The organism is Lyngbya sp. CCY1209 (assembly GCF_035615495.1).
In the GTDB taxonomy this organism is placed as follows: domain Bacteria; phylum Cyanobacteriota; class Cyanobacteriia; order Cyanobacteriales; family Microcoleaceae; genus Limnospira.
In genome coordinates this window covers 1-47,311 of sequence record NZ_JAJENU010000642.1, presented here as the reverse complement: position 1 = coordinate 47,311, position 47,311 = coordinate 1, and the positions used below count along the sequence as shown (strand labels likewise).

Sequence of the window (47,311 nt, the reverse complement as noted above, 5' to 3'; positions counted from 1 at the left end):
GCAACCCTGTAAGGTGGCCCCACCTGGGCAACCCTGTAAGGTGGCCCCACCTGGGCAACCCTGTAAGGTGGCCCCACAGACCCTGGGAATTTAAGGTTTGAACTTTGGAGAGGTATCATAAGAAAAAATAGACCGCCGACCATGACGAAGATCGCTTATCTCCAATGTCCGACCGGAATCGCCGGAGATATGTGTCTCGGCGCCCTCGTCCATGCGGGGGTTCCGCTGGAGTATTTGGCCGAAAATTTGGAGAAACTGGGAGTGGCCGAGGAATACAACCTGCGGTCTGAGAAGGTATTGCGAAACGGCCAACAGGCGACAAAAGTTCACGTCGATTTGACCGAGCACCACCACCACACCCGCCACCTGTCGGACATCGAAAATCGGATCGGGGCGGCGGAACTGCCCCCACGGGCGAAAAACTGGAGTTTGGCGGTATTTCGCAAACTGGCGGAAGCGGAGGGGGCCGTACACGGGATCGACCCCCAGCAAGTCCACTTCCACGAAGTCGGGGCCACGGATGCGATCGTCGATATCGTCGGCACCTGTCTGGGACTCGACTGGCTGAACGTCGATCGCCTCTCCTGTTCTCCGTTTCCGGTAGGTGGGGGGACCGTCCGGACGGCCCACGGAAAACTCCCGGTGCCCGCCCCCGCCACCCTGAAACTCTGGGAAATGCGAAGCGTCCCCCTCTACAGCAACGGCATCGAACGGGAACTGGTGACGCCCACCGGCGCCGCGATCGCCGTCACCCTGGCCACAGATTTCGGCCCCCCGCCGCCGATGGTACTCGGACGGGTGGGGTTGGGGGCGGGTTCGGCCGATTTGCCCCTGCCCAACATTCTGCGGCTGTGGTTGGGGGAGGGGACGGAAGCGGAGGGTCATTCCCACGGGACTCATGCCGCCCATTCCCACGGCGAAACCGTGGCGGTATTGGAAACCCAAATAGACGACCTCAGCCCCCAGGCGATCGCGTACACTTCGGAGGCGTTATTTGAGGTGGGGGCGGTGGACGTGTTCGCCCAACCCGTGACCATGAAAAAATCCCGCCTGGGGACGTTGCTGACGGCGATCTGCCACCCGGAAAAAATTCGCGACTGCGAAACTATTCTATTCCGAGAAACCACAACTTTGGGGATTCGCCACAGTTATCAATCCCGGACAATTTTGCAGCGGGAATTGCAGGCGGTGGAGACGGAATACGGACCGGTGCGGATGAAGGTGGCATTTTCCGGCGATCGCATCATCAACGTCCATCCCGAATACGAAGATTGTGCCGCGATCGCCAAACGGCATCAAATCCCCTGGTTGGACGTTCACCGCAATGCTTTGCACCGTTGGTATTTGTCGGGGAACCCCACCCAACATAGCCCTCAGTCAGGGCGGGGCTAAAAACTGATGCGATCGCATGGAATCGGGGCGATGGTCGCTGGAAAGTGAGATTCCGAGCCGGATTCTCAACTTTACAAAATTTCATATTAAGTCGGACATTTTTTACAATAGCTTCTTGTTTGAACTATACAATCGGTGTTATATTGATAGCATTCGAGATTTGCATCTTCCTTTGTCGTTCCACTTTCGTCCCCTTCGGGAACTCAAGTTTCCGGAGCCGGCGATCGGGCTGGAACTGCTATATCAATCTTCGCCCAGCCTCCAGGGATTCAGCGCGTGTCTATCCAAGTGATCAGTGGAACGTCAGAACCATCACCGGGAAGATTCTGTCGGTTCCTTCTCCGGACAACTGCCAGCCACTTAAACGGTCAACCGAATCTTTTTTTTACCTCGTGAGAATCAATGGTTAACCCTGATTTTACCGTAGCAGTTAGAGCGTATAATGCCGAACAAAGACTGCCGAATATTTTAGATAAGCTGCGATCGCAAATCGACACAGAAAAGATTTGTTGGGACATCGTAATCGTCGATAATAACAGCACGGATAACACGGCTAAAATCATTCAAGAATATCAGTCAAGCCAGCCCGAATCATGTCCCATAAAATATTATTTTGAACCCCGACAAGGAGCCAGCTATGCCCGACAAAGAGCCATGCAAGAAGCCCGAGGTTCCCTGGTCGGATTTTTGGATGATGATAATTTACCCTCTCCTGACTGGGTCGCCAATGCCCATGCTTTCGGGGTTTCCCATCCAAAAGCAGGAGCTTATAGTGGTGTAGTTCACGGCATTTATGAAGTCGAGCCTCCCCAAAACTTTCGGAGAATAGCTTCCTGTTTGGCGATTATTGAATGGTCGTCAAAAGATGCTTTTTGCTTCAATTCCCAAGATCCCTTAAAAACAGGACTTTTACCGCCAGGAGCAGGTCTGGTTATCAGAAAAAAGGCTTGGGAAGAAAACGCGATCAAAAATTTAAAATTAAGGGGGCCAGTCCAGGATTCTTTAAATGTAAAAGGTGAAGATTTAGAAGCGCTGTGGTATATTAGAAAAGCAGGGTGGGAAATCTGGTTTAATCCAGAAATGCGTATCTACCATCAAATTCCTAAGCATCGTTTGGAAAAGGAATACTTGACGAGATTGTTGCGGGGTGTCGGTTTGAGCCGTCATTTCACCAGGATGTTGAGACATCAACCTTGGCAAAGACCTTTGGTTATTCCCTTATATATGGCCAACGATTTGCGGAAAGCGATCAACCACAAGCTCAAATATGGAAAAGAGTTAGACACCGATATTGTGGCGGCCAGCGAAATGGAAATGTATTGGGGGAGTGTGGAAAGTCACTTGAGGGCATTGGGGAAATTTTTGAAAGTCGAAAAAACGGAGTAAGAAACCTAAAAATATAGGCGGTTACGCTGGAAAGCATTCAGTCAAACATAACTTTAACAATGGACAATTCAAATCATAAATTTGAAAATAAAAGAATTAAATTAGGGATTATCGCCAACGAATTCTTTGAACTTTCCCAAGGGAGGATGGGTGGTTTCGGTTGGGCAACTCGTCAGGTGACAACCTTATTTAACTCCGATCCCAATCTGGGAGTAGAGCCGGTATTACTGGCGGGGGAAACTTATGGAAAACCAGGAGAGCCAGACCCGGTCGTTCATAATACTAAGCTGATTCTGCGCCAGCGCAATAAACTAGAATATATTCGTCGCCTCTGGGCTGAAAAAATCGATCTAATTCTGTCGATTGACTATCGCCCCAATTATCGTCCTGTATTCTGGAGCTTACCCAGAACTCCGATTATTTTATGGGTGCGCGACCCCAGACCGCCAGAAGATGTGGCTAAAATAGATACGGTTCGCGTTCCGGGGTCGGAAGATGTTTATCCCCAAGGGTTAAAGTGCTTTGATTGTACTTCTTTTGCTGGAGTCGTTCGGGTTTCTCAATGGGTGAATCGTCAGGTTTTATTTGCTACCCCAGCACGTTTTTTAAAAGCCAAAGTGCCGGGAACTTATGGGGTAGAACCGCCAGAGGTGGAATTTTTACCGAATATTATTGACATGGAACCAGCAGAGGTCGTAAAAAGTGATAAACCCACGGTAGTTTTCTTGGCCCGTCTTGACCCCTACAAGCGCCCCTGGTTGTTTGCTGAAATAGCCCGCCATTTTCCCGATGTGGATTTTATTTTTATGGGTAAACCTCATTTTGAGGGAAAGGGTGCTTGGGAACCGACGGGATTACCCGATAATGTTAAATTAATGGGTCATGTGGGGGAAGTGGATAAAATTCGGATGCTTTCGGAAGCCTGGGTTTTGATTAATACTTCCATTCACGAGGGGTTGGCGGTTAGTTTTCAGGAAGCCTTGAAGTGCGAAACGCCGATTTTGAGTTGTTTAGACCCGGAAAGTGTAGTGTCTCGGTTTGGGATTTATGTGGGGCGTTATGATGGTACGGGGATGGAGGGAATACCGAAGTTTGTTGAGGGATTGAAAACTCTTTTAGAAAACCATGAACTACGAACTAAGTTGGGGAAAGAAGGACGAAAATGGGTGAGCGAAGATCATAATAAAGAACGTTTTTTAGAGGCGTTTGTCGAGTTTTGCGATCGGGTTGGTGTTAAGCGTTCTAATTAAATGATTCTTGAGAAACGGATCTAGTAATTACAAAAAGAGAAGTAAAAATATGACAATGCCTAATTTTCTGATTATTGGTGCACCTAAGGCAGGAACTACAGCACTGTATCGTTATCTCAAACAGCATCCACAAATCTATATGAGTCCGTTAAAAGAAACTCAGTTTTTTGTATTTGTGGATGAGGAAAATCTGGCTTTTAATAGCAACGAACCATTTTTGAGAAAATACCAGCAAATTAAAGATATAGAGTCTTACCGCGAGCTATTTAAAAAAGTTTCAGGAGAAATAGCAATTGGTGAAGTATCTCCTTGGTACATTTATTTGCCAAATGTGGCTAGTAAAATTAAGCAATACATTCCTGATGTAAAAATAATTGCGATGCTGCGAGATCCAGTTGAAAGAGCTTATTCAAACTTTTTGCATTCAGTTCGTGACGATCTAGAGCCAATTAATGTTGATTTTGTGCAAGCAATGGAGTTAGAATCAGAACGAATCCTCAAAAATTGGTCTCCTCGTTTTCATTATAAACAAAAGGGATTTTATTATGGACAAATGAAACGTTATTTTGATTTGTTTGAAGCCGAAAAAATTAAAGTCTGTATATATGAAAATTTTCAGGAACAACAGATTGGCGTTTTGCAAGATATTTTTAGATTTTTGGGTGTAGATGATAGCTTCGTTCCAGATAACTCAAAAAAACATAATGATTCTCGTATCCCAAGGAGTAGAGTTTATAACAAAATAATGCTGAGAAACAATCCGGCAGAATATATGGGTTCAATGCTACCATTGAAGTTAAAAAATAAGATTAAGAATAAACTGATTAATATCAATCTTTCTAACAAAAAACCATCGTTACCAGGAGCGGTGAGGAAAAAATTTGTAGAGGAATATAGGGAAGATATTTTAAAGCTTCAAGATTTAATTCAGAAAGATTTATCTCACTGGTTAGAAGTTTAAGGAAAAAAATTATGCAAAAACTATTAATATCCGTGGTAATTACAACCTACAACCGGCTGGATTACCTTAAAGAAGCGGTTAGGAGTGTTGAAGCTCAAACATTTAAAAATTGGGAATTGCTCGTTATTGACGATGCTTCTTCCGATGGGACATGGGATTGGCTTACAGAAATCAAAAACGAACAAATACGGGTGTTTAGACAGGAGAAAAATAGCGAGCGATCGGCTGCTCGAAATCGAGGTTTGAGGGAAGCCAAGGGAGAATTTATTATGTTTCTCGATGACGACGATCGCCTCCGACCTAACGCTCTGACAGATTTAGTCAAACCATTAAGCAGCGACTCGAAGATAGTAGCGGCGGTGGGTGCGAGATGGAAGTTTAAAGAGGGAGCGTATGCTACAAAAATTGAGCATCCCAGGATTGGATTTAAACGAGTAATATGGCCCGAACTGTTAGCGGGTTGGTCTTCTGTTTCCGGTCAAAACTTGTATCGTAAGGCAATAATAACGGAGCTTGGCGGGTATAGACTCGATTTGAACATTGGAGAAGACCGAGAATTATGGTTTCGAGTTGCCAGGTTGGGTAAGGTAGCGATTATTCCCTCAATAGTTTTAGAGTATAGGACTCACCAAGGGCAGTGGAGGCCGACAAATCTTGTGGCAGTACGAGAAAATATTTTCCACGAATGTATTAATCATCTTCCTGCTGAAGAACGAAATAGAGGAAAGCAGATTCGAGAAAGTGCTAATTGTTCACAAAAAGCTGAAGATGAGTATAGAAAAGGTAATTATAGAGTTGCTTTAAATAGCTATCTTAAAGCTTGTCAAGCCGCACCAGAACTTGTTATTTCACCTCTGACAGGTCTACCTCTTGTTCGTGGGGTTGCTAAGTCGTTAGTGCGTTCTCTGTTACCACAAAAACGATGAAACCAGCAGTAATAATCTATCGAGACCAACTCATTCCCTACTCGGAAACCTTCATCCCGGCGCAAGTGGAGAACTTTTCATCCTATCGAGGTTTCTACGTTGGCACTTCGCGCTTCCCCACTGCTACATCGATGCTTCCCCAAGAGAGAACAATTGTTCTCGGCGACTTGGCATCTCCTCCCGGTTTCTGGAAAACGGCCTATAAATTAACTGGTTTCGTTCACCCGCGCTGGCTGAAACCTTTACAAGATTTATCCCCTCGTTTAATTCACGCTCATTTCGGTCTGGATGGTGTTTTAGCTCTGCCCCTGGCACGAAAATTAAATCTCCCTCTCATCGTGACTTTTCACGGTTATTTTGCCACCGCAGAAATAGAACTGAATCAGTCTAAAAGTTTCTACGCAAATACTAGAGATTTTGTTAAAAATCGCGGTCAATTTTATCGAGAACTGTATTTTAGGAATCGCGATCGCCTCTTTCAACAAGCGGACGGTTTCATCGCGGTTTCCGAGTTTATCCGCTCTCAAATTATCGAAAAAGGATGCCCCCCAGAAAAAATTCGAGTGAACTATATTGGCATAGATATTGATAAATTTACCCCCAATCCTGAATTGAAACGAGAACCGATTGTTTTATTTGTGGGGCGGTTGGTGGAAAAAAAAGGATGCGAATATTTAATTCGGGCAATGGCAGATGTTCAAAAGGTCAGGCCCGACATCGAATTGGTGATTATTGGTGATGGTGTCCTCAGATCTTCTTTAGAAGACCTGGCAAGCCGTTTACTCAATCGTTATCGTTTTCTGGGAGTACAACCCTCTAAAATAGTGAAGGAGTGGATGCAAAAAGCTTCGGTATTAGCGGCTCCGAGCCTGACCACCTCCCAGGGAGAATCGGAAGGATTGCCGATTACGATTCTAGAGGCAATGGCGATGAAATTACCGGTTGTGAGTTCCTATCATGCCGGAATTCCCGAAGCTATCAGTCACGAAAAAAATGGATTTTTAATCGGAGAAAAAAATCGACATGAACTGACCCAATTGATTTTAAAATTACTGCAAAACGATGCCCTGAGACAAGAATTTTCGGAGTCCAGTCGCGCAATCGTCGAACGTAAATTTGACTTAAAAAAGAATGCTTTTCAATTGGAAAAAATTTACGATCGCTCGGGAGACTATTCTCAGGAGTTATTGTGAGCTTTATTCCTGAAAGATAGACGAATAAAATTACCATGTCCTACGATTTAATCTTACGAAATTGTCGCCTGTTGCGATCGCCCGACGTCACAGAAACGGCGGATGTCGCCCTATCGGGGAAAAAAATAGCCGCCATCGCACCCCGCATCGAAGCACCGGGAGAAACGGAATATGATGTGGGGGGAAATTTGGTCAGTCCTCCCTTTGTGGAATCCCACATCCACCTCGACTCGGCGTTGACAGCGGGGGAGCCCCGCCCCAACGAAAGCGGGACGCTATTCGAGGGAATTTCCATTTGGGAAGAACGGAAAAAAAGTCTCACGGTTGAAGATGTCAAAAAACGGGCGATCGCCACTTTAAAATTACAGGCACAACAGGGGATTTTATTCGTCCGCACCCACGCCGATGTCAGCGAATCCAATTTAATCGCACTGCGGGGATTGTTGGAAGTGCGGGAGGCGGTGAAAGATTGGATGACTTTGCAAGTCGTCGCCTTTCCCCAGGATGGGATCTACAGTCGCCCCGAGAATGAATTGCTATTGGAAAAAGCGATAGAAATGGGGGCGGATGTTGTGGGCGGCATCCCCCACTACGAATTCACCCGGGAAGATGGGGTAAAGTCCGTTCACCGCACCTTTGAACTGGCGGAAAAATACGATCGCCTCATCGATATCCACTGCGACGAAATCGACGACGAACAATCCCGATTTTTGGAAGTGGTCGTCGCCTGTGCGGTGCGTTCCGGACTCGGCGCCCGCGTCACCGCCAGCCATACAACAGCTTTCGCTTCCTATCCGAATGCCTACGCACTCAAACTGATGGGATTGTTGGGGCGATCGCGCATTAATTTTATCGCCAATCCTTTGATTAATATTACCCTGCAAGGTCGCACGGATACCTATCCGAAACGGCGGGGAATTACCCGGGTAAAAGAGTTGTGGAAAAACGGATCGAACGTCAGTTTCGGACACGACTGCATCCGCGATCCTTGGTACGGTTTAGGAACCGGAAATATGCTGGATGTCGCCCACATGGCGGTCCACGTCTGCCAGATGACGGGGTTATCGGAAATTGATGCCTGTTACGATATGGTGACTGGGAACGGTGCGAAAACCTTATCTGTAGAAAACGATTACGGAATCGAAGTCGGAAAAACCGCCAATTTAATTGTTTTAAATGTCGGGAATCGCTACGAAGCAATCCGGATGCGATCGCCCGTCCGCCAGGTATTCAGTCGCGGCAAGTTGCTGGCGGAAACGAAACCGGTTCAGTCCATTTTTTACGATGGTTAAAGTCAAATATTTACAATTTCCTTGGGTAGACAAACTGTGAAACCCTGATATCGAGGTAATTTAATGACCCTATTTTCGATTCCCTATTCCCTGCACACAGCGCTATAGCAGGGCAGTTGGGTTTGAGATTTATTCGCTAACGAGTACGATTTCACCCGTCTCGAAATCGGAGTATCCGCCGACAATTTTGAGTTTGTTATCGGCCTTGAGTTTCGAGATAACGGGCGATTGATTGAGCAAATTGATTTGATATAAAATATTAGCCTCGGTCGCATTTCGGATCGCTGTTCGATCGTCTCCTTGTCCCAAGTAGTTTGCGATCGCCGGTTTAATTCGATCCAAAATCACTCCAATTTGACCCGGAACTTCCGCACCATTCATGGTTGAAATGACGGCTCCACAATCTTGATGCCCGATCACCATCAAGACCCTCGCTCCCAAGACCAATGTCCCAAATTCAAGACTTCCAATCGCCGATTCTGAGGCAATATTACCGGCATCTCGAACAACAAAAATATCGCCGAAACCGCGATCGAACAGAATTTCAATGGGAACTCTAGAATCCGCACAACTGAGAACAGCCGCAAAAGGAGTTTGCCCGGAGGCCACTTGTTGAAGATTGACGGTCGTTTGGTTGAGGTTTTCTTGCTTGCGTTTGACAAACCGCCGATTTCCTTGCATTAATTTCTCCAACGCTTCATCCGGGGTTAGATCCGTTTGGCTCATTCCGAGTTCGGGTCGAATGACCCCCGAACCGAGAACCGTTGCCATTAAACTCGTACCAATCATTCCGCCACCATATTTAATGAGGCTGCGTCGAGAAAACTCGGGAGTGACTGATTTTTTTTTCATGATGAATAATTGGGGCGCTCAAATGGTTTTCGATGCCAGATCTGTAACAAATAACAGATCGCTTTTGTGAGACGAGCTAACTTTACCATAGTTTCATCAACTGAATGCTGAATTTTTGGCAACAATTTTGCCGTTCGGTAAATATTCCCGACCCCCGTCCCGATGCCATACCGATTCTGGAATCAACACCGCGAGTTATGAACCGCCGTTGGAAGGGAAACCGCGACGAAGCCATCCGGATGCGATCGCCCGTCCGCCCGGTATTCAGTCGCGGCAAATTGCTGGCGGAAACGAAATCGGCACGCCCCGTCTTTTACGAACTCGCTATCAATAGCGAGTTCGGATGATTCGTTATCATAGAGTCATTTGAGCGGAATTGACAAAGATCCCCAACCCGTTGTGCACCCTCGCCGCGGTATCCGGCGTGCGGTTGAGTAAATGTCCGCCGAGCACCAAACTGGTGGAACTGCCGCCGTCCAAATTCAAGGCATCGATCGCCCCCAATTGTTGCATCAACTGTGCCATTTCCGTCAGATCGGGACCCGCCCCCCCAACGCGGTTGTGAACCGTGACGATCGCCAATTCTCCGGAACTCAGAAAAGCGATCGCACTGCGAATCGCCAACTGTTTTCCAAACCAATAATTGAACCCCTCCGCCTCCGCATCCAAGACGATGCGATGATTTTGAACCAGTAGAGGACCCGCCCCCAAAATATTGGGAAAATCGTTAAAATCTGAGGGAGTCGTCGCCGGCGTCACCGTCACCTGAGAACCCACGGCAAACGCCCCCGCCGCACTGCGGAACGATCGCAGCGTCAACAAATAACCATTTTGAGGAATTGAAATCGGCGTTTTATCGTCCGTCGCTTCGATCTGTCGGGCGACGCGATCGGCTTCCACCACTATCAGAATTTCATTCAACGTCAGGGGCGTATAATCCTCCCCCCACTCCGGCGTATAGCGGGCAATTCCCGCCTTCACATAGCCCGTATTTAACAGATCCACATCGAACTGTCGTCCCTGAGAAGTGGCGACGGTTTCCAGCAATTTTAATCTCGCCATCTTCACCCGTCCGGCATCGTCCCAGGCGATCGCGCCCCGGTTCAAAATCGGCCCGGAATACCAGTTTCCATCCCGGCGGATCGCCCCCAAGGGCAACAAATTGTTGCGGTTAAAATAGCCCCCGTTGATCGCCGCCATACTTTCCCAATTTTTGGCGATATCCGACAGCGAAGCCGTCCCCTTCATGCGGGTTTTATCCGTCCAAATCGGGCGCAGAATCAAACCGGAATTCGGGCGCACCGTCAGCCAAACCACCGGAAAGCGATCGCCCTCCAACGTCAAATATTGCTGCCGCCAGTGCAGCCCCGGAGTCCAGCGGATGTCCCGTTCCACCAACCCATCGCGGCGCAATTCCACGATGATGCGATCGGGGGTATTCCGCGTTTTTGTCGCCACCCGATAGCCGTCCGGCAGGGTTCCCCGAATCACGGTTTGGGTGTCGGAAATGCGGACGACGGGGCGCGAGGGTTTGTCCGAACTTGCCGTTGTTTCTCCCTCGTTTTGTTGTTCTTCGTCGTCGGGAGTCGTGGGCTCTGGCGGAGTCTCCGGAAAGCGATCGGCGAGGGATTGGGGCGCGATCGCATCCGCCACGATTTCCCACTCGCCACTCCGTTCGTACAGTTCCCACGGAGTCGCCCGACTCAGTTCGATTTCAACCCGGGAAATATTGCCATCTTCTTCAAAGGTGATATTATCGACATCGGCGGGGGTGGAAAAAATCCGCAGTGTTTTGTCATCGACGACCATTTCCCAATTCGCCCCCGTCGCGATATCGTCCAAATTCAAATAGCGATATTCGCCGTCAAATTCGGTCTTGACGCGGTAAGGTTTCAGGGGTGTCGAAAACCATTTTACAGACTCTAAATTGCTGTCATCGGAACTGATTAAATCCATCCCCAAAACCAACATCGCCCCTTTATCACCCACACCCGTATAGGTGGAAATTCCCGAACTCCACTGCCCCCAAGCCGCCCGCCAAGTTCGCCCGTTAACCGAGAGGTGAGTGCCCCGTCGAATCATTCCGGGGGCGGCGAGTTCGACGATATAAGGGGAGGCGATGCGATCGCTTTTTTCCAGATACGCCGACGCCTGATAGACGAAGGCGGCGACTTCTCCCCGGGTGGCGGGGCGGTTCGGGTTGAAAACGTCGATGCTGGGGGCGTTCGCCACCAGGCGGCTGCGGGTTGCCGCCGCGATCGCCGATCGCGCATAATCGGGAATGTCCGCCCCGTCATTGTAAATCGCCGTCAGGGACAAAGACTCCCCCGCCGGAATTTGCAAGCCAGACACCAACGACAGCAAAACGTGCAGCCGGGAAATGTTCTCGCCGGGGCGAAAATCCCCTTCCGGGAAGCCGGAAATAAATTGGGCTTCAAAGGCGTTGCGGATGGCTTCCGCCGCCCAAAAATCCGGGGAAACGTCCGAAAACGGGACGTAATCCCGCCGGGGAACCAGGGGAAAGGCGGCGTTGAGAATGGCGGCGAATTCGGCCCGAGTCATGGTTTGTTCGGGGCGAAATGTCCCGTCCGGAAATCCGCCGATAACCCCCCCAAGCCGGAGGCGTCGGATGAAGGGATAAGCCCAATGTTCGGCGATGTCGGCAAATGCGGGTTGAGTGTCTGTCATGGTCGCAATTGGATCGGGGTGGGGTAGAAGATTCGCTGGTCAATTCAGACTGCTATATCATTATTTTGAGTGATTTTGCGGATCGATCCGGATCTTTTGAGAAATGGGGGTGACGGGGGTGGGTTGAGGGGGAATTGTCGGGCGGATTATTGCGAAATCGGGGCGATCGCACCCCGTTCAAAAGTCAAAAATTCCCGATTCTCCACCCCCCGCGATCGATACCAGATCAGATCATGTCCGCTCAAACAGTTATGATTCCTGGGTTTCGCCCTCTTCTGAAGCGGCTTCAAACTTTTGCCGATTGCCTCCTGCCTATTGCCTTTTCTCGAACGATTGTGTAAGCATCCAAACGGACTTGATATCGCTCCCAAATATTACGGAGGTAGTTTGTATAAAAAAGACTCGACTTGATAGATTTTTACGAGAAAACCACATTGACCGACGGCGTTTTGTCGTGACAAGATAGTAAGGAGTGAACCGCAGCAATATCTTGAGGGTCGTTCGATCTATTTTTGGAGTCAGTTGAGCGCCGTCAAGTCCGGCTCAATTTTTTCAATACACTTTACCATCAATAAAGCCATGCTGAAATCCAATTGGGACGATTCTTTTTGGTACAATGATGCCGAATCTATGGCGATCATCATTCACAATAAAAGGGGAGGATTAGAAGGATACAGGACAAAAATAGAAGAAAAACCGGTTGACGATGAATTTTCAAAACCGCAAAATTGCCGCCCGAGTCCGAGTCTGATTCGCGCCGGTCTGTCCTTCCTGCATTGGTTCAAGTAAACCCTGCCAACGGGGTGCAGCTACCCAAACGCCCGAAACGGCCCGATATCGGGGGGAATTTTGCGGCCCTCCGCCTTCTGCCATCTTCTCACCGGATGGGCATTGACCCTCTCCTCCTCGTGATGCCATCCGCGCCATCGTACCCACTTCACCTCAATCTGTAGGGCCGCGCGCCGGGAGTCCCATCCGCCGGAAAGTCAATCCCCGACATCCGACACCCCCCAGCGAGCGCCCGGAATTTAACAATTTCTTTACAATTGGCGGACTTATGTAAAGTGCGATCGCCAATTTCACATCAAAGTTTTACATAACCCCCTAGATCCTTAATATTTCTTTGCAATACAATCAAATGTTATATATACTTACACAAGTATTGCAGCCGACTCCGACACCCACAAACCCCGCCCAGAAGACGTTTGAGCGGATTTTTTTAGGGTTGTGAGTCCGAGCTTTTGCGGGTGCATTGAATGGAACTGACCGAGTTTGAATCCGTTAAATTCACCTGACTTCCTGCCATGACTTCTGTCAAACTACTACCCGGCGCCCTGTCCGAAATCGCGGTTTCCGTCGCAGATACCCAATGCTTGACGAAAGCGGATTGCTACGCCCTGATGGCGGCAATTTTGGACGATTCTCTCGATTTAGAAGAACGATCCACCGTGGATCGGCTGTTATATTTTTTGCGTCGGGGTCGAATTCGCGTCATCGATCAAATTTCCCAGGTGATGTAGCGGGCGAGCTCTCGTCCGCCGGAGATCGAGTTTGCGCGGCGATCGATTCCAGTTAATATTTAAGTGAATAGCCGGGATCGCCAGTTTGCCATGAACCCAGAATCCACACTCAATCAGCTCAAAGCCTCTTTGCCCGACGGTCAACTCCCTTCGAGTTTCGGGGTCTACTTCAAAAATACCCTGGTGGCGCTCTGCCACGCCCTCGAGGACCACATTTTGCAAACTGGTGAAGCTCCCGAAGAGCGACCCCTCGTCTTGGTGACGTTTCAACAGGGAAAATGGTATCTCCAAGAAGCCGATCGCTACCTCGAGATCGCCGATCGCTCCAATCATATCGCCATCAGCGCCGTACCGGACAGCGGGTTTGCCAGCCACCGGACGGGGCAACTCGACAACGTATCCCTCATCCACCTGAAAGAATCGGACAGTTTGGTGATGGAGTGGAACCTGGTCATCGTCGCCCCCGGCTACACCGCGATGGTGCTGTGCCACGAACTCTCGGAGGACGAATACCGGCCCCACGGAAAGCCCTCGGTCGATAGCGAGCGCAAATTCTACGGGCTGTGGACCTTCGATCGCGCCCTGGTGTGCAAGGCCGCCGAGATTTTGATTGATCGCTTGAGCCCCTACGACCCCGAACTGTGCGATCGCCTCCTCGGGCAATATCAAGCCATCGTCGCCACCCCCAGCAAAGTGGTGCCCGACCTTAGCGGCGTGGTTTCCCGCATCGTCACCTACCTGCAATCCTCCCAACAGGAACTGATCGCCGTCAACCGCCAAACCCGGGAACTCTGGGAACTCGAAGGGCAGGCTAAACGAATCAGTCGCAACATCAGCGCCAACAAACTCCAGGCCTTCCTGCGGATGGCCCAGCGGGTGGACGAGCGCGACCCCTTCAACCCCTGCGCCTCCCTGCAAGTCGCCGCCCTGTGCGAAACCCTCGGTCAAATCCTCGACCTCCCCACCGTCAAGCTGCGGCGCCTGCGGTTGGCCGGCCTGCTGCACCGCATCGGTTTGGCCTCCGCCCCCGAAGAGATATTTTTAAAAACCCCCCCGGAAATGGACGAAGCGACCCGGACATTTTGGCGCGACCGCGCCTCCATCGGCGCCCGGTTGTTGGAGTCGATGCCCGAATTGGGCATCATCCGCGAAGTCGTCGCCCACCACCTGGAACATTGGGACGGAACCGGCGTCCCCTCCGGCCAGCAGGGGGAGGAAATCAACATCAAAGCCCGGATTCTCGGCCTGGTCGCCTATTTCCAAGGGCTGACCCAACCCCGAGGCAGCCGCAGTGCCCTGAACCTGACGGAAGCCTTCAACGCCTGTCGGGAACACAGCGGCACCCGCTTCGACCCCGCCCTGGTCGAAGCCCTGGGAACCGTGGTGCGCCTGACGGAGGTGGGGTTAATGCAACTGCCCGACAAACCCACCCAACTGCCGAACGTGTGGATCGAAGAAATGCCCACTTCCAAAAGCCAAGACTCCCAACTGACACCCCGTCCCTAGACCCGATCGCCCGCCCAACTGCCCCAGTCAACCCCAAGCCATTCCGCCATGAATCAACCCACACCCATCGACCGCGACGCCATTCGAGCCGGCAAAATCAAAGACCTCGCCCGCGCCAATTTGGCGGGTCTGGATTTGTCCGGCGCCGACCTCCGAGAAGCCGATCTCTCCCAGGCGAACCTGACGGGGACGAACCTGGCCGGGGCCGATTTGCAACGGGCGATCCTGCGGGCCAACCTTCGGGGCGCCGACCTGAGCGGGGCGAACCTCGTGGGGGCGGACTTTCGCAACGCCGACCTACGGGGGGCGACCCTGCTGGATGCGGATCTGCGGGAAGCCAGCTTCGCCGGGGCCTTTCTGACCGGGACAGCCCTGGGCAATTTGGATTTGAGCGGCGTCAATTTCCAAGGCGCCGATTTGCGGGGGGTGAACCTGTCCCAGGCGCTCTTGCAGTCCTGCGACTTCCGAAACGCCAACCTATCGGGGGCCGACCTCGCCTCGGCGGATTTGGAGGAGGCGGATTTGAGCGGCGCCGTGTTGCGCGGCGCCAACTTGGAACGGGCCAACCTCCTGTGCGCGATCGTCGAAGGGACGCAGTGGGACGGCGCCTGTCTCGACGGTGCCTGTGTAGAAGGGACGCCTTTAGACAGTGAAAAGTGAAAAGTTTCCTATTCCCTATTCCCGACTCCCTATTCCCGACTCCCCATTAAAATGAACGACCTATTTAAAAATTTTCAAGACCTCCTTGAATTGGCGAAAACCTTGGAGGACAAGATCGAAAAAGGAGAGGTCGCCGCCGATATTCAATATCGAACGCGATCGGTGAGCAATATTCCCCGCACCGGCAATATTCCCCGCACCGGCAGTGTGGGAACGAGTCATATTAAAACCCCGCCCCCCGGAAGTTCCGGCGAGTCCGCTGCCGATTCCGGGGCACAAGTCGTCCCCCCTCAGACAGAAAGCGTCCCCTCTCTCAAAGATGTGGGGGGTCTGGCGGAGGTGGTGACAGAATTGAAGGAATTGATCGCCATCCCCTTAAAAAGACCCGATTTGTTGGCAAAACTGGGGTTGGAACCGACCAAGGGGGTGCTGCTGGTCGGCCCTCCCGGGACAGGGAAGACGCTGACGGCAAAAGCGATCGCCCGGGAACTCGACGCCAACTATATCGCCCTAGCCGGCCCCGAGGTGATGAGCAAATATTACGGGGAAGCCGAACAAAAACTGCGGGGAATTTTCGAGAAAGCCGCCAAAAATGCACCTTGTATTATTTTTATTGATGAAATCGATAGCATCGCCCCCGATCGCTCCCAAGTCGAAGGGGAAGTCGAAAAGCGCCTCGTCGCCCAACTCCTGAGTTTGATGGACGGGTTCGCCCGAACCGAAGGCGTCATCCTCCTGGCGGCCACCAACCGCCGGGATGCTGTCGATCCGGCCCTGCGACGGCCGGGGCGGTTCGACCGGGAAGTTGTCTTCGGAGTCCCCGATCGCCAGGGACGTCTGGAAATTTTGCAAATTCTCACCGCGGCTATGCCTCTCGATGGGCAAGTCGATCTCGGTGCGATCGCCGATCTGGCCGTGGGGTTCGTGGGGGCGGACTTGAAAGCGATCTGCCAGAAAGCGGCCTACAGTGCCCTGCGGCGGCAGGTGCCCCACATTGATGCCCAAATTCCCGAGATCCTGACGGTGGAACAGTCGGATTTCCTGCAAGCCCTTCAAGAAGTCAAGCCGGCGGTGTTGCGGTCCGTGGAGGTCGAGACGCCGGAGGTGAACTGGTCCGATATTGGTGGGCTCGAAGAGGTGAAACAGATTCTCCAGGAGTCGGTGGAGGGGGCTCTGTTGAATCCGGAACTGTATCGGCAGGCCAAGGCGACCCCACCCAAAGGGATTTTGCTCTGGGGCCCGCCGGGGACGGGCAAAACCCTGCTGGCAAAAGCGATCGCATCCCAAGGACGGGCGAATTTTATCAGCGTCAACGGCCCGGAGTTGTTGAGTAAGTGGGTCGGCGCCAGCGAACAGGCGATCCGGGAATTGTTCGCCAAGGCGAGACAGGCGGCACCCTGCGTGGTGTTTATCGACGAAATCGATACCTTGGCACCGGCCCGCGGCAGTTACGGCGGGGATTCGGGGGTGAGCGATCGCGTCGTTGGCCAGTTGCTCTCGGAGTTGGACGGCGTGCAAGTCGGGGCCGAGATTATCGTCGTCGCCGCCACCAACCGGCGGGATGCCCTGGACCCGGCTCTGTTGCGGGCCGGACGGTTGGATTTGCAGCTCTTGATCGACCGGCCCGATGCGGCCAGTCGGCTGGCAATTTTGCAGGTCCACAACCAGGGACGTCCGTTAGAAAATGTCGATTTGGGTAATTGGGCCGATCGCACCGAGGGTTGGAACGGGGCGAGTCTGGCATTGCTCGGCGATCGGGCCGCGGTGGAGGCCATCCGCCGCCATCGTTCTCGAGGAGTGGAGGACCCGGCCGCGATCCGAATTACCGCCGACGATTTTGACGCCGCTTTTGGGATCCTCGACCGGCAGCGAATGAGAACCGGCCCGAACCGGGCTTGACTTGAGAGCGATCGCCTCCCGAACTTCACCGGGGGGGCGATCGGGCTTTTTGGTTTGAATATTCAAACATCGGGCAACCCTATAAGGTTGCCCCCACGGGAAACCGGCCTCCCCCCTTATCTCCCCCCTTACAAAGGGGGGTAGGGGGGGATGGGGGCCGGGGGGGTGCGAGGGGGGGGCGGTCAAACAAACGGATTTGATATGAGTCCCAATTGAATGGAATTTGATGCCGCGATAAAATACGGTTGAAAACGATATCAAATGAAGGGAAATTCAACCTTGAATTTGGGTATTTTTTCGATAAAAATGGGGTGAATTGAAACGGTTTTTACCCCGAGCCTCATCGCGTCCCCCCTTCAACGGGCGCGATCGCCCGGCGGAACCGACCGATCGCCGGTGATTCATTCTCCCCGACTTCGATGGTTTTAATCTGGACATCCAAGCTCTCTTTTATGAATGGAGAGCTATTTTTTGTATTTTTTAATCATTTTAAAATCGGCTCGGGCGTCGCGAGTGAATTTCCTCCTCCGCAATTGTGACCCGCGATCGCCATCTTCTTAATCCCGATAGAGGCGGATTGTTCGGAGGGGAGTTTGGGGGGAGTCTGACGCCAAGATTCATCCGGAAAAATACGCAAAAAAAAGATGTTATTTTCACCGATGTCGATAACAATAAAAAGCCATATATTGAAATTAATGGGGCGACAAAAACGGGTTATTTTTGCCAGCTTCACCCATAAATTATGCCCGCAAAAGACATGAATAATTATTTTGAAATCCATCAATTTTCAATGATTAATCGCGCCGAATCCGCCACCAGCCAGGGGGATATCGCCATGCAGGCGGACAACGCCCGGAGACTTTTTGATGTCGAAGGTCGGGGAATTTCGATCGCCGTCATCTCCGACAGCTACGATCGCGACCCGAGCGAAACCACGGCAGAAAATGACATTTTGACGGGCGATTTGCCCGGTATCGGCAACCCTCACGGCTACGGCACCCCCGTCAACGTCCTGCGGGAAGGCTCTCTCGATCGCGCCAAAGACGAAGGGCGAGCTATGCTGCAAATCATTCACGACATCGCGCCGGCGGCTGAACTGATGTTTCACGGTGTCTCCAGTCCCGAAGACATGGCGGAAGCGATCGCGACACTCACAGAAGCGGGGGCCGATATCATCGTGGACGACGTGGGATTCGTCAATGAGCCCTTCTTCCAGGATGGCATCGTTGCCCAGAGCGTCGATCGCGCCGCCGCCGCCGGAGTCGTCTACGTCAGCGCCGCGGGGAATGACGGCGATCGCTCCTACGAAGACGAATTTCGCAATTCCGGCCGCACCTTCACCCTCGACGGCATCCCCTACAGCGCCCACGACTTCGACTCCGGGGCGGGTGTCGATGTCTTCAACCGTTTTCGATTGAACCCGGGCGCCGATCTCGGGACGCTCTCCTTCCAGTGGGACGAACCCTTCGGAGATGCGGCCGGCGACCTCGATATTTTTATCGTCACCGACGATAACTTAAACACCCTGTCGGGTGACGACGTAGCCGCGGCGAGTACCGACGACAATATCGGCGCGAATCCCCTGGAACTACTGTCCTTTAGCAACTCCACCGATAGCGAAAATTTTCATATCCTGATCGGAAAGCGGCTCGACTCCGGTTCCGAACCCGAACGCATCAAATACATCAACTTCGGCGGTTCCGGGCGGGAGTTTGAATACGGCCACGACGCCGCCACCCTCTTCGGACATCCCAACGCGGCAGGTGCGATCGCCGTCGGAGCCCTGAGTTACCACAATACCCCGGAATTCGGAAATTCCACCCCCCGGGTGCGATCGTCCTCCTCCGTGGGGGGAATACCCATTTATCTCGACCCCCTCGGCGATCGCCTCCCCTCTCCGGAAATCCGGCAAAAGCCCGATGTCGTCGCCCCCGACGGCATCAACACCACCTTTTTCGGCACCGACAGCATCCTCGACGACGATTCCTTTCCCAACTTCCAGGGCACCTCGGCGGCGGCCCCCCATGTCGCGGGGGTGGCGGCGTTGCTGTTGGAAGCGGCGGGGGGTTCCGGCAGTCTGAACCCGGCTCAAGTCAGACAGATCTTGCAGGGCACTGCCTTGGATGCGGAAACCGAAGGTTGGGACAACTACAGCGGCGCCGGGTTCGTTCGGGCCGATGCCGCCCTGCAAGGGCTCGAATCCGAGCCAATCGACTCCCTGACGGGAGAATTGACCCCGGAAATCCCCTCGATATCGCCCGCTCCCTTCGCGGATATCCCCATCGGCGGTTCGGATAGCGATCGCCTGCTGCGGAATGCCGAGCCCGTCCCCCCAGAGCTTTCGGCGGATTTGATCTCCGGTTTGCCGGGGGGGTTCATCTGGCCCGAGTTGCCAGAAGTCCCGGAAATCGCCGGCCCGCCCGACATTTGGCACGAAGACCCGATGTTCGGTTGACATACCGAAAAAGGGACGTTCAACCCGGGCCGGTTTTCGTCCCTTTACAAATTCCGGCGGAAACGGCTCCGACCCCCGCCATGTGGGAGTTGGGGCGCGATCGCGACAGGGGCACCTCTCCGTGAAATTCCTGATTTTTCGCCATTAACCCTGTATAAAAAAGTGACCGCACGCGAGGGGTTTTAACCGTAAATTCTCGGAAAGCGGAATACATCGCCACGGTCAGTTTGTCAGTATTTTTCCGGACGAATTCCACGTCATCTACCCCCGTAAAATTACGGAAGTTTGCCAAAGCTTGCGAAAATTTGTCTCCGTATTTTTACGTTATTTGGGGCGATCGCCGACAAATGTTTTACACAAATAAATATCAAAAGTTCAGTAGTCTAACTGATGCCGAAACCGTGGTGGCGGGTCGATAATAAGGACAGATAGAAAAAAGCGAGAGACATTCGAGTTCTCGGCCTCCCTGCAGGGCCACCGAAATCTATCAAAAATCGATCTTCGGATCGTCCCTTTTTAATCCCATTTAATTTTGCATCGAAAAGTTTAGGGAATTTGCATTTGATTCCTCGGGAGGTTGTCATGAGTTTGGATAATACAGTCATCAATCGAGTCGGAACAGTTGAGAGCGAAGGCGACATCGCGATCGCATCCAATGACATCCGCAACCTGTCCGGAATCGACGGAAACGGCATCAAAATTGGCGTCATCTCCGACAGCTACGACGTATTATCCACCGGTTCCGGCGCGGCCGATAACATCATCGCCGGCGACCTCCCCGGACTCGGCAACCCCAACGGCTACACCGCCCCCGTCACCGTTTTAAATGAAGGCTCCCCCGAAAAAGGCCGCGACGAAGGGCGGGCGATGCTGCAAATTCTCCACGACGTCGCCCCCGGCGCGGAACTGTTTTTCTACAGCGTTTCCGACAACACCGACATGGCCGGGGCGATCGAAAGTTTGACCAATGCCGGAGTCGATATCATCGTGGACGACATGGGTTTCACCGACCAACCCTTCTTCCAAGATGGACTGGCGGCGCGGGCCGTCGATAACGCCGTCGCCCGAGGAATCACCTACTTTTCCGCGGCCGGAAATGACGGCGATCGCTCCTACGAAAATCCCTTCAGCAATTCCGGCCAAACCTTCACCCTCGACGGCATCGAATACGAAGCCCACAGTTTCGGCGGCAGCGACGTCTTCAACCGCTTCAGTTTGGCCCGCGGCGATTCGATGCGCCTCTCTTTTCAGTGGTCCGAGCCCTTCGCCTCCCTCGGCGGCCCGGGTGCGACGGGCGACCTAGACATCTTTATCACCACCAACGACGACCTCGGTACTTTAGATGCATCCGATATCATCATGGCGAGTATGGATGACAACCTCGGCGGCGACCCCCTGGAACTGCTCTCCTTCACCAACGACACCGACGGCCAGAGCTTCAACATTCTGATCGGCAAGCGGGTGGGAAGCGACGACCCGCAGTTGATGAAATACATCAATTTCTACGACGATGCCGAGGGGTTTGAATTCGACTACAATAGTTCTACCGTCTTCGGACATCCCAACGCCGAAAGTGCGATCGCCGTCGGCGCCGTCAACTACGACAGCACCCCGGCCTTCGGAGTCGCCACCCCCAGCGTCCGGTCCTCTTCCTCCACCGGCGGCACTTCGATTTTATTCGACACCACCGGCACCGCTTTGGCGACCCCCGAAGAACGCCTGAAACCCACGTTGGTCGCCCCCAACGGCGTCAGCACCACGGTTTCCGGGTTTGAGTCCTTCTACGGCACCTCGGCGGCGGCCCCCCACGCGGCGGGGGTGGCGGCCCTGATGTTGGATGCGGCCGGCGGTTCGGGGAGTCTGACCCCCGCAGAAATCGAGGCGGTTCTCAACGGGACGGCGATCGATGCGGATGTCGCCGGAGTCGATTTTCGCAGCGGTTCCGGCCTGATTCAGGCGGACGCAGCCGTTTCCCTGGTGGATTCCGGTTTGGTGCGGGTGTCCCGGGATGCGACTTCTGAGCCCAACCTGGGGACTCCGGCGAATGACGAGTTGACGGGAAGCGCGGCTTCCGAGGTTTTGGCGGGGTTCGGCGGCGACGATGCGATTCTCGGGGAAGCCGGGGACGACCAGTTATATGGCGGACAGGGAAATGATATCCTGTTGGGGCGCCAGGGTCACGATATTCTCAGTGGCAATAAGGGAGATGACCTGCTCATCGGCGGGGAAGGGGGCGATCGCTTCGACTTGCAACCGGACGGCGGTTTCGACACCTTCGGCGATTTCGTCCCCGGCGAAGATATCATCGGTTTGGCCGGCGGTTTGACGTTCTCGCAACTGTCCCTGAGCGCGACTCCCGGCGGCACGTTGGTGGAGATGACGGACGGCACGGATTTGGCGACGGTTGAGGGGGTTTATCCCCAGGAATTGGGCGCCGACAATTTCCTCAGCTTCTAATTTTGGGCGATCGGAATTTTCACCACAGAGGCACAGAGAACACAGAGAGAATATGTCGTTACCGTTTTGTGGGGGTCGGAGATTCCCCCAACCCCCTGTCGTTTCGCGGACTGCCACAAACCTCAGTCTGGATGGGGGTGTAAACTTGAAGACCGTGGGCGGCTCAATCCCCACAACAAGGCGATCGCACATTTTTGTTGTTGCGCTTCAGCGCTTTCGGTCGGGCTCAATCCCAACAACTCGGCGATCGCACATTTTTTGTTGTGGCGCTTTAGCGCTTTCGGCGGGACTCCCACCCCTACACCCTACACCCTACACCCTACACCCTCTTCTAGCAGCGCTATAATCGTTTATTCTTGAGTGCAATCTTTGGATGGTTTGTCTCCCTTAAAGACAGATTGGGCGCACAGCCCCAGCAAGTCGGAATCGATGATGCGGTAATAGCGGCAGACGCCCACGCGGCGACAAGCCACCACCCCCGCCGATCGCAACAATTGCAGGTGTTTGGAAACGTTGGCTTGGTGGAGTCCGGTGCGCCGACAAATTTCCTTGACGTTGCACTCCCGGCGACAAATTGCCGCCAGAATTTGTAACCGACTCGGTTCGCTTAAAATTTTGAAGCGATCGGCTAGAATTTCAAAGTCGTCGATGGAGGTGCTGTTTTCCATTAGGCGATCCGCGAAGTGTACCTATCGCAGGGGGAATTTGGCAGATTTTGACAAGCCGGAGGACGGATCGATACGGCCGTCCGATCTGTCCTCGTCAATCGATCGGAAGATAGCAATCCCCAATGATCAGTCAGAGCCAATTCTGATCATCAGTTCTCATGTAGATTTCTGACGGTCGAATTTTAAAAATCCTTTCGATCCCAACTATTTGAACGGACCTGATATCAAAGGTGTGAATCGGATTCCCTGCCCTCCCTTTGATAACGGGAGGGTGGGGTGGGGTTGTCGGGGTTGACGAAGGATTGAAGTCGGCTCAAATTTCACATCAACCCACGGCGGTGGTGGATTTCTCGACGGACTGGCGGAAATTTTTGGGCAGGTTTTTGAACAGGGACAGCCGGAACAACAGCCGCAGCCCGAATTTCTCGAACCAGGGCAGTCCCAAACCGAAGCGCATTTTCAGCAGGAAATACTCCTCGAAGGCGGCCTTCGCCCAATTCACCCACGGCCCTTTCAACGCCAGAGAATGGCGGCGCTTGCCCACTTCCGGATCGGGGATCACCGGGGCGGCGATGTAGAGGATGCCGGTATCGCCGAATTCGGCAAAACACAGGGCCTCCAAGGTGGGCGTCAGGTGGGGTTCGGAAATCGCCCCCAGTTCGATCGCGATGTTGTGGGCGACGGCCACCCCCATCACTTCCGTCATTTCCCCGCTTTTCGGCAGTCCGATGGGGACGGGGGTTTTGTCCGGCTGTTCCAGGTGGACGGCGACGCCGAGGGCGTAGACGGCGGGAAATTCCGGATGCTGGTAGGTGGGTCCGACGGGGATAAATCCTTTTTCATTGCCCAGGCGCGGTGTCTCCCGGATGAATTTGGCACCCCGGAAGGCGGGCAGGATCATGGAGTATTTGAACGGGATGCGGCGTCCGTCGGAGAGGATGATGGTGTCGGGTTCGACTTCGGTGATGGCGGCGTTGTCGATGATTTCCACACCCCGCGATCGCATCAGATCCCCCGTCAGTTCTTCGGCGTATTTCACCCCCCCGACTCCCAGATGGCCGGCGTAGGGTTCCGGCGTGATATAGGTTAACGTGACGCGATCGCGCAGTCCCAACCGCCGCAGTTCCCAATCCGCCATTAATAAGAATTCATAAGCTGGCCCGAAACACCCCGCCCCCGGCATCGCCCCCACGACAAGGGGCCCGGGATCTTTCAAGAATTCCAACCACGCCTCCCGCGCTTCTACGGCGTGGTCGGGGGTGCACACGGACTGGGTGTAGCCACCGTGGGGGCCGAGTCCCGGCGCTTCGTCGAAGGCCAGGGATGCCCCGGTGGCGATCGCCGCATAGTCGAACTCCAGGGTTTGCCCATCCACGATCAAATGGCGATTTTCCGGGTCGAAGTGGGTGATGTGTCCGCAGATCAAGTCCAAACCGTGCCGCCGCGCCAGGGGTTCGAGCTCCAGTTGGATGTGCTCCAAAGGGTTCAGATTCAACCCGACCCGAATTAATCCGGGGACGAACGTGAACTCCGGCTTGTCGGAAATTAATGTCACCTTATGCTCGGCGGGCAAGTGGTGCCGCAGTTCGTAGGCCGTCGGCAATCCCCCGAGTCCCGCTCCAATCACAACTACATGAGCCATTTATCTGAAATCCTCCAGGAATAATTCCGCCCGATGCCTTGCCACATCGATGTTTGAGCCGACATCGGGCGAACGTCTTGCAACTATACAACTAATTAGTTATAAACTAATGGTACTTTGGTACCGCCCTCCCCGTCAACCCCAAATAAAAAAAAATTTAATCCTTGACTAAATTACTATCTAGTTATTAAGATAAGTAAAGCAGCCCACAGGAGTATTCGATGTATCACTTCAGCCAAATTCTGGACACCCCCTTCGAGCAAGCGATCGCCCAGGTGACGGAAGCCCTGAAACAAGAGGGTTTCGGCGTCCTGACCGAGATCGACGTCAAAGCCACCTTCAAGCGGAAGCTCGACGCCGACTTCCACCCCTACCTGATTTTGGGTGCCTGCCACGCCCAGATCGCCTACCGGATGCTCAACGCCGACGACAAGGCGGGGGTGTTCTACCCCTGCAACGTGGTGGTCCAGGAACATCCCGACGGTCGGGTAGAAGTGTCCGCGATCGATCCGGCGGTCATGTTCCAGGCCGTCGATTCCCCGGCGGCAAAAGAAATTACCGACGATGCCCGCCAGTTGATGCAGGCGGTGATGAACCGTCTGGGCGCGGCGACTCCCGTCGCTTGAGGGAGAGGGAATAGGCAATAGGCAACAGGCAACAGGAGAGTCAATTTGTTGTCGGTTTCACGCCCTGCTGATCCACTTTCAATTTGTACACAACCCATCGATATAAGGAGAAAACACCATGTTTAACAATGTCGGAATGCTCGATCGCGTGCTGCGTCTGGCCTTCGCCGGAGCCCTGCTGTACCTTGGTCTGGTCGTTTACGGCGGCACCGCCCTCGGCACCGGACTCGCCGTGGTGTCGGCCGTCCCGGCTCTGACCGCAGTTTTCGGGTCCTGTATGCTTTACGGCCTGCTGGGTATTAACACCCGCGCCCCGGAAAATCAGTAGATGTTTATTTGGTATTTAGGAGGTAAAAACGATGGATAACACCCTTCCCATAGATAATAGCCCGTCGATGTCCCGGCGGCAGTTGCTCAACTTCCTCACGGGAGCCGCTGTCGCCACCACCGCCGGAGTGGTTTTGTATCCCGCCGCCAAATATGTGACCCCGGTCAAAGAAGGCGCGGATGACGGGTCGATTATCGCCAAAGACAAGCTGGGAAATCCCATTCCCGCCAGCCAGATTTTGGCTGAACCCCCCGGAACCCGGGCGCTGATCGCGGGATTGGCCGGAGAGCCGACCTACCTGACGCTGCTCGAAGGTGGGAATCTGGACAGCCGGGGAATTGTGAATAACTGCACCCACTTGGGCTGCACCTTCCCCTGGAACGGCAACGACGGGCAGTTTCAATGTCCCTGCCACGGTTCCCGGTTCGCCCCGGACGGCTCCGTGGAGCGGGGGCCGGCCAACCGTCCCCTGAAACTGGTGCAGGTCGCGGTTCTCGGCGATCGCATCTGGATTTCGCCCTGGCAGGGGGTCGATCCGCGCACGGGGGAAACGCCGTGGTGGACGTAACTGCTTCTACAACGAGGGCGACCGATATTTCGCCGCAGGAGTTCCTGGAACTCTCTCCCAAGCCCCTGTTGATCGACGTCCGGTCTGAGTTGGAATATTCTTTCGGCCACGCCGCCGGGGCGGTGAACCTCAGCCTCCCGCGCATCATGATGGGCCAAGTGTCCTTCCTGCGTCGGTGGGTACTTCCGGAGTGGTTTCGGGAACTGCCCCGCGAGCGCGCGATCGCCCTGATCTGCCTGACCGCCCACCGCAGTCCGATGGCCGCGACCCAACTGGTGGCTCAAGGCTATCATACCGTCTATAACGTCACCGGCGGAATGCGGGAGTGGTGGAAATTATCTCTTCCAACCCATTCACCGTCATAGCACTCATACCATTGCTCGAAATATTAATCCGTAGGGATAATTCATGAATTATCCCTACTACAAGAACTCTAGAGTTTGGGACATTAAATAAAATGTGGAAATTCTTATTGCTACTCAAGCAGAACCTAATTTGGTCGGTTCCCTCATTTATGATTGCGGGGATTATCTTTGGCAGTATTTTCGACCCGTCATTTTTGAAGGCGACGATCATTCCCCTCACCTTCTTGATGGTTTATCCCATGATGATCAACCTGCAAATTTCCAAAGTCTTCGGGGGTGGAGATTTGAAGTTGCAGGGGATCACTCAGTTGATTAACTTTGCGGTCGTTCCCTTTTTTGCCTTCGGGGTTGGGAAGTTGTTTTTTAACGATCAACCGTTAATTTTGTTGGGATTATTGCTGACTTCCCTACTCCCCACCAGCGGGATGACGATTTCTTGGACGGGATTCGCCAAAGGAAATCTCAATGCCGCCATTAAGATGACGGTCATCGGTTTGATCGCCGGGTCTTTGGCGACTCCCCTCTACGCCAAATATTTGATGGGTGCGGTGGTCGAAATTCCCCTGATCGATGTCTTCAAACAAATCGTGATTATCGTCTTTTTGCCGATGATCCTGGGATTTGTCACCAAGCAAATTCTGATCAAAACCGTCGGGGAAAGCAAGTACAACAAGAATCTGAAACAAAAGTTCCCGGTTTTCTCCACCGTCGGCGTTTTGGGTATCGTGTTCGTGGCGATGGCACTGAAATCGAAATCAATCATCGAAAATCCGGTGGCGATTTTATCTTTCTTCGTGCCGCTGATTATTATTTATGGGTTTAACTTCGCGCTGAGTACGTTTGTCGGTAAAGCGTTATTTAATCGGGAAGATGCGATCGCGCTGGTTTACGGGACGGTGATGCGGAATCTGTCTATCGCATTGGCGATCGCCATGACGGTTTTCGGAGAAGCCGGATCGGACATTGCCCTGATTATCGCGATGGGATATATCATCCAAGTGCAGTCCGCCGCCTGGTATGTGAAACTGACGGATAAGATTTTCGGACCCGCACCGGTGGCGGCGACGGAATGATTTAGTATTCTAAAAATCGGTCTAAACTTCCACCCCCTGCGTCCTCGGACATGAAAGCAGGGGGATTTTTTTGAGGTCAGGGCGCAAGGCTTGCGCCCCTACAGCCACCACATATTTTGGGTGTTAATTATCAGGATTTGATATTAATAAAAAACTCGATCAATCAACTGAGAGACAGTTTGATTCAAGCGATCGATAATGGCGATATCTTCTCGATTGAAACTGGTGCGCCAGCGTTCCGGCGCGGTGGGGTGGGTTTCCGGATGATAGGGGGGAAAATTGCCGGGTTGGGTTTTATTGATCAGGTGCATCACCCCCAGCAATTCCCCCGAAGCTTTGCGGACGGGAATGGTTAGGGTGCTACAGGTGCGGTAAAAAACGCGATCGTCGAGGGCTTTGATCGCTTCGACTTGGGGATGGGAACTTTTATAAAAATCGAACGGAATGGCAATCATTTCGCCCGATTCGGCGACCTGTCCCATCAAGCCTTGACCGATCGCAACTCGGACGGTTTTCTGTTTGTCGTTGACGACAACTTTCGTCCGCACCTCCTCCTTTTCTCGGTCAATTAACCAAAAGCTGGCGCGATCGCAATTGACCAGTTTCTGGGCGACTTCGCCGACTTTACGGAAAAAATTATCCGGCGTCAGGCGCTTGTTTTCCAGGGAGTGCAGCAGCGTTTCGACGGTTTCCGGGGGACGGTTCAGGTGTTCCTGATAGGATCGGAGGAGAAAAATCGACATCAAGTCCGGGTTGAGTACGTTCATATCGTGAAAGTGCTGCGCCAGCCGGCTACCCAACCACAGCCCCCAATTTTGGCGCATCCATTCCCCCAGGGTGAAGTGATAATCGAAGAGATTGTTAGCCGCTTTCAGTTCGGTTTTTACGGTGTCGGAGAGGGCTTTATCCAATTCGGCGATCGCATCTTCTATGTCGATGGGAATATAGATTCCGGTGGAGGAATAGGGGTCGCGGGTCGGTGTCAGCGTATATTGTTTGTAGGGCATAGGTGTTGTCAGAGCGTTCCACCCTCCCATCGTGGCGCGGATCGATCGCCGGAGTCAAGGGTAGAATCCCCCAGTTTGACACCCAAATATTTTTGGTGTCATGCTAAAAAAATTGTAGAGTCTTAATTGCCAATTTTTCTATGCCGATCTGGCAAGCCGATTTTTACCGCCGTCCCCTGAAAGACGAAACCGGACAGCCGCTGTGGGAACTGCTGCTGTGCGACGAAACTCGCGATTTCGAGTTTGTGGCGACCTGTCCCCAGTCCCGGGCGAATGCCGATTGGTTGGCGGGTCAGTTGCGACAAGCCGCTGGGGATGGAAAACCGGATGGGATTTGGGTGTTTCGCCCCCAATGTCTGAGTCTGCTGGAGGTGGCCGGGGAACGGTCGGGGATCGCCGTGGAGGCGACTCGCCGGACGCCGGCGTTGAAGCGGTGGTTGCGGGAACGGGCGGACATTTATCCCCAAATGGCGGGGTATACCGGGGAAGCTACCGATCCGGCGGCGATCGAAAAGCCGCCCCCCACCCCCCTGCCCGAGGATCTGTGGGGCGATCGCTGGCGGTTCGCGACGCTTCCGGCGGGGGAAATTGAGGAGGTATTCGGCGATCGCCCGATGCCGTTTTTGGAGATGCCGCCGTCCCTGATCCCCCTCAATTTGGGACTGGCTTCGACGGTTCCGATTTCCGGTGTCGTCATTGACGGGGGACGCCAGTCGATGCAGTTGGCGACGTGGTTGGCGGAGGCGAAACCCGTCGGACTCAATTACGTTCCCGGGCCGCCGGACGGGTTGATTTTGGAGGCGGGATTGTGCGATCGCTGGGTCGTCGCCACGTTTGAAGATGAGGAAGTCGCGGCGGCGGCGCGGATGTTTGAAACCCGAAAACAGTTGGCGAAAGGCTTGCATTTTCTGCTGGTTCGCCCGGACGATTCGGGTATGACTTACACCGGGTTTTGGTTGCTGGGGGGAGAGTAGGAAGGAGGATTGCCCGAAATGAAAATTTTGATATCCGGAATCAAGATACTTTCAACGCTATTAATTACGGGGGCGATCGCCCTGGAGGTGTGGGAATTGACCGTCGCTTCCCTTCCGCCGGTGTTTGACTGGGTTATTTTTATCGCCCGATTTGCCCTGATTAGTCATTTGGTAGAAGCGATCGCAGCCGTATTTTTTGCCCGCCGACGGGGGGGAAATCTCCTCAAAGCCGGGATTTATACCCTGTTTGTCGGCACGGTGGGTTTGCTGGAAATTATCGGGGGCGATCGCGATGGTTTATTGTCTTCTGAACCTTGATGAAAATTACTGATTTTTCAATTGTTCTAATACCTCATCGGTAAACGGACTTTCACCCTTTTTAAGAGTATCGATCCAAGCTTTTCGTTTTGCCTTTTCATTTTCATCACCCATCCATTCCTCCCATTCACTGTACGCCATCTCCAAATCCTCAATCGCCCCATCAAAATCACCCGTCAAAGCCATCGCCAAACCCCGAATCTCACGAATCCGCCCATTTTTCGGTTCGATTTCGACCGCTTTATCGCAGGCGAACATCACCTTCTCAGCTTGTCGATTCAGCCCGCCGTACCGACAGAGCACATTCCAAGACCAAGCCGAAATTTTGACATCAGCATCTAATTTTTGAGCATCCTTAAATTTTGCGATCGCCTCATCGATTTTACCCGCTTCTGCCAAATCTCTCCCCTCGAAAATTGAAGCGATCGCACGGGCTTTATTATCAGGATCAAACTTTAAATCTGAATCCAATTTTACAGCGTTCTGAAAAGCCAAAATGGCTCGATTAACTCTCTCCTCATCCCGAGCCAAAAACTCTCCTCTTTTGACCAAAATCTGAGCCGAACTTGAACGAAAGTTCGGGTCGAGCTTGACAGCCTGTTGAAAGCGAGAAACCGCCTCATCAATTTGAGCCTCCGCTGCCAACTGTTCGCCTTGCAAAAACCGAGCCGTTGCCGAAGCGTCCACCCCACAGTAACGGCGTTCCTCATCGGTGACATTGGGGTTATTTTTCAAGTAGTCCCCTACCACCTGACACGCTTGCGCCATCAGGTCATCTAAATCGACTGTCCACAACTTCACCGTGTTGTCTGCACTGGCCGAAGCGATGGTTTCCCCGTCCGGGCTGAAGGCCACGCCGTTGACATAATCCCGATGCCCATCGAGGGTTTGGAGGAGGGTGCCGTCGCGCTTCCACAATTTCACCGTGTTGTCATTACTGGCCGAAGCGATGGTTTTCCCGTCCGGGCTGAAGGCCACGCCGTTGACCAGACTCCGATGCCCCTCGATACGATTGTATTCTCGGGAACCATCCAGGACTGCATGAAGGATTGAGATCACTTTCCCCCGGGTATCGTCTTTTGACCACAAGGAAACTGGTAATTTTTTCAAGTTGTGGCTGGCTTGCAGTGCGGTGACAATTGAACTGAGTTCCTGGCCTCCGGAGAGGTGCAATTCCTTTGCTCCAGCACTGGTGAGGCGAATTTCAGCTAAGTTGAGATTGGTGTAGGTTCGTCTCAAATAAAAAGCCGCCATCCCGAAAGACAAACCCAAGATTCCGATCGCAATCCAAGACAGCAGAGAAGCCCGTCTTTTTGCTTTCGTTAAAATTTCCTTTGCTTCCTGTTCCGCCGCCAATTTCGTTTCCAACGCCGCCTGAATTTCCTGTTTGTCGAGTTGTTCGCTCGCCGCCAAAAACTGATAATCTTTGTCGCTCAAACTTTTTCCTCTCGCCCAGGCTTTCGCCTCAGTTAACGCCTCCCCCTTCAACAATCGTGACTCATCCTGACGCCCGGACTTCTCCCAAGCCTCGAAAGCTTCGGCATAGGGTCGCAGTTGGGCGAGTTCCTGCGTCACCCAATCTTGATTAAAAATTCCTTTGTAAGTGGGGTTTGCAACTTTCAATTGACCGCCAGTTTTTACGACCAATCCACTCAAGCGCAGTTCCATTTGTTCGGGACTATCATCGGCGGCAATCCCTCCGTCGATCGCATTCAAGACCCGCTGATACAGTCCCAGCAGCCGACCGGCTCGTTGGGGATTGCGGAGGAGGCGATCGCGGATCGTTTTGAAGTGTTCCGGTTCGTCGTTCGCCTCCCAATTTTTGATGATTTGTTGGGAAATAATATCGGCAACAACCTGAGCTTCTTCCCCGGCAATAATTTGGCCGGAATATTCTAAAATTAATCGGCAAATTTTTTGAGTCAAAAACGGCTGTCCGTTCGTCCAATTTAGGATTTCAGTTAAGACCGCTTCCGGGTTTTCACAGCGGGATTCCAACCCTCGGGCGAGGGGCAACGCCGCGGGCATCCGGAAACCGCCGAGGGCGATCGCTTTTCCGATATTGAAGGGCGTTCGAGTTTTGTCCGCGATCAAATCTGACGGAGTGGCGACACCGCAGAGAGTAAAGCTGAGGCGTTTATAATGGTGGCGATCGGCGCGTTTGTTGTAGCTGGCGCGAATCAAGGCGAAAAAGTCATCGACATCAAAATTGAGGCTGATGACACTATCAATTTCATCGATGAAAATAACGATATTATTCTCAATTTCTTTTAGCAATATATCTTCGATAAATTCGCCCAGTCGTTGTACCGGAGAAATCAACTCGCGATCGCGCCACCAAGCCGCCAGTTTTGCCCGTTTGCCGAGGGAAGTCGAGAGGGTACTGGCGACGGTTCTTATCATCCCCAAATACCACTGATCGGGGGTGATATTGTGACTGCCAATTTGGGTAATATCGATCGCGACACAAGCCACACCCTCAGCTTGCAATCGCCGCATCGTCTGCACCCGCAAGCTGGATTTTCCCATCTGGCGTGAGTTGAGGACGTAGCAGAATTCCCCCCGTTTGAGGGCATCATATAACTCGTCGTCGGCTTCGCGTTTGACGTAGGTGGGGGCATCGGCGGGGAGGCTTCCACCCACTTGATAAATCGGGTTTTGATGATTCATAGTGATTCGAGAAAGTAATTTTTGATAATATTTGTTTTTCCTCCCCTCGCCCAAGATTGGGAGAGGGGCCGGGGGTGAGGGCTGAATTCTTCTCCCCTCGCCCAAGATTGGGAGAGGGGCCGGGGGTGAGGGCTGAATTCTTCTCCCCTCGCCCAAAATTGGGAGAGGGGCCGGGGGTGAGGGCTGAGTTTTCCTCCCCTCGCCCAAGATTGGGAGAGGAGCCGGGGGTGAGGGAAAACTAAAGGCGATCGCGGAAATAAAGCCGATACAAATCCGATCGCACCCCGGCATCATTTCCGCACAGCGTCACCAGCCCCAAACTGTGCAGCTTAAATGCCACTATCGACTCCAACCGCACGGGTTCGTCACTGTTGACAACCTGTTCCATCGCCGCCGCCAACTCGGGATATTGTTGCAACTTCCACAGGTGTCCCCGCAGGTGATCGCCGTAATATCCGGCTTCCGTGGGGGCGGTTTTTAAAAATTCTGAAATCGTCGTATCTTGACGGGAAATATAGTAGAGTGCCACCCGAATTAAATAGGGATGTCCGCCGACAATTTGCATCAGAGATTCCAATTCGTCGGCGGTGAATTTCAATCCGTGCAATTCGACCAATTCTTGTACCTGTTCCGTGGTCAATTCCGATAATTCAATGGGCAGTCCCACATTGAAGGGCGATTGGTTGATATCCATCGGCACATAAACTTCCGTGGAATGCACGACCACGAGGCGCAATTTTTTCCAAATGTCGTTATTTTTGGCTTGTTCATGCCACGCCCGCAACAGTCCCAAAAAGTCTCCCGCAATTTCCGGGTGTTCAAAGACGCGATCGACTTCATCGAGTCCCAAAACGAGCGGACTGTCGATATTTTCGAGCAGATATTCCTCAAAGTAAACCGTACTGTTATCTTTGCTGCCGAAAATTTCATCCCAGTAGTCATTCAACTGATTGGGGAGGCGCAACCTCCGCCCCACGCTGGCGCAAAACCAGCGCAAAAATTTGTCCAAATCCGCAAAAATTTTCCCGTCTGCCAACTGAAAGCTGAGGGGGACGGAACAATATCCGTGTTTCTTTTGGGCGTGGTGCAAAACTCGCGCCATCAGAGAGGTTTTTCCCATCTGGCGGGGGGCTTTGATCCGAATGAGTGCCCCCGATTGGAGGATGGTTTCATAACATCGAGATTCGGCGGGGGGACGTTCTACATAAAAGATAGAAGCGACATCCATTTGCCCTTCCGGAAGTTCGGGCACCGCCGCCGGTTGGGGACGGGATGTGCGATCGCCCCAGGCTTTAGGTTGGGAAATATTGGACGCTTCCGGAACCTTTCCGGTTTGAATTAAATTGATGACTTCTCCGATCAGTTTGGGCGTGTCCGCGTCCGAATTCCACTCCCGCTGATGAATCCGATCCAAATAACCCCGCAGGTTGTAGTTGAGGGGAGAAGTCAAGGGAAATTGGACGCGAATGGGTAGGATGATCGGTTTTCCGTCGCGTTTTTCTTGCAGTTTTTTGACCTGCCGCACTTCCTCCGTCACCATTTCGCTGGTCGCCGATCGCTCCGATAATAGCAATAGTAAATAATCGCATTGTTGCAATTCGGTTTCGATCCGGTACGGCCAATCTTCCCCCAATTTTAGGCTGGCGCCGGCCATAAATGCGGCCTGTCCCGCCTCCGACAAGGCTTCAAAGAATTTTTGGGCGAGGGAGGTGTCGGGATCTTTGGCGGAATAGGAAATAAAAACCCGTTTCCGGGAGCGATCGCGGGTCAGGGAAGAGGCGATATGGTAGAGGGGGACGGGTTCGGAAATGCCTTTGAGTTTTCGCAGTCCGATATAGGTGGGTTTGGGGGTGAGGCTATTTTTGACGACCTCGTAAACGGTGGCGGAAAGGCAGACTCCTCCCGGGGGTGCGAGGGATTGCAGTCGGGCAGCGATGTTGACCCCATTTCCCATCACGTCCCGGCCGTCATCAACTAAGTAAATATCCCCCAGGTGGATTCCGATGCGGTGAACTAAAATATCCCGTTCGGGGAGGTCGGCGGCGGTTTTGGCGATCGCGGTTTGGATCTCCGTCGCACAGGTAACGGCCTGTTCGGCACGGTTGAAGTACATCAGCAATCCGTCCCCCAGGGATTTGATCGTTTTTCCCTCGTGATGCTGACAGGATCGCCGCATCATTCTGAAGTCCCGGTCTAGCAAACCGAGGGTATGTTTCTCATCGGCCGCCATTTTGGGGGTAAACGACTCAACATCCGTAAAGACGATCGCCGCTAAGGTACTTTCACTGCTGGCATTGTCTGGTTGTTCCATTGGTGATCGGGCCCCATATAACATCCAGTATAGCCCTCAGTGTACAGAATCCGAACAATTATTGATCGAATCAACAATCTCGAATCATTTTTGTGAAATCTAAATCTCCAACACTTCCCACTTTTCCCGCCATGGACAATAGGTCGAATCGTTCCGATCGCCACCAGCCTCGAACGCGATGGGAGAAGTTCACATTGACAAACACTCGAATTTTCCCGCCCATTCTACCGCCGGCCTCCCATTCCCATCTGGAAGCGCTATTCCGAACCGCGAAAATGTTACTATCAACAGTTCAGAATCGAATGTAGAGCAGAGATTACACCCCACCAGATGCAGAAAACACACCCGATGCGATCGCCCTCTCCGGGATGGCATCGCCGCCGCCGAATTCCCGCAATCGCCCGATTTCTGGCTTTATTTTGTTTGGTCGCCTTCGTTGCGATCGCCTGCGGAACCGGACCCGAGGGCCAAACCCCCGCCACTTCGGACACCGATCGCATTGTCGTCGGGACGACCCAGAACCTCCGCACCCTCGACCCGGCGGACGCCTACGAGGTGATCTCCGGAACCCTCCTCTACAACCTCGGCGATCGCCTCTACGCCTACAAACTGGGCACCACGGAACTCCAACCGGAACTGGCGACGGATTTTCCCACCGTCGGCGACGACAACCTCACCTATACCATCCCGCTGCGGGAAGGGGTGGTGTTCCACGACGGGACCCCCTTCGACGCCGAGGCGATGAAATTTTCCCTGGACCGGTTCATCCAAAAAGGCGGGCCCCCCTCGTCCCTGCTGGCGGACACCATAGACACAATTGAGGCGACGGGGGAATACGAACTCACCATCACCCTCAAACGGCCCTTCGCGGCGTTTCCGTCCCTGCTGGCCTTTTCGGGCACCTGTGCGGTGTCTCCCGCCGCCTACGCCATCGACGGACCCTTCCAACCCGATATGTTTGTGGGCACCGGACCCTATGTGTTGGCGGAATACGGCGTGGACGTGATTCGCCTTGACCCGTTCGAGAATTATTGGGGGGAAAAACCCGCCAACGAGGGGATCGATTTGCAGCGATTTACCAGTTCCGCCAACCTGTTCAATTCGTTTCGCAGCAATGCGGTGGATGTGGCTTACGTTTCCTTGGAACCCGACCAGATCGCGAGTTTATTGGAAGGGGCCGAAGCGGGGAACTGGCAAGCGATCGCGGCGGACGGAAATACGGTCAATTATATGGTGTTGAACGTCAATTCCGAACCCCTGAATCAACCGGAAGTCCGGCGGGCGATCGCGGCTTTGATCGACCGCAATTTAATCAATAATCGCATCTTGCGGGGACAGGCCGAACCCCTCTACAGCCTCATCCCTACCACCTTTGAAAGTTACAGCCCCGTCTTCCAACAAACCTACGGCGACGGCAATTTTGACCAAGCCAAACAACTCCTCGCCGAGGCCGGATATACCCCGGAAAATCCCGCCGTGGTGGAACTGTGGTACGGCGCCAATTCCAACAAGCGAGCCTCACTGGCGGCGACGCTGAAAGCCCTGGCCCAGGAAAATTTGGGCGGCGCGTTGCAACTCGAACCCAAGAGCGTGGAAACCACCACCGCCTATCAAAATTTGGACAAGGGAATTTATCCGACGTTCATGTTGGATTGGTACGCCGATTTCTTGGATGCGGACAATTACATCCAGCCCTTTTTGGGCTGCGCGAAAGGTTCGGAAGAAACGGGATGTGAAGAGGGGGCGAGTCAATATCAGGGATCGTTTTATTATAGCGATCGCGTCAACGAATTGATCGACCAGCAGCGGACTGAACAAGACCCCCAAAAGCGTCGGGCGATCTTTTTGGAAATTCAAGAAAGCCTCGCCAGCGACGTTCCTTTCATCCCCCTCTGGCAAGATAAAACCTACATCTTCGCCCAAAATAATATCGGGGGAATCCGCCTGCAAGTTAACCAGCAGTTTCCGTTCTGGCCCCTGGAGAAAGTAAATCCGGAGTAAATCGGATCTTTTTTTGACCCTACGGTATCGAATCGGTAGCACAGGCATCCTGCCTGTGCGACTTGATGGTTGTTTAATTCAAAATATTGTTGGTTTCGATGAATTGTTTCAATTCTGACGCCATTTTTTTGGACTCGACGCGATCGGGGTGTCCGTTTTGCGCTTCAAAAGAATAGTTGTAAAACCAGGTGTTGTAACCCTCCTGTTTGAGTTCGTTCGCCACTTCTTCCGCGTATTTGTCCGCATTTCTCGCCCATATGGGAGCCGGGGCAAAAATGAACGGGCGGTTTTTGTCATTTCCATATTTTTCGTAAATATCGCGGGCGATCGCTTTGTAGGCATTTTTCCACGTCGGCACGTCGTCCAAACCGTTGCCATATTCGTCGTTGACACCCATCGCCATAATCACCAAATCGGGGGTGTAGCGGCCGAAATCCCAGTCCGTCCGAGAAAAGCCGCCCTCCGACGAAGGGCTCAGTTTGTCGTAGGTGGCATCGAGTCCCGTATTGCCGCTCTCAAAATAGCCGGTTCCGCTCCGCACAGCCAAACCGGCGATGCCGTTATTGTGAATGTCCGCATTCAAATCTCTCGCCAACGTATTGGCGAAACTCAAATAGGCATTGTTATCGCCACAATCGCCGTCGCCTTCGGCACAACCTGCACTGGCCCCTTCGGTGACGGAATCGCCGAACACTTCTATTTTTAAAGCCGGTTTCTCGCCGGCGAGAATGCCTTTTTCTTCGTCGAGTACCAACCCGTGAAACACCAAACCCCGGTTGCCATTTCCCGGCCCTTCCAGTTTGATAATTTCCAAGGTGTGCGTGCCGTCGGAGAGTCCGGTGGCGATGGTTATTTCTTGTTTTGAGGCATTTTTATCGACTTCTTTGATAATCAGATCGCCGCCGTCGATGATAAATCCGACTTTCGTATCGTTGTTGGAGTTGTCGGAAAATTTGGCTTTCAGGCTGGTGCCTTTAAATTTGACGTTGATGATCGAACCCCCGTAGAAAATGACGGGGTTGGCACTGTCGCTAAAATCGATTCTGCCGGAATATTTGTAGCGAGAATCGGAGGGGTCGGTTTCGTCTCCGACTGCCGATAAAAAGGCGGCTAAATTCGTTTGCATTTTGCCGTCGGCTGCGCCGCAACCCAAGAGCCAGGAGCAAGCCACCGTCAGACTTGCAAATCGAATCATTTTTTTCAAGGTTGTCGAGATCCAAATCGATGCGATCGCCCGATCGCTTCCAGAAACGCCTTTCGAGGGAATGGGGGGGCGATTCAGTAAACCAGCGGAATCAGTTTTTTGACCCGCCGTTTGTACTCCGAATATTCGGGATATTTGTCGATCAGCCATTGTTCCTCCCGCCGAGATTTGATGTCCAAAAATAAAAACAGAATCGCAGTTATTGCCAAATGGGAGAGGCTGAGAAAAAAGAGCGTCCAGCCGAAGGTGACAAAGATTAAGCCGCTGTAAAGGGGGTGGCGGACGACGTTGTAGACGCCAGATTGAATCAAATTTCCGGTGTCTTTGGGGTAGGGGAGCGGGGTGAGGTTTTCGCCCAAATCCATCAGTCCCTTGACCATGAGAAAGACGGCGATCGCGTCAAATAGAATGGAAATTCCCCAGATTAAATACATCCACGGGGACGATTTCAGGGCCACCAATCCGGGGATCGGATAGACGGGAAGCAGGACGAATCCGACCAGCAGGAGTCCCTGGATCGCCACCAAATACTCCCCCCGCTTTCCGGTTTTCAAACCCTCCCAGGTCAGTCCCCAATCTTTGAAAATTTCGTTCATGATTCCAACAGTTTTTCATCCAATTCTCGGAGGCGATCGAGGGCAATTTTGGCAGCTTCCGATACCTGCGGGTGGCCGTCTTTCGCCAGGTATTTGAGGGCCGCCGCACTCTTGGAAGTCGGGAGATTTCCGAGGGCTTCCGCGAGTCGCTGCCGTACCAGCCAATCCTCCGACTGGGCGAAATCCAAGATCCGGTCGATCGCCTCGAGATCGCGAATTTCTCCCAACGCCGCGATCGCAGCCTGTTGGAGGATCACCTCGTCGCTGTTGAGGGCCGAAATCAGCACCTCGTGGGCGCGGAGATCTTTCAAATTGCCCAGAGACACCGCCGCGCTGAAGCGCACCAGCCAATCGGTATCCTCGTAAAACGCCCGCATCAGGGGTTCGACGGCGCGGCGATCGCCCAGGTAGCCCAGGGCCCCGGCCGCGTCGGCGCGGATGCCGTAGTCCGGATCGCTTTCGAGCAATTTTACCAAAATCCCGTAACATTCGGCAGTGGGTTTGATTCCCAGGGCGAAAACCGCCATCGAGCGGATTTGCAAACTCTGGTCGTCGAGGACTTTTTTGATCAGGGGGACTGCATCTTCCGGGGAGACCTGCCGCAGGGATGCCAGGGCCAACATCCGATCACGGGTATTTTGACTCTCCAATTGGGCGGCAATTCGGTCGAGGGGAAAGGTCGCGCTCATCTCAACTTATTAAAACTTTACATTTTGAATTCCCCCACATTATAGAGAAAATCAAAAAATTGGGTCATTCCCTTCACCCCCCAGTGTTAGGATTACCATACAGGAAAAATAGCAAACGGTTCTCGGGTGCGACCCGCACCGGCCAACGCCTCCATCGGTTATGCCCTACTCAGCGCCCCACTACTCCTCCGCCCTCGAACAGGCGGTCGATCGCTACCCCCTCACCGTGACGCCGGACACCTCCCTGGCCGACGCGATCGCCCTGATGGGTCAGTTGCTCAACCGCTCCGCGATGCCCCAAAACACAACGGACGACCCCGGAACCTCGGAGGGGGCGACGGCAGGGGTGCGGCCGGCCGAAGGGCTGCGGGCCACCTGCGTGCTGGTAGTGGACAAGTCGGCCCCCGGCGGCCCGGACATTCTGTCTCCCCCGCCGGAGGGGGCGAACCTGTTGGGCATCTTCACCGAGCGGGATCTGGTGCAACTGATCGCCACGGGCATTTTGGACAACCCCCGGGAGGCCCCCCTGCACAAAATCCGCATCGGGGAAGTCATGTCCGAGGCCGTCCACCAACTGACCGAATCCCAAGATCAGGATATTTTTACCGCCCTGTCGATGTTCCGCCAGCACCAGATCCTGCACCTCCCCGTCCTCAACCGCGACGGCCATTTGGTGGGGGCGATCACGCCGGAGCGAATTCGGCAAGTCCTGCAACCCTCCAACATCCTGAGAACCCGGCGGGTAGCCGACGAGATGATCGCCGACGTACTCAGGGCGCCGGCCAACACCTCCGCCCTGAATTTGGCCCAGCGGATGGCGACCCACCAGACGAGCTGCGTGGTCATCCACGAGGCGTCCCGGAAAAAGAAAGTGAAGCCCCTGGGGATCGTCTCGGCCCAGGATATCCTCCTGGCTCAGTTTTTGGAGTTAGACCTCAGCCGCACCCCGGCGGCGACGATCATGGGGAAACCCCGCTTTTCCCTGACGGCCCAGGATTCCCTGTGGGTGGCGCACCAGGAGATGCAGGCCCGCCAGGTGCAGCGGCTGCTGGTGTGCGGCGAGGGGGGGGAACTGCGGGGGATCGTCACCCAGATGAGCCTGCTGCGGATGCTCGACCCCACGGAGATGTACCGGGTGGTGAAACAACTGCAGCAGTCCGTCTACCAGCTCCAGGCGGAGAAGATGGAACTGCTCAGGAGCCGCAACGTGCAGTTGGAGAAGCAGGTGGCCGAACGGACGGCCCAACTGCACGAACAGTTGCAGCGGGAGCGGCTGCTGGCCAAAATTTCCCTGCAGATCCACCAATCCCTGAATTTGGAAGACATTCTGAATACCACCGTGGCCGAGGTGCGATCGCTCCTGGAGGCAGACCGCGTCGTGATTTACCACGTCGTCAACGGCGAAACCGGACAACTGGTGGCCGAGTCGGCCGCTTCCGGATGCGGTTCCCTCTCGCACCCCCAGCTCACCCAAACCGCGATCGCCCACTACCTGCAGGCCTTCGAGCGGGACTACATCTACACCGTCCCGGACATCCGCGCCGGCGACCTGCCCCCGGCGGAACGGGTGCGCCTGCACCAAGAACAGATCGAATCCTATTTAGGAGTCCCCATCCTCCAGGACGGGCAACTGTGGGGCGTGATCGAGGTGCAGCAGTGTCACAAATCCCGCCACTGGCTGCCCGCCGAAACCAACCTCCTGCAACAACTGGCGACCCAACTGGCGATCGCCATCTACCAAGCCCAACTCTACCACCAAGTTCAAGCCCTCAACACCGACTTGGAAAAACAGGTGCTCGACCGCACCGCCGAACTGCAACACAAAGTCCAAGAACTCCAGCAGTTGAACATCCTCAAAGACGACTTTCTCAGCACCGTCTCCCACGAACTGCGGACGCCTTTGGCCAACATGAAGATGGCGATCCATATGCTGAAATTGGCACCGACGCCGGAGCGGGGCGAGCGGTATCTCAGCATTTTGGAGGCGGAATGTTCCCGGGAAACCAACCTGATCAACGACCTGTTGGACTTGCAAAAATTGGAGGCCTCCACCGCCCCCATCAGCCTGGAAGTATTGAACCTTTCCAACTGGATTCCCCGCATCACCCAACCCTTCTATTCCCGAGCTCAGGAACGCCAGCAGGTGTTGAGCGTGGACTGTCCCCCCGACTTGCCGCCCGTCCGCACCAACACCGGCAACCTGGAGCGGATCATCGCCGAATTGTTGAACAATGCCTGCAAGTACACCCCCGACGGCGGGGAAATTCACCTGGGAGTTGAACGCGGCGCCGGCGGGATTTCCGAAGCGCCTCAAAAGACCGCCCGCTCCGGCGATCGCCTGCGGTTTAAAATTGCCAACCAGGCCGAAATCCCGGAAAAAGAACTGCCCCGCATTTTTGACAAGTTCTACCGGGTGCAAAACGCCGACCCCTGGAAGCAGGGGGGGACCGGTTTGGGATTGGCGCTGGTGGAAAAATTGGTCGAACAACTCGACGGCAAAATTCGGGTGACGAGTCAGGACTGCTGGACGACATTTACCGTCGATTTTCCGGTTTAATCTCGATGGGAAGATTGCATATAATTGGGTTGACTGGAAACCGAACGACTGTCTTTTATTCTGGAATGCCAAGATGACGAAAGCCAAAACCGAAAAACCGAGCGAAACCCCCGCCACCTCCCAGCCCACCCGTACCCCGCCCTGGGGCCACGTCACGGTTTTGGAGGAGGGCGATCGCTACCGGATCAATCGGATCGTGATCAATCCGGGCTACCACATCAGCACCCAAATGCACTACCACCGCAGCGAACACTGGATCGTTGTGGCGGGGACGGCCAAGGTGGTCTGCGGCGGTCAGGACATTACCCTCACCCCCAAACAGTCCACCTACGTCCCCATGAATACCCCCCACCGGGTGGACAATCCCGGGGTGATCCCGCTGGTGATGATCGAGGTGCAGAACGGCGAATATTTGGGCGAAGACGACATCACCCGCTTTCCGGAAGAAGATCGAAAAGTTGACGACAAAAAATAAAACAATCAGATCCAATTCCGACCGCAAAAGATCTGGGGCAGGGGGGCGACCGGAGGAAAATCCTATCTGTATTCTTCCTCCCCTTGACCGTTGCCCCCTCGGCTCCCTCCGCCCCCTCCCACCCGACACTCTCTCTTGAGGGTGAGTCGTCGCATCGGTCACCGGGTTAAAATCCAAAGTTGAATCGATCGACACATCGGCGGTCGATCGCCGCGATCGCGCCCACTTTCTGAACACCATTTGGGGGAAAGACACTTGAACCGTCCGACCTCGGCCGTCACCCAACCCGATCCGGTGTCGGAAGTCGAGTTAATCCAACAGTTTTCGCGAGTGAGCCGGTGGGCTGCGATCGCGATCGCAGCGGTCGGGTTGCTGGGATGGGCGGCGAACCTGTGGACGGGAACCCCCACCCTCCCCCACTGGCTCACCATCCGGGGCTACATCGCCCTGGCTGCCATCGGGTCGGGGGTCGCCCTCGACCTGTGGCAGCGCCACCACCTGCGGGGCATCAGCCCGCCCCCCCCGATCCGGGCGTTGATTTGGGGCGGTGGCGCGACCGCCGTGCTGATCGGGGCGGTCGGCCTGCTGGATTTCTTCGCCGGCGGTGGACTCGCGGCCGTCAATTGGCCGATCGCCCCCAACACCGCCGGCGGCGCGATCACCCTCGGCGGCGGCGTGCTGCTGTCGGTGAGGGGCCGCAACGCCGCCGCCCAGTTCTGCGGCCTGCTGGCCCTGCTGATCTCAATTTTGGCCCTCGTCGGCCACCTCTACCACTTCGCCCCCTTTTACAACGTCGGCTCCCCCAACCCGATGGACATCCAGACCGCCGTCGCCCTGCTGCTGCTCTCCCTGAGCATCTTGGGTGTCCGCCCGGACCGGGGGTGGATGGCGGAAGTCAGCAGCCCCTACGCCGGGGGCATGATGATCCGACGCCTGCTGCCGGTGACGGTCGCCATCCCGATCCTGCTGGGATTGTTGATGTTGGCGATCGCAGTTTACTCCCCCGTCGGCATCGAAAACTTGACCGCCCTCCGCACCATTCTGGGCATCCTCGTCTTCGCGGCCGTCCTGTGGTGGAACGGCCGCAGTTTGAACCGCATCGACGCCTGCCGCGAAGAGGCGCAAACTTCCCTGCTGCAATCGGAACGGCGCTACCGGGCCATCTTCAACCAATCCTTTCAGTTCGTCGGGCTGCTAGACCTCGACGGCACCCTCCTGGAAGCCAACCGCACCGCCCTCGACTTCGCAGGGGTGCAGGCGAAAGATGCCATCGGCAAGCCCTTCTGGGAAGCCCCCTGGTGGCGGGGGTCGGCCGAGAACCGGGCACAACTGCGGGAGGCGATCGCCGGGGCACTGCGGGGGGAGCCAGTCCGCTACGAAGTTGACGTTCTGGGGCGGGGTGATGCGACGGCCACCATCGACTTTTCCCTGCGCCCCATTTTGGACGGCGACGGAAAAACCATTTTCCTCATCCCCGAGGGGCGGGATATCAGCGATCGCAAGCGCCTCGAAGAACAAATCCGGCAGTTCAACGCCCAACTCGAAGCCCGCATCGAGGAGCGCACCCGGCAACTGGAAACGAGCAACGACCGGTTGCGGCGGGAAATCGCCGATCGCCGGCGGGCTGAAACCGCCCTGCGGGAGTCGGAAGAACTGTTCCGCGCCACCTTTGAACAGGCGGCGGTGGGCATCGCCCACGTCGGACTTGACGGCAGTTGGCTGCGGGTGAATCAAAAATTGTGCGATATCGTCGGCTACACCCGGGAAGAATTACTGCAAAAAACCTTTCAGTCGATCACCCATCCCGAGGATCTCTCCGAGGATTTGGAACGGGTACGACAACTGATAGCCGGTCAGGTCGAGAGTTATGCGATGGAAAAGCGCTACATCCGCAAAGATGGTTCCTCCGTTTGGGTCTCCCTTGTCGGTTCCCTGCGCCGCCACCCCACCGGGGAACCCAACCACTTTATTGCCGTCGTCCGGGACATTTCCGATCTCAAACGGACCCGGGAAGAACTCGAACGGCGTCACCGGGACCTGAAAGAGTCCGAGGAAAAATTCCGGCAGTTCGCCGAACACATCCGGGAAATTTTCTTCAGTTTCACCCCCGACTACGGCCGGCTCCTCTATGTCAGCCCCGCCTACGAGGAGCTGTGGGGGCGCAGTTGCCAGAGCCTCTACGACCGCCCCGACAGTTGGTTTGAAGCCGTCCACCCCGAGGACCGCGATCGCGTCGGAACGGCTTTGGAGCGGGCGATCGCCGGGGCCCCCTTTGAAGAGGAATATCGCGTCTGCCGGCCGGACGGCTCCGAGATCTGGGTGCGCGTCCGCACCTCCTTCGTCCGCAACACGGCCGGGGAAGTCCTGCGGGTCGTCGGCGTCACCGAGGAGATCACGCAACGGAAAAACGCGGAACTCAACCTCGCCGCCCAACTCCGCCAACAGGCCGATGTCGCCCTCCTGTCCCAGAAGGCTCTCTCGGGCTTGGAGCTCTCCCAATTGTTTGACGAGACGGCCGCAGAAGTCGCCGAGAGCCTCGGCGTGGAATACAGCAAAATCCTGCAACGAATCCCCGGGGGAGACGGCCTGCTGTTGAGGGCGGGGGTGGGTTGGGCTGAAGGCTTGGTGGGGCGGGCGGTCGTCGCGGCTGACCGGGATTCCCAGGCGGGTTACACCCTCCTGAGCCGCGAACCGGTCGTCGTCGAATCGCTGGACTCGGAAACCCGGTTTTCCGGCCCGGAGCTGTTGAAAGATCACGGGGTCGTCAGCGGCATCAGCGTGGCGATCGAGGGGGCCGACGACCGTCCGTTCGGCGTTTTGGGGGTTCACACCCGCCACCGACGCCACTTCGAGCACTCCGACGTCAACTTCCTGCAGTCCGTGGCGAATTTGTTGGCGTCCGCCATCGCCCGCCGGGAGGCGGAGCGGGAACTCCGGCAACTCAACGCCCACCTTGAAGAGCGGGTGCGGGTGCGGACGCGACAACTCCAGAAGAGCAACCGGGAACTCGAATCCTTTTCCTATTCGGTTTCCCACGACCTCCGCGCCCCCCTGCGGGCGATCCAAGGCCTGACTCAGGCGCTGTGGGAGGATTACGGCAGCCAACTGGCGGACGACATGGCCCGGGAGTACACCCACCGGATCATGGCCGCGGCTACCCACATGGACACCCTGATCCAAGATCTGTTGGCCTACAGCCGCCTGGGGCGGGCCGAGATCCACCTGAACCCGGTGGCCCTCGACGGTGTGTTGGAGGAGATCCGGGACACCCTGGATTTGGAGCTGAGTGACGCGGGGGTGCAACTCAAAATTGCCCCCGATCTGCCCGTCGTCTACGGGAACTACCGCATTCTCTACCAGGCGATCGCGAATTTGGTCGCCAACGCCGCCAAGTTCGTTGCCCCCGACGTCCGGCCGACGGTTTCGATCTGGGCGACCCAAAGCGACGGCTGGGCGCGGTTGTGGGTGGGAGACAACGGCATCGGCATCGACCCCCAGTACCACGATCGCATCTTCCGGGTGTTCGAGCGCCTCCACGGCGTGGAATCCTACCCCGGCACGGGGATCGGGTTGGCGATCGTCAAACGCGGGATCGAGCGCATGGGCGGGCGCTGCGGGGTCGAGTCGCAGCCGGACGTGGGGAGTCAATTTTGGCTCGAACTGCCCACCTCCCCCCCCGGGGAGGGCGCACCGAATTCCGCCCCCGGCCCGTCGGTCTCCGCAGACCCGCTCACGGTCAAGTCTTCAAATGGTTGGGAAAAAAGCGAAAAATTTGACCAAAATATGAGATAATTTGGAGAAGTAAGGAATTGAAATTTTCATTCCGAGATGACCTGGAAAGGATGAGCTTCCCATGGGGTTCCTGATTGATTTCCGGCTAATTGTTTCCCAGTTTTTTGAGTGGAGGAGAAGTGGGAGGGGTTGATTGAATTTTCAGGGAGCGGTCGGACGACCTTTCGGTTGGATGAGAAAACGTGCTGAGGATTTCTAAGATCGAGACCGGCCAGACCACAAACAGCGCCAGTCCGGTCAGAATTGCCGTAGAGCTGGGCTTTGACCGGACCGAAAGTCTGGGTTGGTGGACGGCGATCGAGCCAATGGGATATCACATCGTAAGCTAGAAGCAGCCACAGCCATGTCCCACTCCACTTTAAAATCCCCACACCTCGAAAGGAGATTGATACCCGTGTCGGAACGGAACCCGTCGGAAATTTTGCTGATCGAAGATGACTCCAACGACGTCTTTTTGATTCGGCGCGCCTTCGGGCGGATCGATGCCAAGTTGCCCCTGCGGGTGCTCGAAGATGGAGAGGTCGCGATCGCCCATCTGAACCAATTGATCGCCGAGGGGAACCGCGAACAGCACCCCCTGCCCCTGTTGATACTGCTCGACTTGAAACTCCCCCGCCGTTCGGGACTCGAAGTTTTGGAATGGCTCAAACGACAGTCCGCCGTCTGCCGCATCCCCGTGGTGGTACTGACCTCGTCCCGGGAAAGTGTGGACGTCGATCGCGCCTACGATTTGGGGGCCAATTCCTATTTGGTCAAACCCGTCTCCTTCGACGCCCTGTCGAACATGATCCAAACCATCGACACCTACTGGCTAAAATTCAACCAGTCTCCCTCCATCCAAAAAGCGTGATCTCCAGTTCCGATCGTCCGCGATCGTACAGATTTTTGCTCCGGAGAAATAATTTTTGTTCAAACAATTCTGGCGGATATGATGTAAGCTCACCCCGGTCTAAAGACGCGGGGCTTTCGCACTAACCCGTTACAGTATCTAGCCAAGAGCAAGATAGAGG

At 54.4% G+C, this 47,311-nt stretch carries 39 protein-coding genes; 27 read left to right on the top strand and 12 right to left on the bottom strand.

The window, feature by feature from the left end; translation table 11 throughout:
• Positions 1 to 141 precede the first annotated feature (141 nt).
• The 7 genes from larC to codA all read left to right on the top strand — a co-directional run bounded on the left by larC (position 142) and on the right by codA (position 8,400).
• Positions 142 to 1,392: a nickel pincer cofactor biosynthesis protein LarC gene (gene larC, locus LKE08_RS26015; protein WP_324707199.1), complete on the top strand. Its 1,251-nt coding sequence runs from the start codon at positions 142 to 144 to the stop codon at positions 1,390 to 1,392.
• A gap of 402 nt (positions 1,393 to 1,794) precedes the next feature.
• On the top strand, positions 1,795 to 2,778 hold the full coding sequence (gene hpsE / locus LKE08_RS26010; RefSeq protein WP_324707198.1) for a hormogonium polysaccharide biosynthesis glycosyltransferase HpsE: 984 nt from the start codon (positions 1,795 to 1,797) through the stop codon (positions 2,776 to 2,778).
• Between the two features lie 59 nt (positions 2,779 to 2,837).
• Entirely contained in the window at positions 2,838 to 4,028 is a 1,191-nt protein-coding gene (locus tag LKE08_RS26005) for a glycosyltransferase family 4 protein (RefSeq protein ID WP_324707197.1), read from the top strand.
• A 55-nt stretch (positions 4,029 to 4,083) separates the two neighbouring features.
• Positions 4,084 to 4,989 carry a sulfotransferase gene (locus LKE08_RS26000; protein ID WP_324707196.1) on the top strand — a complete coding sequence of 302 codons (906 nt, stop codon included), beginning with the start codon at positions 4,084 to 4,086 and terminating at the stop codon, positions 4,987 to 4,989.
• Between the two features lie 11 nt (positions 4,990 to 5,000).
• Positions 5,001 to 5,915: a glycosyltransferase gene (locus LKE08_RS25995; RefSeq protein WP_324707195.1), complete on the top strand. Its 915-nt coding sequence runs from the start codon at positions 5,001 to 5,003 to the stop codon at positions 5,913 to 5,915.
• Positions 5,912 to 7,108 (top strand): glycosyltransferase, encoded by a 1,197-nt coding sequence (locus LKE08_RS25990; RefSeq protein WP_324707194.1) that lies wholly within the window; start codon positions 5,912 to 5,914, stop codon positions 7,106 to 7,108. Before LKE08_RS25995 ends, LKE08_RS25990 begins: the two co-directional genes overlap by 4 nt.
• A gap of 35 nt (positions 7,109 to 7,143) precedes the next feature.
• Entirely contained in the window at positions 7,144 to 8,400 is a 1,257-nt protein-coding gene (codA, locus tag LKE08_RS25985; RefSeq protein WP_324707193.1) for a cytosine deaminase, read from the top strand.
• A 129-nt stretch (positions 8,401 to 8,529) separates the two neighbouring features.
• Here codA and LKE08_RS25980 read toward each other — a convergent pair whose 3' ends face one another.
• Positions 8,530 to 9,252 (bottom strand): carbonic anhydrase, encoded by a 723-nt coding sequence (locus tag LKE08_RS25980; protein WP_324707192.1) that lies wholly within the window; start codon positions 9,250 to 9,252, stop codon positions 8,530 to 8,532.
• Positions 9,253 to 9,449: 197 nt separating this feature from the next.
• On the opposite strand from LKE08_RS25980, the gene LKE08_RS25975 reads away from it, so the two are divergent.
• The gene (locus LKE08_RS25975) at positions 9,450 to 9,599 is read left to right on the top strand and encodes a hypothetical protein (RefSeq protein ID WP_324707191.1); all 150 of its coding nucleotides are present in this window, start codon (positions 9,450 to 9,452) and stop codon (positions 9,597 to 9,599) included.
• A gap of 7 nt (positions 9,600 to 9,606) precedes the next feature.
• On the opposite strand, the gene LKE08_RS25970 is transcribed toward LKE08_RS25975, so the two are convergent.
• Positions 9,607 to 11,940 (bottom strand): phosphodiester glycosidase family protein, encoded by a 2,334-nt coding sequence (locus tag LKE08_RS25970; RefSeq protein WP_324707190.1) that lies wholly within the window; start codon positions 11,938 to 11,940, stop codon positions 9,607 to 9,609.
• Between the two features lie 579 nt (positions 11,941 to 12,519).
• On the opposite strand from LKE08_RS25970, the gene LKE08_RS25965 reads away from it, so the two are divergent.
• The 5 genes from LKE08_RS25965 (at position 12,520) to LKE08_RS25945 (ending at position 17,525) form a co-directional block, all read left to right on the top strand.
• The gene (locus tag LKE08_RS25965) at positions 12,520 to 12,729 is read left to right on the top strand and encodes a hypothetical protein (RefSeq protein WP_324707189.1); all 210 of its coding nucleotides are present in this window, start codon (positions 12,520 to 12,522) and stop codon (positions 12,727 to 12,729) included.
• Between the two features lie 515 nt (positions 12,730 to 13,244).
• Positions 13,245 to 13,460 carry a hypothetical protein gene (locus tag LKE08_RS25960; protein WP_324707188.1) on the top strand — a complete coding sequence of 72 codons (216 nt, stop codon included), beginning with the start codon at positions 13,245 to 13,247 and terminating at the stop codon, positions 13,458 to 13,460.
• A gap of 90 nt (positions 13,461 to 13,550) precedes the next feature.
• Positions 13,551 to 14,966, top strand: coding sequence for a DICT sensory domain-containing protein (locus LKE08_RS25955; protein ID WP_324707187.1), 1,416 nt, complete (start codon positions 13,551 to 13,553; stop codon positions 14,964 to 14,966).
• 48 nt (positions 14,967 to 15,014) lie between these two features.
• Complete coding sequence (locus LKE08_RS25950) at positions 15,015 to 15,626, top strand: pentapeptide repeat-containing protein (RefSeq protein ID WP_324707186.1); 612 nt, start codon at positions 15,015 to 15,017, stop codon at positions 15,624 to 15,626.
• Positions 15,627 to 15,677: 51 nt separating this feature from the next.
• Positions 15,678 to 17,525 carry an AAA family ATPase gene (locus tag LKE08_RS25945; RefSeq protein ID WP_324707185.1) on the top strand — a complete coding sequence of 616 codons (1,848 nt, stop codon included), beginning with the start codon at positions 15,678 to 15,680 and terminating at the stop codon, positions 17,523 to 17,525.
• Between the two features lie 484 nt (positions 17,526 to 18,009).
• Here the strand turns inward: LKE08_RS25945 and LKE08_RS25940 are convergent, their stop codons facing one another.
• Positions 18,010 to 18,306: a hypothetical protein gene (locus tag LKE08_RS25940; RefSeq protein ID WP_324707184.1), complete on the bottom strand. Its 297-nt coding sequence runs from the start codon at positions 18,304 to 18,306 to the stop codon at positions 18,010 to 18,012.
• 9 nt (positions 18,307 to 18,315) lie between these two features.
• Here LKE08_RS25940 and LKE08_RS25935 point away from each other — a divergent pair, with 9 nt between their 5' ends.
• Positions 18,316 to 19,980 (top strand): S8 family serine peptidase, encoded by a 1,665-nt coding sequence (locus LKE08_RS25935; RefSeq protein ID WP_324707183.1) that lies wholly within the window; start codon positions 18,316 to 18,318, stop codon positions 19,978 to 19,980.
• A gap of 19 nt (positions 19,981 to 19,999) precedes the next feature.
• Here the strand turns inward: LKE08_RS25935 and LKE08_RS25930 are convergent, their stop codons facing one another.
• Positions 20,000 to 20,272: a hypothetical protein gene (locus LKE08_RS25930; protein ID WP_324707182.1), complete on the bottom strand. Its 273-nt coding sequence runs from the start codon at positions 20,270 to 20,272 to the stop codon at positions 20,000 to 20,002.
• A gap of 290 nt (positions 20,273 to 20,562) precedes the next feature.
• Here LKE08_RS25930 and LKE08_RS25925 point away from each other — a divergent pair, with 290 nt between their 5' ends.
• Positions 20,563 to 22,437, top strand: a complete 1,875-nt coding sequence (locus LKE08_RS25925) for a S8 family serine peptidase (protein WP_324707181.1) — start codon at positions 20,563 to 20,565, stop codon at positions 22,435 to 22,437.
• A gap of 350 nt (positions 22,438 to 22,787) precedes the next feature.
• Here the strand turns inward: LKE08_RS25925 and LKE08_RS25920 are convergent, their stop codons facing one another.
• Positions 22,788 to 23,105 carry a metalloregulator ArsR/SmtB family transcription factor gene (locus tag LKE08_RS25920; protein ID WP_324707180.1) on the bottom strand — a complete coding sequence of 106 codons (318 nt, stop codon included), beginning with the start codon at positions 23,103 to 23,105 and terminating at the stop codon, positions 22,788 to 22,790.
• A 325-nt stretch (positions 23,106 to 23,430) separates the two neighbouring features.
• Positions 23,431 to 24,747, bottom strand: coding sequence for an FAD-dependent oxidoreductase (locus tag LKE08_RS25915; RefSeq protein ID WP_324707179.1), 1,317 nt, complete (start codon positions 24,745 to 24,747; stop codon positions 23,431 to 23,433).
• A gap of 221 nt (positions 24,748 to 24,968) precedes the next feature.
• Here LKE08_RS25915 and LKE08_RS25910 point away from each other — a divergent pair, with 221 nt between their 5' ends.
• The 5 genes from LKE08_RS25910 to LKE08_RS25890 all read left to right on the top strand — a co-directional run bounded on the left by LKE08_RS25910 (position 24,969) and on the right by LKE08_RS25890 (position 27,707).
• The gene (locus LKE08_RS25910; protein ID WP_324707178.1) at positions 24,969 to 25,373 is read left to right on the top strand and encodes a DUF302 domain-containing protein; all 405 of its coding nucleotides are present in this window, start codon (positions 24,969 to 24,971) and stop codon (positions 25,371 to 25,373) included.
• 118 nt (positions 25,374 to 25,491) lie between these two features.
• Positions 25,492 to 25,701 (top strand): DUF2892 domain-containing protein, encoded by a 210-nt coding sequence (locus LKE08_RS25905; protein WP_324707177.1) that lies wholly within the window; start codon positions 25,492 to 25,494, stop codon positions 25,699 to 25,701.
• 31 nt (positions 25,702 to 25,732) lie between these two features.
• Positions 25,733 to 26,269, top strand: a complete 537-nt coding sequence (petC, locus tag LKE08_RS25900; protein ID WP_324707176.1) for a cytochrome b6-f complex iron-sulfur subunit — start codon at positions 25,733 to 25,735, stop codon at positions 26,267 to 26,269.
• Complete coding sequence (locus LKE08_RS25895; protein ID WP_324707175.1) at positions 26,257 to 26,634, top strand: rhodanese-like domain-containing protein; 378 nt, start codon at positions 26,257 to 26,259, stop codon at positions 26,632 to 26,634. Before petC ends, LKE08_RS25895 begins: the two co-directional genes overlap by 13 nt.
• Positions 26,635 to 26,726: 92 nt before the next feature.
• Complete coding sequence (locus LKE08_RS25890; RefSeq protein WP_324707174.1) at positions 26,727 to 27,707, top strand: bile acid:sodium symporter; 981 nt, start codon at positions 26,727 to 26,729, stop codon at positions 27,705 to 27,707.
• 143 nt (positions 27,708 to 27,850) lie between these two features.
• On the opposite strand, the gene LKE08_RS25885 is transcribed toward LKE08_RS25890, so the two are convergent.
• Positions 27,851 to 28,714 (bottom strand): GAF domain-containing protein, encoded by an 864-nt coding sequence (locus tag LKE08_RS25885; RefSeq protein WP_324707173.1) that lies wholly within the window; start codon positions 28,712 to 28,714, stop codon positions 27,851 to 27,853.
• Positions 28,715 to 28,854: 140 nt separating this feature from the next.
• Here LKE08_RS25885 and LKE08_RS25880 point away from each other — a divergent pair, with 140 nt between their 5' ends.
• Complete coding sequence (locus tag LKE08_RS25880) at positions 28,855 to 29,688, top strand: Tab2/Atab2 family RNA-binding protein (RefSeq protein ID WP_324707172.1); 834 nt, start codon at positions 28,855 to 28,857, stop codon at positions 29,686 to 29,688.
• Between the two features lie 18 nt (positions 29,689 to 29,706).
• Positions 29,707 to 30,006, top strand: a complete 300-nt coding sequence (locus LKE08_RS25875) for a hypothetical protein (RefSeq protein WP_324707171.1) — start codon at positions 29,707 to 29,709, stop codon at positions 30,004 to 30,006.
• Positions 30,007 to 30,012: 6 nt separating this feature from the next.
• Here the strand turns inward: LKE08_RS25875 and LKE08_RS25870 are convergent, their stop codons facing one another.
• Together LKE08_RS25870 and LKE08_RS25865 are read right to left on the bottom strand one after the other, a co-directional pair.
• Positions 30,013 to 32,676 carry an AAA-like domain-containing protein gene (locus tag LKE08_RS25870; protein ID WP_324707170.1) on the bottom strand — a complete coding sequence of 888 codons (2,664 nt, stop codon included), beginning with the start codon at positions 32,674 to 32,676 and terminating at the stop codon, positions 30,013 to 30,015.
• Between the two features lie 238 nt (positions 32,677 to 32,914).
• The gene (locus LKE08_RS25865) at positions 32,915 to 34,987 is read right to left on the bottom strand and encodes an AAA-like domain-containing protein (RefSeq protein WP_324707169.1); all 2,073 of its coding nucleotides are present in this window, start codon (positions 34,985 to 34,987) and stop codon (positions 32,915 to 32,917) included.
• A 330-nt stretch (positions 34,988 to 35,317) separates the two neighbouring features.
• Between LKE08_RS25865 and LKE08_RS25860 the strand changes: the two genes are divergently transcribed.
• Positions 35,318 to 36,988, top strand: a complete 1,671-nt coding sequence (locus LKE08_RS25860) for an ABC transporter substrate-binding protein (protein ID WP_324707168.1) — start codon at positions 35,318 to 35,320, stop codon at positions 36,986 to 36,988.
• Between the two features lie 73 nt (positions 36,989 to 37,061).
• Here the strand turns inward: LKE08_RS25860 and LKE08_RS25855 are convergent, their stop codons facing one another.
• The 3 genes from LKE08_RS25855 to LKE08_RS25845 all read right to left on the bottom strand — a co-directional run bounded on the left by LKE08_RS25855 (position 37,062) and on the right by LKE08_RS25845 (position 39,477).
• The gene (locus LKE08_RS25855) at positions 37,062 to 38,183 is read right to left on the bottom strand and encodes a GDSL-type esterase/lipase family protein (protein WP_324707167.1); all 1,122 of its coding nucleotides are present in this window, start codon (positions 38,181 to 38,183) and stop codon (positions 37,062 to 37,064) included.
• Positions 38,184 to 38,266: 83 nt separating this feature from the next.
• A complete protein-coding gene (locus tag LKE08_RS25850; RefSeq protein WP_324707166.1) occupies positions 38,267 to 38,788 on the bottom strand; it encodes an isoprenylcysteine carboxylmethyltransferase family protein in 522 nt (173 codons plus the stop codon).
• A complete protein-coding gene (locus tag LKE08_RS25845; RefSeq protein WP_324707165.1) occupies positions 38,785 to 39,477 on the bottom strand; it encodes a HEAT repeat domain-containing protein in 693 nt (230 codons plus the stop codon). The genes LKE08_RS25850 and LKE08_RS25845 overlap by 4 nt, the downstream gene beginning before the upstream one ends.
• A gap of 160 nt (positions 39,478 to 39,637) precedes the next feature.
• On the opposite strand from LKE08_RS25845, the gene LKE08_RS25840 reads away from it, so the two are divergent.
• The 4 genes from LKE08_RS25840 (at position 39,638) to LKE08_RS25825 (ending at position 47,151) form a co-directional block, all read left to right on the top strand.
• Positions 39,638 to 42,034, top strand: a complete 2,397-nt coding sequence (locus LKE08_RS25840; RefSeq protein WP_324707164.1) for a CBS domain-containing protein — start codon at positions 39,638 to 39,640, stop codon at positions 42,032 to 42,034.
• Between the two features lie 73 nt (positions 42,035 to 42,107).
• Complete coding sequence (locus tag LKE08_RS25835) at positions 42,108 to 42,509, top strand: phosphomannose isomerase type II C-terminal cupin domain (protein ID WP_324707163.1); 402 nt, start codon at positions 42,108 to 42,110, stop codon at positions 42,507 to 42,509.
• A gap of 255 nt (positions 42,510 to 42,764) precedes the next feature.
• Complete coding sequence (locus LKE08_RS25830; protein WP_324707162.1) at positions 42,765 to 46,301, top strand: PAS domain S-box protein; 3,537 nt, start codon at positions 42,765 to 42,767, stop codon at positions 46,299 to 46,301.
• Positions 46,302 to 46,695: 394 nt separating this feature from the next.
• On the top strand, positions 46,696 to 47,151 hold the full coding sequence (locus tag LKE08_RS25825; RefSeq protein ID WP_324707161.1) for a response regulator: 456 nt from the start codon (positions 46,696 to 46,698) through the stop codon (positions 47,149 to 47,151).
• Positions 47,152 to 47,311 lie beyond the last annotated feature (160 nt).

What these genes read in the sequence shown, in the direction of transcription:
- LKE08_RS25920 (WP_324707180.1), bottom strand. Translation starts at nt 23,105, where the DNA reads ATGGAAAACAGCACCTCCATCGACGACTTTGAAATTCTAGCCGATCGC.
- LKE08_RS25860 (WP_324707168.1), top strand. Translation starts at nt 35,318, where the DNA reads ATGCAGAAAACACACCCGATGCGATCGCCCTCTCCGGGATGGCATCGC.
- LKE08_RS25840 (WP_324707164.1), top strand. Translation starts at nt 39,638, where the DNA reads ATGCCCTACTCAGCGCCCCACTACTCCTCCGCCCTCGAACAGGCGGTC.
- LKE08_RS25870 (WP_324707170.1), bottom strand. Translation starts at nt 32,676, where the DNA reads ATGAATCATCAAAACCCGATTTATCAAGTGGGTGGAAGCCTCCCCGCC.
- LKE08_RS25835 (WP_324707163.1), top strand. Translation starts at nt 42,108, where the DNA reads ATGACGAAAGCCAAAACCGAAAAACCGAGCGAAACCCCCGCCACCTCC.
- LKE08_RS25950 (WP_324707186.1), top strand. Translation starts at nt 15,015, where the DNA reads ATGAATCAACCCACACCCATCGACCGCGACGCCATTCGAGCCGGCAAA.
- LKE08_RS25970 (WP_324707190.1), bottom strand. Translation starts at nt 11,940, where the DNA reads ATGACAGACACTCAACCCGCATTTGCCGACATCGCCGAACATTGGGCT.
- LKE08_RS25890 (WP_324707174.1), top strand. Translation starts at nt 26,727, where the DNA reads ATGTGGAAATTCTTATTGCTACTCAAGCAGAACCTAATTTGGTCGGTT.
- LKE08_RS25955 (WP_324707187.1), top strand. Translation starts at nt 13,551, where the DNA reads ATGAACCCAGAATCCACACTCAATCAGCTCAAAGCCTCTTTGCCCGAC.
- LKE08_RS25905 (WP_324707177.1), top strand. Translation starts at nt 25,492, where the DNA reads ATGTTTAACAATGTCGGAATGCTCGATCGCGTGCTGCGTCTGGCCTTC.
- LKE08_RS25975 (WP_324707191.1), top strand. Translation starts at nt 9,450, where the DNA reads ATGAACCGCCGTTGGAAGGGAAACCGCGACGAAGCCATCCGGATGCGA.
- LKE08_RS25910 (WP_324707178.1), top strand. Translation starts at nt 24,969, where the DNA reads ATGTATCACTTCAGCCAAATTCTGGACACCCCCTTCGAGCAAGCGATC.
- LKE08_RS25980 (WP_324707192.1), bottom strand. Translation starts at nt 9,252, where the DNA reads ATGAAAAAAAAATCAGTCACTCCCGAGTTTTCTCGACGCAGCCTCATT.
- LKE08_RS25850 (WP_324707166.1), bottom strand. Translation starts at nt 38,788, where the DNA reads ATGAACGAAATTTTCAAAGATTGGGGACTGACCTGGGAGGGTTTGAAA.
- LKE08_RS25965 (WP_324707189.1), top strand. Translation starts at nt 12,520, where the DNA reads ATGCTGAAATCCAATTGGGACGATTCTTTTTGGTACAATGATGCCGAA.
- LKE08_RS25960 (WP_324707188.1), top strand. Translation starts at nt 13,245, where the DNA reads ATGACTTCTGTCAAACTACTACCCGGCGCCCTGTCCGAAATCGCGGTT.
- LKE08_RS25845 (WP_324707165.1), bottom strand. Translation starts at nt 39,477, where the DNA reads ATGAGCGCGACCTTTCCCCTCGACCGAATTGCCGCCCAATTGGAGAGT.
- hpsE (WP_324707198.1), top strand. Translation starts at nt 1,795, where the DNA reads ATGGTTAACCCTGATTTTACCGTAGCAGTTAGAGCGTATAATGCCGAA.
- LKE08_RS25935 (WP_324707183.1), top strand. Translation starts at nt 18,316, where the DNA reads ATGATTAATCGCGCCGAATCCGCCACCAGCCAGGGGGATATCGCCATG.
- LKE08_RS25865 (WP_324707169.1), bottom strand. Translation starts at nt 34,987, where the DNA reads ATGGAACAACCAGACAATGCCAGCAGTGAAAGTACCTTAGCGGCGATC.
- LKE08_RS25945 (WP_324707185.1), top strand. Translation starts at nt 15,678, where the DNA reads ATGAACGACCTATTTAAAAATTTTCAAGACCTCCTTGAATTGGCGAAA.
- LKE08_RS25940 (WP_324707184.1), bottom strand. Translation starts at nt 18,306, where the DNA reads ATGGATTTCAAAATAATTATTCATGTCTTTTGCGGGCATAATTTATGG.
- LKE08_RS25915 (WP_324707179.1), bottom strand. Translation starts at nt 24,747, where the DNA reads ATGGCTCATGTAGTTGTGATTGGAGCGGGACTCGGGGGATTGCCGACG.
- petC (WP_324707176.1), top strand. Translation starts at nt 25,733, where the DNA reads ATGGATAACACCCTTCCCATAGATAATAGCCCGTCGATGTCCCGGCGG.
- LKE08_RS25925 (WP_324707181.1), top strand. Translation starts at nt 20,563, where the DNA reads ATGAGTTTGGATAATACAGTCATCAATCGAGTCGGAACAGTTGAGAGC.
- LKE08_RS25875 (WP_324707171.1), top strand. Translation starts at nt 29,707, where the DNA reads ATGAAAATTTTGATATCCGGAATCAAGATACTTTCAACGCTATTAATT.
- LKE08_RS25880 (WP_324707172.1), top strand. Translation starts at nt 28,855, where the DNA reads ATGCCGATCTGGCAAGCCGATTTTTACCGCCGTCCCCTGAAAGACGAA.
- larC (WP_324707199.1), top strand. Translation starts at nt 142, where the DNA reads ATGACGAAGATCGCTTATCTCCAATGTCCGACCGGAATCGCCGGAGAT.
- codA (WP_324707193.1), top strand. Translation starts at nt 7,144, where the DNA reads ATGTCCTACGATTTAATCTTACGAAATTGTCGCCTGTTGCGATCGCCC.
- LKE08_RS25995 (WP_324707195.1), top strand. Translation starts at nt 5,001, where the DNA reads ATGCAAAAACTATTAATATCCGTGGTAATTACAACCTACAACCGGCTG.
- LKE08_RS26005 (WP_324707197.1), top strand. Translation starts at nt 2,838, where the DNA reads ATGGACAATTCAAATCATAAATTTGAAAATAAAAGAATTAAATTAGGG.
- LKE08_RS26000 (WP_324707196.1), top strand. Translation starts at nt 4,084, where the DNA reads ATGCCTAATTTTCTGATTATTGGTGCACCTAAGGCAGGAACTACAGCA.
- LKE08_RS25855 (WP_324707167.1), bottom strand. Translation starts at nt 38,183, where the DNA reads ATGATTCGATTTGCAAGTCTGACGGTGGCTTGCTCCTGGCTCTTGGGT.
- LKE08_RS25885 (WP_324707173.1), bottom strand. Translation starts at nt 28,714, where the DNA reads ATGCCCTACAAACAATATACGCTGACACCGACCCGCGACCCCTATTCC.
- LKE08_RS25990 (WP_324707194.1), top strand. Translation starts at nt 5,912, where the DNA reads ATGAAACCAGCAGTAATAATCTATCGAGACCAACTCATTCCCTACTCG.